Source organism: Streptomyces sp. R44 (assembly GCF_041053105.1).
GTDB lineage: Bacteria > Actinomycetota > Actinomycetes > Streptomycetales > Streptomycetaceae > Streptomyces.
On sequence record NZ_CP163444.1, the window covers coordinates 55507 to 111964 of the forward strand.

Annotated in this window: 54 protein-coding genes and 4 pseudogenes (2 of these 58 running past the window's edge); 28 read left to right on the plus strand and 30 right to left on the minus strand. The window is 68.4% G+C overall.

The annotated features are described in order from the left end of the window. The 4 genes from AB5J54_RS00295 to AB5J54_RS00310 form a co-directional block, all read right to left on the minus strand. Positions 1–28, minus strand: partial view of a hypothetical protein gene (locus AB5J54_RS00295; protein ID WP_369141823.1) — the 5' end (the start) only. 386 nt of this gene lie to the left of the window's left edge; the window shows 28 of its 414 coding nt (coding positions 1–28); its start codon is at positions 26–28; the stop codon falls past the left edge of the window. Between the two features lie 230 nt (positions 29–258). After that, the gene (locus AB5J54_RS00300) at positions 259–3279 is read right to left on the minus strand and encodes an AAA family ATPase (RefSeq protein WP_369141824.1); all 3021 of its coding nucleotides are present in this window, start codon (positions 3277–3279) and stop codon (positions 259–261) included. Beyond that, positions 3279–4430, minus strand: a complete 1152-nt coding sequence (locus tag AB5J54_RS00305; RefSeq protein ID WP_369141825.1) for an exonuclease SbcCD subunit D — start codon at positions 4428–4430, stop codon at positions 3279–3281. The genes AB5J54_RS00300 and AB5J54_RS00305 overlap by 1 nt, the downstream gene beginning before the upstream one ends. 425 nt (positions 4431–4855) lie before the next feature. Continuing rightward, a complete protein-coding gene (locus tag AB5J54_RS00310; protein WP_369141826.1) occupies positions 4856–5089 on the minus strand; it encodes a hypothetical protein in 234 nt (77 codons plus the stop codon). A 440-nt stretch (positions 5090–5529) separates the two neighbouring features. Between AB5J54_RS00310 and AB5J54_RS00315 the strand changes: the two genes are divergently transcribed. After that, positions 5530–6177: a PadR family transcriptional regulator gene (locus tag AB5J54_RS00315; protein WP_369141827.1), complete on the plus strand. Its 648-nt coding sequence runs from the start codon at positions 5530–5532 to the stop codon at positions 6175–6177. A 182-nt stretch (positions 6178–6359) separates the two neighbouring features. Further along, positions 6360–7580, plus strand: a complete 1221-nt coding sequence (locus tag AB5J54_RS00320) for an FAD-dependent oxidoreductase (RefSeq protein WP_369141828.1) — start codon at positions 6360–6362, stop codon at positions 7578–7580. A gap of 314 nt (positions 7581–7894) precedes the next feature. Here the strand turns inward: AB5J54_RS00320 and AB5J54_RS00325 are convergent, their stop codons facing one another. Together AB5J54_RS00325 and AB5J54_RS00330 are read right to left on the minus strand one after the other, a co-directional pair. Next, positions 7895–8125 carry a hypothetical protein gene (locus AB5J54_RS00325; RefSeq protein ID WP_369141829.1) on the minus strand — a complete coding sequence of 77 codons (231 nt, stop codon included), beginning with the start codon at positions 8123–8125 and terminating at the stop codon, positions 7895–7897. A 358-nt stretch (positions 8126–8483) separates the two neighbouring features. Further along, positions 8484–10505, minus strand: coding sequence for an MMPL family transporter (locus AB5J54_RS00330; RefSeq protein ID WP_369141830.1), 2022 nt, complete (start codon positions 10503–10505; stop codon positions 8484–8486). Positions 10506–10674: 169 nt separating this feature from the next. Between AB5J54_RS00330 and AB5J54_RS00335 the strand changes: the two genes are divergently transcribed. From AB5J54_RS00335 to AB5J54_RS00345, 3 genes are all read left to right on the plus strand, one after another. Then, positions 10675–11208 (plus strand): MarR family winged helix-turn-helix transcriptional regulator, encoded by a 534-nt coding sequence (locus AB5J54_RS00335; protein ID WP_369141831.1) that lies wholly within the window; start codon positions 10675–10677, stop codon positions 11206–11208. A 372-nt stretch (positions 11209–11580) separates the two neighbouring features. Next, a complete protein-coding gene (locus AB5J54_RS00340; RefSeq protein WP_369141832.1) occupies positions 11581–12078 on the plus strand; it encodes a DUF427 domain-containing protein in 498 nt (165 codons plus the stop codon). 61 nt (positions 12079–12139) lie between these two features. Next, complete coding sequence (locus AB5J54_RS00345; RefSeq protein ID WP_369141833.1) at positions 12140–12796, plus strand: SDR family NAD(P)-dependent oxidoreductase; 657 nt, start codon at positions 12140–12142, stop codon at positions 12794–12796. Between the two features lie 214 nt (positions 12797–13010). On the opposite strand, the gene AB5J54_RS00350 is transcribed toward AB5J54_RS00345, so the two are convergent. Next, entirely contained in the window at positions 13011–13442 is a 432-nt protein-coding gene (locus AB5J54_RS00350) for an SRPBCC family protein (RefSeq protein ID WP_369141834.1), read from the minus strand. Positions 13443–13592: 150 nt separating this feature from the next. Between AB5J54_RS00350 and AB5J54_RS00355 the strand changes: the two genes are divergently transcribed. After that, entirely contained in the window at positions 13593–14594 is a 1002-nt protein-coding gene (locus tag AB5J54_RS00355) for a MerR family transcriptional regulator (protein ID WP_369141835.1), read from the plus strand. 9 nt (positions 14595–14603) lie between these two features. On the opposite strand, the gene AB5J54_RS00360 is transcribed toward AB5J54_RS00355, so the two are convergent. From AB5J54_RS00360 to AB5J54_RS00390, 7 genes and pseudogenes are all read right to left on the minus strand, one after another. After that, positions 14604–15254 (minus strand): alpha/beta hydrolase, encoded by a 651-nt coding sequence (locus AB5J54_RS00360; RefSeq protein WP_369141836.1) that lies wholly within the window; start codon positions 15252–15254, stop codon positions 14604–14606. Between the two features lie 6 nt (positions 15255–15260). After that, positions 15261–16031 carry a DUF1295 domain-containing protein gene (locus AB5J54_RS00365; RefSeq protein WP_369149170.1) on the minus strand — a complete coding sequence of 257 codons (771 nt, stop codon included), beginning with the start codon at positions 16029–16031 and terminating at the stop codon, positions 15261–15263. Between the two features lie 56 nt (positions 16032–16087). Beyond that, positions 16088–16285 (minus strand): annotated as a pseudogene (locus AB5J54_RS00370) (hypothetical protein); the annotation flags it as partial. Positions 16286–16323: 38 nt separating this feature from the next. Further along, complete coding sequence (locus tag AB5J54_RS00375; protein ID WP_369141837.1) at positions 16324–17637, minus strand: class I SAM-dependent methyltransferase; 1314 nt, start codon at positions 17635–17637, stop codon at positions 16324–16326. Further along, entirely contained in the window at positions 17634–18383 is a 750-nt protein-coding gene (locus AB5J54_RS00380) for a DUF1365 domain-containing protein (protein WP_369141838.1), read from the minus strand. Before AB5J54_RS00380 ends, AB5J54_RS00375 begins: the two co-directional genes overlap by 4 nt. Before the next feature lie 59 nt (positions 18384–18442). After that, positions 18443–19699 (minus strand): NAD(P)/FAD-dependent oxidoreductase, encoded by a 1257-nt coding sequence (locus tag AB5J54_RS00385; protein ID WP_369149171.1) that lies wholly within the window; start codon positions 19697–19699, stop codon positions 18443–18445. Positions 19700–19948: 249 nt separating this feature from the next. Further along, positions 19949–20227, minus strand: a complete 279-nt coding sequence (locus tag AB5J54_RS00390; RefSeq protein ID WP_369141839.1) for an FAD-binding domain-containing protein — start codon at positions 20225–20227, stop codon at positions 19949–19951. Between the two features lie 122 nt (positions 20228–20349). Here AB5J54_RS00390 and AB5J54_RS00395 point away from each other — a divergent pair, with 122 nt between their 5' ends. Together AB5J54_RS00395 and AB5J54_RS00400 are read left to right on the plus strand one after the other, a co-directional pair. Beyond that, on the plus strand, positions 20350–21528 hold the full coding sequence (locus AB5J54_RS00395; RefSeq protein ID WP_369141840.1) for a ferrochelatase: 1179 nt from the start codon (positions 20350–20352) through the stop codon (positions 21526–21528). Then, positions 21500–23005: a cryptochrome/photolyase family protein gene (locus AB5J54_RS00400; RefSeq protein WP_369141841.1), complete on the plus strand. Its 1506-nt coding sequence runs from the start codon at positions 21500–21502 to the stop codon at positions 23003–23005. Before AB5J54_RS00395 ends, AB5J54_RS00400 begins: the two co-directional genes overlap by 29 nt. A gap of 22 nt (positions 23006–23027) precedes the next feature. On the opposite strand, the gene AB5J54_RS00405 is transcribed toward AB5J54_RS00400, so the two are convergent. Both AB5J54_RS00405 and AB5J54_RS00410 read right to left on the minus strand, forming a co-directional pair. Continuing rightward, positions 23028–24302 (minus strand): FAD-dependent oxidoreductase, encoded by a 1275-nt coding sequence (locus tag AB5J54_RS00405; RefSeq protein WP_369141842.1) that lies wholly within the window; start codon positions 24300–24302, stop codon positions 23028–23030. Between the two features lie 36 nt (positions 24303–24338). After that, complete coding sequence (locus tag AB5J54_RS00410) at positions 24339–24722, minus strand: DUF6479 family protein (protein WP_369141843.1); 384 nt, start codon at positions 24720–24722, stop codon at positions 24339–24341. A gap of 704 nt (positions 24723–25426) precedes the next feature. On the opposite strand from AB5J54_RS00410, the gene AB5J54_RS00415 reads away from it, so the two are divergent. Both AB5J54_RS00415 and AB5J54_RS00420 read left to right on the plus strand, forming a co-directional pair. Next, positions 25427–25831: a RidA family protein gene (locus tag AB5J54_RS00415; RefSeq protein WP_369141844.1), complete on the plus strand. Its 405-nt coding sequence runs from the start codon at positions 25427–25429 to the stop codon at positions 25829–25831. Positions 25832–26703: 872 nt separating this feature from the next. Then, entirely contained in the window at positions 26704–26889 is a 186-nt protein-coding gene (locus tag AB5J54_RS00420; protein WP_369141845.1) for a hypothetical protein, read from the plus strand. 75 nt (positions 26890–26964) lie between these two features. Here AB5J54_RS00420 and AB5J54_RS00425 read toward each other — a convergent pair whose 3' ends face one another. Both AB5J54_RS00425 and AB5J54_RS00430 read right to left on the minus strand, forming a co-directional pair. Then, a complete protein-coding gene (locus AB5J54_RS00425) occupies positions 26965–27444 on the minus strand; it encodes a diadenosine tetraphosphate hydrolase (RefSeq protein ID WP_369141846.1) in 480 nt (159 codons plus the stop codon). Between the two features lie 430 nt (positions 27445–27874). Then, positions 27875–29212 (minus strand): PLP-dependent aminotransferase family protein, encoded by a 1338-nt coding sequence (locus tag AB5J54_RS00430; protein WP_369141847.1) that lies wholly within the window; start codon positions 29210–29212, stop codon positions 27875–27877. 95 nt (positions 29213–29307) lie between these two features. On the opposite strand from AB5J54_RS00430, the gene AB5J54_RS00435 reads away from it, so the two are divergent. The 6 genes and pseudogenes from AB5J54_RS00435 to AB5J54_RS00460 all read left to right on the plus strand — a co-directional run bounded on the left by AB5J54_RS00435 (position 29308) and on the right by AB5J54_RS00460 (position 34718). Further along, positions 29308–29931 carry a DJ-1/PfpI family protein gene (locus AB5J54_RS00435; RefSeq protein WP_369141848.1) on the plus strand — a complete coding sequence of 208 codons (624 nt, stop codon included), beginning with the start codon at positions 29308–29310 and terminating at the stop codon, positions 29929–29931. Positions 29932–30817: 886 nt separating this feature from the next. Continuing rightward, positions 30818–31063, plus strand: a complete 246-nt coding sequence (locus AB5J54_RS00440) for a hypothetical protein (protein WP_369141849.1) — start codon at positions 30818–30820, stop codon at positions 31061–31063. Between the two features lie 121 nt (positions 31064–31184). Then, a pseudogene (locus tag AB5J54_RS00445) lies at positions 31185–32084 on the plus strand (transposase); the annotation flags it as partial. Positions 32085–32571: 487 nt separating this feature from the next. Continuing rightward, positions 32572–33750 carry a Cmx/CmrA family chloramphenicol efflux MFS transporter gene (locus tag AB5J54_RS00450; protein WP_369149172.1) on the plus strand — a complete coding sequence of 393 codons (1179 nt, stop codon included), beginning with the start codon at positions 32572–32574 and terminating at the stop codon, positions 33748–33750. 67 nt (positions 33751–33817) lie between these two features. Beyond that, positions 33818–34000, plus strand: a complete 183-nt coding sequence (locus AB5J54_RS00455) for a leucine zipper domain-containing protein (protein ID WP_369149173.1) — start codon at positions 33818–33820, stop codon at positions 33998–34000. Between the two features lie 448 nt (positions 34001–34448). Beyond that, complete coding sequence (locus AB5J54_RS00460; protein WP_369141850.1) at positions 34449–34718, plus strand: hypothetical protein; 270 nt, start codon at positions 34449–34451, stop codon at positions 34716–34718. A gap of 386 nt (positions 34719–35104) precedes the next feature. Here the strand turns inward: AB5J54_RS00460 and AB5J54_RS00465 are convergent, their stop codons facing one another. Next, positions 35105–37318 (minus strand): MMPL family transporter, encoded by a 2214-nt coding sequence (locus tag AB5J54_RS00465; protein ID WP_369141851.1) that lies wholly within the window; start codon positions 37316–37318, stop codon positions 35105–35107. Positions 37319–37550: 232 nt separating this feature from the next. Between AB5J54_RS00465 and AB5J54_RS00470 the strand changes: the two genes are divergently transcribed. The 3 genes from AB5J54_RS00470 to AB5J54_RS00480 all read left to right on the plus strand — a co-directional run bounded on the left by AB5J54_RS00470 (position 37551) and on the right by AB5J54_RS00480 (position 40112). Beyond that, positions 37551–38723: a sensor histidine kinase gene (locus AB5J54_RS00470; RefSeq protein WP_369141852.1), complete on the plus strand. Its 1173-nt coding sequence runs from the start codon at positions 37551–37553 to the stop codon at positions 38721–38723. Next, positions 38698–39360, plus strand: coding sequence for a response regulator (locus tag AB5J54_RS00475; RefSeq protein ID WP_369141853.1), 663 nt, complete (start codon positions 38698–38700; stop codon positions 39358–39360). Before AB5J54_RS00470 ends, AB5J54_RS00475 begins: the two co-directional genes overlap by 26 nt. Before the next feature lie 125 nt (positions 39361–39485). Further along, positions 39486–40112 (plus strand): XRE family transcriptional regulator, encoded by a 627-nt coding sequence (locus AB5J54_RS00480; protein ID WP_369141854.1) that lies wholly within the window; start codon positions 39486–39488, stop codon positions 40110–40112. 75 nt (positions 40113–40187) lie between these two features. Here AB5J54_RS00480 and AB5J54_RS00485 read toward each other — a convergent pair. From AB5J54_RS00485 to AB5J54_RS00505, 5 genes and pseudogenes are all read right to left on the minus strand, one after another. Beyond that, positions 40188–40629, minus strand: a pseudogene (locus AB5J54_RS00485) (IS630 family transposase); the annotation flags it as partial. An 81-nt stretch (positions 40630–40710) separates the two neighbouring features. Continuing rightward, on the minus strand, positions 40711–41199 hold the full coding sequence (locus AB5J54_RS00490) for a hypothetical protein (RefSeq protein WP_369141855.1): 489 nt from the start codon (positions 41197–41199) through the stop codon (positions 40711–40713). Next, complete coding sequence (locus AB5J54_RS00495) at positions 41174–41527, minus strand: hypothetical protein (RefSeq protein WP_369141856.1); 354 nt, start codon at positions 41525–41527, stop codon at positions 41174–41176. The genes AB5J54_RS00490 and AB5J54_RS00495 overlap by 26 nt, the downstream gene beginning before the upstream one ends. Further along, the gene (locus tag AB5J54_RS00500) at positions 41515–42762 is read right to left on the minus strand and encodes a histidine kinase (protein ID WP_369141857.1); all 1248 of its coding nucleotides are present in this window, start codon (positions 42760–42762) and stop codon (positions 41515–41517) included. Before AB5J54_RS00500 ends, AB5J54_RS00495 begins: the two co-directional genes overlap by 13 nt. A 317-nt stretch (positions 42763–43079) precedes the next feature. Then, complete coding sequence (locus tag AB5J54_RS00505; protein ID WP_369141858.1) at positions 43080–43709, minus strand: leucine-rich repeat domain-containing protein; 630 nt, start codon at positions 43707–43709, stop codon at positions 43080–43082. Between AB5J54_RS00505 and AB5J54_RS00510 the strand changes: the two genes are divergently transcribed. Next, complete coding sequence (locus tag AB5J54_RS00510; RefSeq protein WP_369141859.1) at positions 43662–44612, plus strand: 2OG-Fe(II) oxygenase family protein; 951 nt, start codon at positions 43662–43664, stop codon at positions 44610–44612. The two genes, AB5J54_RS00505 and AB5J54_RS00510, sit on opposite strands and share 48 nt — an antisense overlap. Before the next feature lie 22 nt (positions 44613–44634). After that, positions 44635–45450, plus strand: a complete 816-nt coding sequence (locus AB5J54_RS00515) for a DUF427 domain-containing protein (protein WP_369141860.1) — start codon at positions 44635–44637, stop codon at positions 45448–45450. Positions 45451–45524: 74 nt separating this feature from the next. On the opposite strand, the gene AB5J54_RS00520 is transcribed toward AB5J54_RS00515, so the two are convergent. Then, positions 45525–46121: a TetR/AcrR family transcriptional regulator gene (locus tag AB5J54_RS00520; protein WP_369141861.1), complete on the minus strand. Its 597-nt coding sequence runs from the start codon at positions 46119–46121 to the stop codon at positions 45525–45527. A 76-nt stretch (positions 46122–46197) separates the two neighbouring features. Between AB5J54_RS00520 and AB5J54_RS00525 the strand changes: the two genes are divergently transcribed. The 3 genes from AB5J54_RS00525 (at position 46198) to AB5J54_RS00535 (ending at position 48283) form a co-directional block, all read left to right on the plus strand. Then, positions 46198–46890 (plus strand): NAD(P)-dependent oxidoreductase, encoded by a 693-nt coding sequence (locus AB5J54_RS00525; protein ID WP_369141862.1) that lies wholly within the window; start codon positions 46198–46200, stop codon positions 46888–46890. Beyond that, the gene (locus AB5J54_RS00530) at positions 46887–47291 is read left to right on the plus strand and encodes a pyridoxamine 5'-phosphate oxidase family protein (RefSeq protein WP_369141863.1); all 405 of its coding nucleotides are present in this window, start codon (positions 46887–46889) and stop codon (positions 47289–47291) included. Before AB5J54_RS00525 ends, AB5J54_RS00530 begins: the two co-directional genes overlap by 4 nt. 119 nt (positions 47292–47410) lie before the next feature. After that, entirely contained in the window at positions 47411–48283 is an 873-nt protein-coding gene (locus AB5J54_RS00535; protein WP_369141864.1) for a haloalkane dehalogenase, read from the plus strand. Positions 48284–48531: 248 nt separating this feature from the next. Here the strand turns inward: AB5J54_RS00535 and AB5J54_RS00540 are convergent, their stop codons facing one another. After that, positions 48532–49500: a DUF5937 family protein gene (locus AB5J54_RS00540; RefSeq protein ID WP_369141865.1), complete on the minus strand. Its 969-nt coding sequence runs from the start codon at positions 49498–49500 to the stop codon at positions 48532–48534. Between the two features lie 78 nt (positions 49501–49578). On the opposite strand from AB5J54_RS00540, the gene AB5J54_RS00545 reads away from it, so the two are divergent. From AB5J54_RS00545 to AB5J54_RS00555, 3 genes and pseudogenes are all read left to right on the plus strand, one after another. Further along, positions 49579–50433, plus strand: a complete 855-nt coding sequence (locus tag AB5J54_RS00545; RefSeq protein ID WP_369141866.1) for an alpha/beta fold hydrolase — start codon at positions 49579–49581, stop codon at positions 50431–50433. 113 nt (positions 50434–50546) lie between these two features. Further along, on the plus strand, positions 50547–51209 hold the full coding sequence (locus AB5J54_RS00550) for a DUF3995 domain-containing protein (RefSeq protein ID WP_369141867.1): 663 nt from the start codon (positions 50547–50549) through the stop codon (positions 51207–51209). A 116-nt stretch (positions 51210–51325) separates the two neighbouring features. Beyond that, positions 51326–52080 (plus strand): annotated as a pseudogene (locus tag AB5J54_RS00555) (IS5 family transposase); the annotation flags it as partial. Positions 52081–52095: 15 nt separating this feature from the next. On the opposite strand, the gene AB5J54_RS00560 reads toward AB5J54_RS00555, so the two are convergent. Then, complete coding sequence (locus AB5J54_RS00560; protein WP_369141868.1) at positions 52096–52635, minus strand: hypothetical protein; 540 nt, start codon at positions 52633–52635, stop codon at positions 52096–52098. Positions 52636–53192: 557 nt separating this feature from the next. Further along, on the minus strand, positions 53193–53351 hold the full coding sequence (locus AB5J54_RS00565) for a transposase (protein ID WP_369149174.1): 159 nt from the start codon (positions 53349–53351) through the stop codon (positions 53193–53195). Between the two features lie 69 nt (positions 53352–53420). On the opposite strand from AB5J54_RS00565, the gene AB5J54_RS00570 reads away from it, so the two are divergent. Continuing rightward, positions 53421–53966: a GNAT family N-acetyltransferase gene (locus tag AB5J54_RS00570; RefSeq protein ID WP_369141869.1), complete on the plus strand. Its 546-nt coding sequence runs from the start codon at positions 53421–53423 to the stop codon at positions 53964–53966. Between the two features lie 844 nt (positions 53967–54810). On the opposite strand, the gene AB5J54_RS00575 is transcribed toward AB5J54_RS00570, so the two are convergent. Further along, positions 54811–55392 (minus strand): dihydrofolate reductase family protein, encoded by a 582-nt coding sequence (locus AB5J54_RS00575; protein WP_369141870.1) that lies wholly within the window; start codon positions 55390–55392, stop codon positions 54811–54813. Between the two features lie 186 nt (positions 55393–55578). Beyond that, positions 55579–56458 carry the final stretch of an N-acetylmuramoyl-L-alanine amidase gene (locus tag AB5J54_RS00580; protein WP_369141871.1) on the minus strand. It continues 968 nt past the right edge of the window, so 880 of the gene's 1848 nt are visible here — the last part of the coding sequence; its start codon lies off the right edge, out of view; its stop codon occupies positions 55579–55581.

Consider the following 56458-nt stretch of genomic DNA (forward strand, 5'->3'; position numbering starts at 1 on the left):
GGGCGGGTGTCCCTGTGCCGTCGGACATGACACCACCCTATCCCATGACCCAATGAAACAACGTTCTGTTGTTTCATTGGTGGCCGTGTTGCGCCACCCGCCGACACCTCACCAGCACATCGCGGCCGGGGCACAGCCCGGGCCGTGGTCCACGCCGGCACGACGGCGTCCGGGACTCCGTGGCACCGCAGGGCGGGTAGTTCCGGAGAGGGTGTACCGCGCGGCTGTGCCGGCAGGCGTTCGGTACACCCTCGGCTGCTACACGTCGGTGCCCGTCAGGGGGCGCAGGGTGGAGCCGTCGCGGTGCTTCCTGACGTTGAGCTGGCTGGGGATGCGGCGGCTGAGTTCGGGGACGTGGCTGACGATCCCGACGGTGCGGTTGCCTGCCCGGAGCTGGTCGAGGACGTCCATCACGTCCTGGAGGTTCTGTTCGTCGAGGGTGCCGAACCCTTCGTCGATGAAGAGGGTTCCCAGCCGACGTCCGCCGGCTTCCTGTGTGACGACATCGGCCAGGCCGAGAGCGAGCGCGAGGGAAGCGGTGAAGGTTTCGCCTCCGGAGAGGGTGGAGGTCTCACGTTCGGTGCCGGTCCAGGTGTCGAGGACCCGCAGGCCGAGGCCGGCCTTCAGACGGCCGCGGCGGCCGGCCTCCTTTTCGTCGCTGTGGACGAGGAGGTAGCGCTCCGAGGTCATGTTCTGCAGGCGGGTGTTGGCCGCGGCGGCGATCTCCTCCAGGCGTGCGGCCAGGACGTAGGCCTCGAGTTCCATGCTGAGGGTGTTGGCTGTGGAGTTGGCCGAGGCGATGGAGGCCAGGCGGTCGGTGATGCGGTGACTCTGCTGGAGGGGTTCGATGCCGGCGAGGCGGGTCTCGATACCGGCGGCCAGCTCGGTCAGCGCCGTGACGCGCTCCTCGGCGCGGCGCAAGGCGCCTGCGGTGTCCTTGAGACGTGCTTCGGCCTGCTGGAGGGCGCGGGCCGCAGCCGTGGGGTCGGCGGCGGGCTGCAGGCTTGCCTCCACCAGGCCGGGGTCGGTGAGGATGCTGGTGACGATGGCGTCCGCCCTGCCCCACTGTTCGAGGTCCTCGGCCCACTGCTGGAGGAGTGTGGGGGTTCGCAGTGCTCCGGCTGCGTCGTCGCGGCTGGTGAAGCCGGCGTCGTGGGCGGCCTTGTCAGCCGCGGTGAGTGCCTCGTGGTGGCGGGCTTCTGCGTCTTGGGTGGCCTGTGCGGCGGCGATCGCGCGGTCGAGGCGCTCGGCCGTACTGGTGAGATCGGCCAGGCGTTCTCGGAGGCTCAGGTGGCCGGCGCGGGCGTCGTCGAGGGTGCGGGCGAGGTCTGCCTGCTGCTGGGCCAGTGTCCGGCTGCGGGTCTGGCACTCGGTCAGCAGATCCCTTGCTTCCTGGTGCAGTCGGGTGCGGGTGTCGTGTTCGGTGCGCAGGCGGGCGAGTTCGTCTCGTGCGGCGGGCAGGCCGGCGGCGGTGTCGCAGGCTTCCTGATAAGCGGTGCGGGCTTGTTCCAGGGTGGTGGCGAGTTCGGCTGCGGGGGTGGTGCCGGCGGAGCCGAGGGCCATGGCGTGTTCTTCGGCCAGCTCCGCATGCTCGCGGTCCGCTGTCGTGCGGGCTTGTTCGGCCTGCTCGTGCAGGGTGTGGGCCTTGTTCTCGTCCTCTCGTGTGGGCTGGTCGTCCCGGGGGCGGGCGGGGGCCGGGTGTTCGGGAGAGCCGCAGACGGTGCAGGGCATTCCGGGGCTGAGTCGGGCGGCGAGCTCTCCGGCCATGCCCTCCAGGCGGCTCTCCCGCAGGTCGAGCCATTCCTGCTTCGCCTTCAGTGCTTGTGCGGCGCGGAGAGTCTTTTCTTCCGAGGCGGCTGCAAGGCGTGTGGCCAGGCTGTCGCGCTGGAGTGCGGCCCCGTAGCGGGCGGTGGCGTCGCTCACGGTGCGCTCGAGGTGGGCGATGCTGTCCGCCGCCCTGTTCATGTCGCCGACGGCGCCGGCGTGCCGGTCCTCTGCCGCGGGCCATGCGGCGAGCCACTCTCCGGCCTCGTCGAGGTCCGCGTGTGCCTGCTGTTCCTCGGCGGCGAGGCCGTCGAGCTGGATGCCGAGGTGGGTGTGGAGCCGTTCGTCGGGAATCAGACCTTCGATCCGGCCTCGTTCGGCGTGCCTGCGCTCGAGATGCGCGCCCAGGTGGTGCAGGTCTTCCTGCTGGTGTTCCAGGGCGAGCAGGGCCCGGGCCTGCAGTTCGCCGGCGCGGGCTTCCTGCAGTGCTGCAGCGGTGCGGTCCAGGGCGTCGAGCAGGGGCCGCACCGTCTGGGCGCTTCGGCCGCGGTCGAGTTCTTCGCGCAGCCGGGTATGACCGGCGGCGTGTTCGTCGAGTTCGGTACGGCGGGCGTGGGCATCGCGGTGCCTGGTCTGCCGTTCGGCCAGGTCGGTCGCCTTGTCGTGGTTGCGCTTGGCCTCGTCGTGTTCGTCGTCGCTGCGGACGGCGTCGGCCTTTGCCGCGGCCGATGCTTTCTGGGAGAGGGTGAGGAGCTGCTGGGTCCAGGTGAGGATCGCGGCGGGATCGTCGGCGTCGGGGCGGGTGGGAGTCTCGCCGTCCTGCGCGTGGAGGGTGCGTGTCTCCTGGTCGGTCCGTTCGGCCAGCTGCCGGATCTCGGTGAGGGCCTCGTCGAGTTTCTTGCGCGTGTCTTTGCTGCGGGTGGTCAGCCAGGTCTGCAGTTCCTGGAAGCGGCCGGTACCGAAAAGGCGGCGCAGCAGGCCGGCCCGGTCCTTGGCGTCGGAGCGGAGGAACTTGGCGAAGTCGCCCTGGGGCAGGAGGACGACCTGGCAGAACTGTTCCTTGTTCAGACCCAGGGCGGCTTCGATCTCCCGGGCCGCGTCCTGGACGTTGGCGCTGACAGGGTCCCACTGGTCGTGGCCGTCGGTGGTTGTGGTGTGCCGGTGGAGCTGGACGGTGGCCTCGTCGGTGACGAAGCCGCTCTTGGCGCGGGTGCTGGGGCGCTCCTGCTTGGGAGTTCGGGTGATCCTCAGGCGGCGGCCGGCTGCGCTGAAGTCGAGGGTGACGGCGGTGCGGGTGGCTGTGGGGGCGTGGTCGCTGCGCAGGCGGTGGGTGGGGCGGATTCCGGGCACGGTGCCGTAGAGGGCGAAGCAGACGGCGTCCAGGACGCTGGTCTTGCCGGCTCCGGTGTCGCCGCGCAGGAGGAACAGGCCATTGCCGGCCAGGGTGTCGAAGTCGACCGTTTCGGTGCGGGCGAAGGGGCCGAAGGCCTGGACGGTCAGGTGGTGCAGGTGCATCAGTGGGCCTCTCGTGCCGCGGCCTGGATACGGACGCTTTCCAGTCCTTCGCGCAGCAGATCCTGCTCTGCGGCGGTTGCGGGAACGTTGGTCACGTGCTCGACGAAGCCGAGGGCGATGTCGTGGTCGCTGCGGCCGTTGACACGGGTGCCGTAGGACTCGTCGCTCGTGTGGTGGCCGGCGGTGAAGCTGAGCTTGAGAGTGTGGGGGAAGCGTTCCTTGAGGCGTTCCATGGCCATGTGCGGGCGGTCGGGATCGGTGAGGGTGATGTGAAGCCAGGAGCTTTCGTGCTCGGTGTGCCGGGGATCGGTGAGCAGGGCGTCCACGGTTCCGGTGAGCCGGGCAAGGCGCCGGGGCACGGGGCACCGGACCTGCTGTGCGCTCAGGCGGGCCTCACTGTCCAGGTCGATGAGCCACATCGCCTTGGGGTGATCTGCTTCGGAGAAGGAGTAGGCCAGAGGCGATCCGCTGTATCGGACACGATCGGTGATCTTCTGGCAGCGGTGCAGGTGTCCCAGCGCGACGTAGTCGACGCCGTCGAACACCGAGGCGCTGACGGAAGGGACGCCGCCGGCGGTGATGTCGCGTTCGCTCTCACTGGGTTCAGCGCCGGTGACGAAGGCATGGGCAAGGACGACGGACCGTGTGTCGCGACGGGTGGCGAGGTCGGCCCGTACCTGGTCCATCGCCGCGTCGAGGACGGCCTGATGGGTGGGCTTGTCCGCGTCGAAATGGGCCTGGACCAGGCCGGGTTCGAGGTAGGGAAGTCCGTAGAACGCCACCGGCCCGTGCTCGTCGTGCAGCACCGCCGGGCGGGCGCAGTCATCCACCGCGGTGCGGAGGTGGATTCCAGCGCGTTCGATCAGGCGGGCGTTGACCCCCAGCCGGCGCGGCGAGTCATGGTTGCCGCTGATCATCACCAGCGGCACCCGCATGCCGGCGAGTTCTTCCAGGACCTGGTCGAACAGGCCGATCGCATCCAGCGGCGGGATGGCCCGGTCGAACACATCACCCGCCACCGCCACGACATCGACGCGATACTCCCGGACGGTGTCCAGGAGGAACCGGAGGAAATGGTGCTGCTCGTCGATGAGCGGCACACGGTGAAGCTGACGGCCCAGATGCCAGTCGGAGGTATGCAGAATCCTCATGCGCACACACCGTAACCACAAAGGCCAACACTGTGGGCGGATTTCATGACGAATGATCCTTTCGAAGGATCTCCCTCCCGACAGCGACTCACCGACGCCGAGGTGTCACCGGGCAGGCAAGAGAAGGGAAGGGCACAAGAAGAAGGGAGGTTCGCAGGGCCCGGCACGGCCACAACCAGGCGCCCACGCCCGGGTCCCCTCGATACCGGCATGGATCTCTACGCCCGCGCGAGGGCGGTGCCCGGCGGCCGGCCCGCCACCGGCGGCCGGTCCGGAAAGTCCCGCCGTCTACCGCAGGCCAGGGGCTACGGGGTCCCGATGCCGTGCACGCGCACGGCGGGCGTGGGCGGCCCGCCGTCACAGGGGCCGGAAAATCCCGCCCGCCTGCCCGCGGCGCATGGCCCGCGGGCGTCCTGGCGTGGCGATCAGGAGTGCCAGACGTCGCAAGCCAGCCGGGACTTTCCGGGCTCGGTCCAGGACAGCGGGAGAGTGTCGCCGACCGGGCGGGAACCTGTGCGGGGGCCGGGCACGGTGAGCGCCGGGTGGTCGAGCAGCAGGGTGAGCGTCCGCGTCTGAGGCGGGTAGCCGCCGGTCAGGCCGGTGAGGAAGTCGGCAGCCTTGATCCGGCGGGTGGGCTTGGTCGTGGCGTCTTCCAGCACGCCACTGGCAGCGAGCCTTCCCCGCCACCTCCCCGATGCGCTCCACATCCCGCCAGGCAGCCGCGGCGCCGGCCTCGACCCGCCCGGCGGCCACCGTGACGACCCGGCTCAGCAGGTAGCTGACCGGGGGGACATCGCCGTCGGGGAACGTGTCCGTGGCCACGGCCCGGCGAGCCGCCTGATTCCTGGCCGCACGGAAAGCGGGCGGGACTGCGAGCAGGGACCAAAGCAGTCCGACCTCCTAAAGATCACCCATGCGCCAGCTCGAAGTCGCCGAGCATCACAGCCGGAGCGTCGGCAACCAGGCCGCCGACGGCCGGCAGCGCCGGGTCGGGCCGGGAGCGCCCCTGTGGGAGAACACCGCGGGCCGGGGGGGTGACGCGGGTCCCGTCGATCCCTATACTCGTAGACGAGTACTCGGATACGACTATGGAGCTGTAGTGAAGAGGCGCAAGGTTTCCAATCTGCTCGGGCTGGCGGTGCTCTCCTCACTGATGGAGCGGCCGATGCACCCCTACGAGGTGGCCTCGGTGCTGCGGGCCCGTGGGAAGGAGGCCGACATGGAGATCAAGATCGGCTCTCTCTACACCGTGGTGGGGAACCTCGCCCGACACGGCTTCATCGAGGTCGCGGAGTCCGGCCGGGAGGGCGCCCTGCCCGAGCGGACGGTCTACCGGATCACCGACGCGGGCCGCGAGGAGCTGCTGGACTGGGTGCGGGAGCTGATCTCCACCCCGCAGGCGGAGCCACGCCGGTTCAAGGCGGGCCTGTCGGTGTTCGCGGTCGTGGGCCCCGACCAGGCCGCAGCCCTGCTGCGGGAGCGCCTCGCGGCTCTGGAGCAGGGCACCGAGGCGCTGCGCGCAGCCGCGGCCGAGCACGCCGCTTTCGTGCCGCGGCTGTTCCTGGTCGAGGACGAGTACGAGATCGCCATGCGCGAGGCGGAGCAGGCGTGGGTCCGCGCGCTGCTCGAGGAGTTGACGTCCGGATCGTTCCCGGGCCTGGCCGAGTGGCGGGCCTGGGAGACGACCGGTCAGGCCCCGGCCGCGACACCGGGGCCGAAGGACCGGGGGGCGCCCCCGGCGAACTGATCAAAGGGGCCCGGCGCGGTGTTCCCGCACCGACACCGGGCCCTCGAATCCCGAACCGGTCACCTGGACAGGAGAATCCGGCCACGAGATGGCAACGGCAACGATAGCCGGACTCTCCACCCGGGCGGTACACCACGCCCCGGTGCGCAGGCGCGCCCCGGAGGCATCTTCCGTGGGGAGAGATGACAGACATGAACAAGGCGAGCAAGGCACGAACCGCGCTGGTCATCGGCGGCGGGATCGCCGGGCCTGTGACGGCGATGGCGCTGCGCAAGGCCGGCATCGAGGCGACCGTGTACGAGGCCTACCCCAGCCCCACCGAGGGCGTCGGCGGCACCCTGACACTGGCCCCCAACGGCCAGGGAGCACTCGAACTCCTCGGTCTGAAGCAGGAGGTGACGCAGATCGGACTGCCGATCGTGGGCACGGCACTGTCCTTCGGCAGCAAGAACATCACCATCCCGCAGCTCGACGGCGTCGCCCCGCCCCTGCAGGTCGACCGCAACGACCTGCACCGGGTGCTGCACCAGGCCGCCACCGCACAGGGCATCCGCATCGAACACCGCAAGCGCCTGATCGGCGCCGAACAGGACCGGACCGGGGTCACCGCACACTTCGCGGACGGCAGCACCGCCCGCGCGGACCTACTCATCGGCGCCGACGGCGTCCACTCCACCGTGCGCACGCTGATCGACCCCGACGCACCCGGCCCGCAGTACACCGGCGTCCTCGGCTTCGAGGCGTCGGTGGACCACCCCGTCCCCGGGCCGGCCGGCATCACACACTTCGCGTTCGGCCGGCGGGCCTACTACCTCTACTGGCGCGAGGCCGACGGCCGCACCCGGATCGGCTTCAACCTCCCGCACGACACCCCCATTCGCCTGAGCCAGGCCCGTACCATCCCCGCGGCACAGTGGTTGCAGGTCCTGCGCGACACCTACGGCCAGGACAACCCCGGCGGCGCTCTGGTCCGCGCGATCGACCCGGAGCAGCTCCAGGTCAACGGCTCGGTGTGGATCATGCCGAGCGTGCCGCGCTGGCACAGCGGCCGGATGGTGCTGGCCGGCGACGCCGTACACGCCCCGTCCAACAGCTCCGGCCAGGGAGCCTCACTGGCAGCCGAGAGCGCCATCGAGCTGGCCCGGGCCCTTCGCGACCTGCCCCTCGAACAGGCACTGCCCGCCTACGAGCAGGCCCGCCGCCCCCGCGTCGAACACATCGCCGCGCAAGCCAGGAAAGTCAACCGGGTCAAAGCCCCCGGACCCGTCGCAGCCGCCGTCATGCCAGTCATGATGCGGGTACTCGTGAAGGTCGCCATGAACCCCGAACGCAACTTCGGCCCCACCTGGCGCCACCACATCGACTGGGATCAGCCAGTCGCCCCGACCGCCGCCAGCCGCTGAACCCGCCGGGCGTGCGGGAGGCCCAACCACCCCACCCGCACGCCCACCACCCACCACCCACGACCCACAGCCCAGACAAGCCGAACCAGGACCGCAACCCGCAACCCGCAACACCATGGCGCCCACCACCGGGACCCGGCAGCACAGACAGACCACCCCCAAGGCGAAAGAAGCGCGGGGAACAGTCCCTGCCGTTGCACATCACACCGCCGCGGCCGGAACCATCCCCACGCGGACGGCAAGCAGACCCTGGTGGTGGTCGTCGTACAGCTGACGGGGCCATCCCTGCGCAAGCGGGAAACTCTATCGATGCGTCAGCGGGCAGCGAGCAGCCCCATCAGCCGCTGCATCGTTGCTTCGTCGATCCGGGTCACCGTGTACAGCAGGCTGCTGTCCGGCATCGCGACGCCAATGTGGACGCCGCACGGGGTGCGGACTGCGCTGTCAGGACCGCCGACGAGGAACACGGCCTCGGACGTGCAGGGGGCCGGCGGCTTGTTGGTCGTCGTGATCTGCTCGGAACAGGCCGGTACCGCGATGGTCATGCAGTGGCACTCCTTACTGAAGGTGTACGCCCGCTGCGATGGTACGCGCCACGGGCCCAAAGCAACGGCGACCTCGTTCGCAGCCGATCGCAATGGGCGCGTATGGCTTCGGCAATGCCGCGACCACCCCGACCCCCCGCTGAATGGGTTGCGTCGGACGCGCAGTTGGCAGCCGTCCAGGTCGCGGTAATCCGTCAGTGGCTGTGATCCGGATGCGGGCCGCCCTGGAAGGGGACACAGGCGGGCGCATGATTGGGCCAACGCCCGCTGACGACCCACTGCCGGCACTTGCGAGGCGGCCATCGGCGCGGCCCGGCTTGTTGCACCACAGGAGGCTCCTGCAAGCTCTGGTCTGCCACTACGGAGCCACGGCGGACTCCTTCTGTCGACTGCTGTCGCTTGCCTCGGGGTGGCCCGGCCACCAGAAGCGCGGCCCCGTGATGATCACAAGGGCGGGGACAAGAACGGTGCGTACGAGGAGGGTGTCGAGGAGAACACCAATGCCGACGATGACGCCGATCTGGGTGAGTGTGATCAGTGGGAGGACTCCGAGTACGGCGAAGACAGCTGCGAGCAGGATGCCGGCGCTGGTGATGACGCCGCCGGTGGAAGCGAGCGCGCGCAGCACTGCTCGCCGGGTGTCGTGGCCGGCAATGGTGTCTTCGCGGGTACGCGCGATGAGGAAGATGTTGTAGTCGACGCCGAGCGCTACCAGGAAGAGAAAGGAAAGCAGGGGAACGTTGGTGGCGAGCGCAGGGAAGTCGTAGACCGTTCGGAACAGCACCCAACTGGCTCCCAGCGCTGCGAAGTAGGAGGCGATCACGGTGGCGACGAGGAGCAGTGGCGCAACGATCGCTCGAAGCAGCGCGACCAGGACCACGAAGACGATGAGGAGGACGAGGGGGACGACAGTGCGGGTGTCATGAGCGTTCGCCTGGGCAGTGTCGTATTCCTCTGCTGTCGCTCCGCCGACGAGTGCGTGTGCAGAAGGTACGGATGCGACTGTTTCGCGCAGCCGCTCAATGGTCTTGTCCGACGCGTTCGTCCCGGGTGCGGCTTCGAGCACGACGTCGGCTTGTGCGTACCGGCCGGTGGCGGGCCTCGGGTTGACGCCGGCTACACCAGGCACCATTCGTGCTGCCGCGACGACGTCGTCGGCGGTTGCGGATGCGGAGACGAGGGTGAGCGGGTCGGCGGAGCCGGCGGGCTGAACGGATGCCAGGGTCTTCTGGCCGAGCACTGCCTCCGGAGTCGTGCGGAAGGAGTCTTCTTGTGGAAGACCGGTGTGCAGACCGAGTGCTCCAGAGGCCAGGAGGAGCAGGATTGCGGTTGCCGTAATGGCGACCTTGGCAGGGCGCTTGGCCACGGACTGTCCGATGCGGGCCCACAGGCCGCGGCGGTCGGCGGCTACAGGCTCTCCGGCCTTGGGAACGAGGGGCCAGAACAGCCATCTGCCAGGGAGTACGAGCGCTGCGGGCAGAACCACGAGACCGAACAGCATCGCGGTGGCGATGCCGACCGCTCCGGCGAAGCCGAGGCCGCGGTTGCCGGTGAGTTCCGCTGCGAGGAGTGTGAGCAGGCTGAGGACCACCGTGGTGCCGCTGGCCAGTACAGCTGGTGCGGTGCCGCGCCAGGCGCGCGCCATGGCGGTGAATCGATTTCCGCTGAGATGGAGTTCATCTCGGTAGCGGGAGACGAGCAGGAGGGCGTAGTCGGTGCCTGCACCGAAGACGAGGACGGAGAGGATGCCTGCGGTGGAGGCATCGACCTCTACGCCTGCATAGGGGGCGAGGACGCCGACCATGATGCCGGCCATCCGATCGCCTGCACCGACGACGATGAGCGGGATGAGCCACAGGATCGGGCTTCTGTAGGTGATCAGGAGCAGGACTGCGACGACCGAGGCTGTGGCGATGAGGAGGTTGGTGTCGGCCCCCTCGAAGACTTTGGTGATGTCGGCTCGGACCGCGGGTCCGCCGGTGACCTGGGCTTGGAGAGGGGCGGCAAGGTCTTGGGAGGCGGTCCGGCGGATCTGGTCGATCTTCGTGGTGTTCTGGCTGTCACCCGAGTCGGTGGGCAGAAGTACCGACACGGTGGTGACTCTTCTGTCGACGAGTTGCGGGCTTGCCGCCTGTGGCGCGAGGCCGAGGGATCCAAGCGGCCTGGAGCGCTCGGCGATGGCAGCTTGCTGGGCGCTGGTGAGGGGACTTCCATCAGTGTTGCTGTAGACGACGATCGCCGGAGCGACCGCACCTGTGGGGAAGGCCTTCACGATCTCGGCCACTTTGGCCGACTGCGAGGCTGCGGGCAGCGAGGTTCCGGTGGCCTCGGTGGTGGTGGCATCGGAGGGACCGAGCGCGAAAGCGGCGGTCAGGCCCACGAGTGTGAGGAGGAGTACGAGCCACGCAGTGGTTCGAGGTCTCTTGGGGCCCTTGGAGGAGACGGTGGAGACGGGTCGCCGGGAACGGTCGACTGAGGTTCGAGACACGGGAAGACACCCTCAGATAGTTAAGCAGCTTAGCTATTTTTACCGTGTCAGACTTAGCCCCATGGCGCAACATCCATCTCCAGGAGCCGACGAACCGGACCGGCGCACAGCCGAGCAGCCGGCCCCGACACAGAGCGCACCGGTCGGCGATGAACTCTCGAAGGCGCTTCGGGATGTCTTGACGCTCACACAGTTGGCTCGAGGGGTGCTGGCCGAGCGCCTCAGGATGCCCCTGACGAACGTGGAAGCGGTGGAGCACGTCATCATGGCGCGAGCCGTCGACGACCCCATCGGGCCGGCGGAACTGTCCAGACGTCTGGGAGTCACCAGTGCCGCAGGCACCCAGTCCGTCAACCGCCTGGTTTCGGAAGGGCACCTCGCCCGACACCCCAACCCGCATGACCGGCGCAGGCAGGTCTTGGACGTGACTGAAAGCGGCTTCCACCACGTCATGGGCGAACTCGCCCCCCTTCTGGGCCTTCTCTACCAAGCGGGGCGGGAACTGGATGAGGCCGATCGCGCTGGGGCTCTGCGCTACCTCCAGAACGTGAGCGCGGCGTATCGCGCCTACCTGGCATCCGACACGGAGGACTGACGTTTTGGGTGGGGGCCGACCGTCTGCCGGTCCCAGCCTCCACAGGATGGCCTCTCGGAACGCCGACCTGGTCGGCTTCTGACGTCACAGCTCAGCCTTGCCGCAGGATCCACAGTCACTCCCTTGGGCGCTCACGGCCCAGAATGGCTCCGAAAGCCGAGCGGATCCAATTGCAGCGATTGCGCATCGCTTGCCTTTCATTCCTGGCTTCGGCCTCCACTGTGCGCCATGGCCAGCCCATCACCCATGGCCGACCGGGTCGGGTGGCCATCAGCGGCTCGACCCGGCATGGCATGCCATCAGTGATCAAACGGGGCGGGCGCATCCCAAGCGGTTCTGGAGAGGGAAGAACAGCGGGAGGAGGTTGTTGCTATGAGTGGTACAGCTGACGCCGGAGGCGGACGGCCGAAAGAGCGGGCCGAGGGCTATCCGCGCCCTCCTCGGGTCGTTCCGGACGGGCGTCGCGTCACGGTGATACATGGAGGCGTGGTCATCGTCGATTCACGCCGCTCCCTCAGGGTTCTCGAGACGCATCACCCGCCTACGTTCTACATCCCTCCCACGGACGTGCGGATCGACTTGCTGTCTCTCTCCCCTCACGCAACCTTCTGTGAGTGGAAGGGGGTGGCCACCTACTGGAACTTGACCGGAAGCAATCTGCTGGTACCGAACGTGGCCTGGAGCTACGAGGATCCGTCCCCCGGCTATGCGGAACTGACCGGGCACATCGCGTTCTACCCAGGACGCGTCAATGAGTGCACTGTCGGGGGTGAACTTGTACGGCCACAGCCGGGGAGCTTCTACGGCGGGTGGATCACCTCCGAAATCGAAGGGCCCTTCAAGGGTGACACCATGAATACAACCCACTGAGTACCGGCTCCTCGCCTGTGGCCCCGTCTGGATGGCTCGACTCTGCGCGAAGGAGGACTCAATGGCTGGGGGAAAAGTGCTTGTCGTGGGGGCAACCGGCGCGGTGGGAGGCCTGGCATCAGAAATACTTGCCCACCGCGGCGCCTCTGTGGCCCTGGCAGGCCGCGACGCGTCACGCCTCACAGAGCGCTCAATCCCGCTGGGCGGGTGCCCTTGTCTCCCCTTCGACGCCTATGACCTGGAAGGCTGCGCGGCGTTGGCACCGCGGGCGGCTCAAGCCCTCGGCGGCTTGGACGCCCTGATCATCGCCATAGGTGTCGCCGGATTCGGTAGGGCGGAGGAGGTCACGAATGCGGCGGCAGAGCACCTTCTGGCGGTCAACGCGCTCGCTCCCATGGCGGTGGCGCGAGGAGCCTTGGGAGTCATGGCCGCAGGAAGCACCATCGCAGTGGTAACGGGCGCCATAGTTGAGAAGCCGATGCGAGGCATGGCCGATTACACAGCGTCCAAAGCCGCGTTGGCAGCATGGCTGGGGGTGGTGCGACGGGAACAGAGGACGCGCGGCATAGCGGTCGTGGACGTACGCATGCCTCACCTCGACACAGGATTCGCTGACCGCGCTGTGATCGGCAAAGCCCCGAGGCTACCTACGGGGCTCGATGCGTACGCAGCGGTGGAGGAGCTCGTGGTCCAACCGATCCTTGCCGGCGCCGCATAGGACCATCTGAACTGGTGAAGGAGGCCGAAGGGCTGCTCGACGACATGGCGGAGCTTGCCCAGTGCCTCGATGTCCGAGGCACCCTACGGGAGATAACCGAAAAGGATCGGGCGTTCGGGCAGTTCGCGGCGGCTGGTCTCGGAGTCGTAGCCCCGCGGGCAAACGGTCCCACCCGGCATCGGACCTACATACCTGCTGAGGCCGACGAGGTGACTCAGGTCTCGAGAAGTCTTGGGAGGGTGTGCTCCACATCGTCCGCGAGACGCTCCAGGTCCCTGCGCAGGAAGGGGGCTGCCAGGCGTGTGAGTCCTTTGAAACGGAACTGGGCACGGTAGACAAGTTCTGTTTCCGTTTCCGAGATCGCTCTGAGGGTGAGGTCGTCGCTTGCCTGGACGGTACGGTTCTCTCCGACGAAGACGAGGTGCGCAGCGTCCCGAACGCTCAGCTGATAGGCAAGGGTTGTCGTGCGCCCGCGGAAAAGGGAGACGCAAGTCCAGGAGGATCCGGGCCGGATAGGCCCGTGGTCGAGGCGGCGGCAGGACACTGTTGCAGGGTCCCAGTGCTCGGTGTTGGTGAAGTCCTCCAGGTAGGCCGCGGCCTCCGTGATCGGACGGCTGATGCTGATGGTGCGCTGCACGCTGATCACTGAACGGTCCCTTCGCTATTGCTGTATACACGTGATTCCTTTCTTTCAGTGACTTGGATGCGCCTCGGGCGTAAGCCTTGCTGTGCATGTCGGGTGGGTTTGGCCGCCTCGACTCCGGAGGGCATCGTTTGTGCGTCGTAGAGTGGATGTATGTCCGAGTCGACTCACGGAATCACTACTGGTGCTGTTGCCCGGCACCTCGGCGTTTCTCCGACGACGGTCCGTTCCTGGGAACAGCGTTACGGAATCGGTCCTGCGGTCCGCGCCAGCGGGAGGCATCGGAGGTGGATGCCTCAAGACGTGGCTCTGCTGGAGGAGATGTGTCGTCTGACGGCGACGGGGGTGCCTCCGGGTGAGGCTGCGCGGGTGGTGCTGGGACGGGAACCTGACGGGTTTCCCGGTGAAAAGATGCCTCTGACGGCGCCGGAGCCGGAAGACGTGTCGCCTGGAGGGGGAAGTCGGCCGGGCTCTGGCACCGGGCTGCCTCTGGGAGATGTACGGCAGGAGTGCCGTGGCCTGGCGCGTGCGGCTGTTCGACTCGACGCCGCTTCGATGGAAGATCTCCTGCAGCGGATCATTCAGGACTACGGGTTGGTGGCGGCGTGGGAAGAGGTCATGGTGCCGACTCTGCATGCCGTGGGGCGTAAGTGGGAGTCGTCGGACGATCGTTATGTCGAGGTGGAGCACTTGCTGTCGTGGCAGGTTTCTACTGCCCTGCGGCGGGTGGCGGTCACCAAAGTCTCGGCTGCACGGCTGCCTCCTGTAGTACTGGCGTGTGCGCCGGCGGAGTCTCACACTCTGCCGCTGGAGGCTCTTGCTGCGGGGCTGGCTGAACGAGGTTTTCCGATCAGGATGTTCGGCGGTGCGGTTCCTGCCGAAGCCCTTGACGCCGCGGTGCGTAGATCAGGTCCGGCTGTGGTGGTGCTGTGGTCCCAGGCGCGCTCCACCGCTAGTCATGCACTGGCGCGGCATGTGGCCGGTACCTCGTTTGGGCTCAGAGGCGCCCGAACGACACCACTTGTTCTCTTGGCAGGCCCTGGGTGGGCCGGCCCTCCACCTGGCGAGGGCCTTCTGCGGCCTGGTGGACTGCGCGAAGCACTCGAAGTGATCTCCACTGTGTACGGGGATGCCGTGCACGCGGTTGAGGCATGAGGGGTCGGCTCAGGGATCGTCGAGGAGCTGGGCTACGAGGTACGCCGCTTGCCTGTGCCAAAGACCGGCTCTTCGCAGCATGGTGTGGCCGCCGGCAGGCATCCTGATTCCCACGGCATCGGCACCGACGGCGCGGGCGCGATGAATGAAGTTCCATGACTCTTGGGCAGAGGTGACACGGTCTGCTTCATCGTGGAGGAGAAACAGACGTCGTCCGGTGAGGTGATCGACGGGATCGCCGGGCGGGCACCACGGTGCGAGAGCGACCACTCCTCGTACTGCTGGGTCCCCCGCCACGCGTAGGGCGGCTCGCCCACCCATCGAGTGGCCGATCAGAATGATGGGGATGTCTCCCGCGTGCTCTCGAATGTCCGCGAGGGCCGTGTGAGCATATCGGGCGGCGTCAGCGTGCGCTCCGTTCCAACCCTTGCGACGGTATGTGACGCAGGCAATGCATACGGGCCGGGGACGGACTGCGCGGAGGACCGCAGAGCTGAAAGGTCTCATGCGGAGGGCAGCGAGATCCATCCGTGGTGGTGGTTGAAGCCCGTCAGCATGGCCTCCGGGCAGGAGGATTACAGCAGCGACGGGCGCGAGAGGCGCCTGTCTCAAGATGAGGCGCTCACCGAGCTGTCTCGTGTTGCGAGCGAAGAGAGACACCTCAGGTCATCGCTTTCGCGGGCCGGAGGCGCCGGCAGGTTGGCGTGGGGGCCGCGGGAAGAAGCCGCTCGTCCGCGCCCGGTATTCGGCGTAACCGGGGCGTTGTGCCATGTGGTTCTCCAGCAGCCTCTTGCCGCTGCCGAAGATGAGGAGACCGCTCATGACCAGAGGCGAGACGACGGTGAGCGCGGCAGTCTCCCATGATGCGCACGCCATCAGATAGATGCCCCACCACACAAGGAAGTCGCCGAAGTAGTTGGGATGGCGGGTCCAGCTCCACAGGCCCTGGTCCATGATGCGGCCCTTATTCGTGGGGTCGGCCTTGAACCGGGCGAGTTGATGGTCTCCCGTCGCCTCGAAGAACACTCCGGCTGCCCACAGCGTGATTCCGGCGGCTGTCGTGGCGTCGAGGGGCATGGGGGCGAGGCAAGCTACCTGAACAGGCAAGGAAACGAGCCAGACCAGGGCCCCCTGGAGGAGGTAGACGGTGCGCAGAGCGTAGAGGCTTTGGTTGCCCGTGGCACGGGCAAGCATGCGTGCATACCTCGGGTCTTCGCCGTGTCCACGACCGCGCCGGGCGATGTGAACGGAAAGCCGCAGTCCCCACACGATGGTGGCCAGTGTGACGACGGCCCTGCGGGCGCTGTCACCGTACCCGTCGGAGAGAAACCAGGAGACCGCTGCCACGGAGGCGAAGGCGATGCCCCACGCGATATCGACAAGTCGGTGCAGGCCTCTGGCGTTGCCTATGGCGAAGGTGATGAGCATGACGGTCATCGCTGTGCCTGCGGAGGCTGCCAGGAGGAGCGCAAGCCCGTCGGTTTCGATTGATGTCACGGGCGTGCCTTTCCCGCGTACCAGTGTGCGAGTGGGGCAGGCATGGCGGTCTGGCCAAGTCGGTCGGTTCGCACGGCGAGGATCTGGTCGACGCCCGGGAGCGAGAGCGTCCATCCGAGCGGTCGCAGGTGTACGTCGGGGGCGATGTATTTTTCGATGAAGGGGCCGCCACCAGGTTGTACGGCGCCGCGCGCGGCTAGGAGCGGGGCTATGCCGTGCTGGGGGGAGGAATTCAAACCCATCCCTCTGCCCCCTGCATGCCCGTTGCCGTGAGGACGAGTTGTCGGACGTCGAGGTAGCCGGCTCGGAATCCGGCTTCCGAGTAGGCGAGGTAGAGCTCCCACATACGGCGGAAGACGTGGTCGAAACCGAGGGCGTGGACGGCTTCGCCTTCAGACAGGAACTTCTCGCGCCACAGCCGCAGGGTCTCGGCGTAGTGGTCGGCGTAACCGGTGTCGTGGACGATGTCCAGGCCGGCCGCGGCGCTGTGCTGGGCGATGGCCTCCCGTGAAGGGATGAGTCCGCCGGGGAAGATGTACTTGCTGATCCAGGTGTGGGTTCGGGAGGTGGCGAGCATCCTGTCGTGCGGCATGGTGATCGCCTGGAGCACGGCGCGGCCGCCGGGAGACAGGAGTCGACGGAGGGTGGCGCAGTAGGCGGGCCAGTACTCGTGGCCGACGGCCTCGATCATCTCCACACTGACGACAGCGTCGTATTGGCCTCGTAGCTGGCGGTAGTCCCGGAGTTCAACGTTGACACGGTCGGCGAAGCCAGCCGTCCGGATGCGCTCCGTCGCCAAGGCCTGCTGCTCCTCCGAGAGGGTGACGGTACGCACCCGGGCCCCTCGGGCGGCGGCCCGGAGGGCGAGTTCGCCCCAGCCGGTGCCGATCTCCAGAAGCCGGGTTCCGGGGCCGACCTGGGCCAGGTCGAGGAGTTGGTCGATCTTTCGATGCTGAGCAGCCATGAGGTCCGCGCTGCTTGCCGGCAAGGAGTCGAATACTGCGGACGAGTAGGTCAGGCTGGGGTCGAGGAACAGGGCGAAGAGGTCGTTGGAGAGGTCGTAGTGGCGATGGATGTTCTGACGTGCTCCGTCGAGCGAGTTACGGTCGAGCAGGGGCCTGCTGTGCACCCAGAGACGGCGTAGTCGGCGCAGCGGGGCCGGAACGAGGTCGTCGACGTGACGGGCGAGGACGGTGAGCAGTTCGACGAGGTTGTCGCTGTCCCACTCGTCGGCCATGTAGGACTCGCCGAAGCCGATGAGTCCGTCCTCGCCGATCCTCTGGTAGAAGGACCGCGGGTCGTGGAGTGTCAGCGTCGGCATCGTCGCGGGGCCGTCTGCTGTGGCGATCCTGGGCCGGTCGTCGAGCGGGGTGACTATCCGCAGCGGCAGGCGCGCGAACGCGCGGTCCACCATGGTGCGCGCGACGGCCGTGCGGATGACCGAGGCACGGGGCTGTCGGGCGACGTCCGGCCAATGCCCGGCATCGATCGACGAGGGCTGGTTGGCGGTATCGGATGCGGAGACCGGGGGCGGCGAGAGAGTCACAGCATGCCTTCTTGAAGGGGAGGGGTGGGCCGGGACCTGACGGGCAGCCCCTTGAGGTACAGCCGGATGCCATGGCGGCGTATCCCGAGCGATACGGCCGCGGTCGACCATGGGTGACGCACGGCGGCAGCAAGGAGCGTGCCTGTCGCTGCGGGACGGCGGGTGCCACGGACGGTTGCGGTCAGAGGGCTGAGTCCATCGGTGTGGCGAAGCTGAACGGTGATGTCCAGGCGGTCGTCGGGCAGCGGTAGCCGCATCCGGTAGGAGCCCTCGACGTCGAAGAACGGTGAGACGTAGAACGTCTTGGGAATCTCGTCGCGTCCCTGCGGGTCGGGCCGCAGGAGGTAGCAGTGTCTCTGTCCGTACGTGTTGTGCACCTCCGCGACCACGCAGACCAGGCGTCCGGCCTTGTTGTGGCACCAGTACAGGGTCAGGGGGTTGAAGACGTGGCCCAGGACGCGCGCGTGCCCGAGCATCAGGACGGGCCCATCCGCGTCGGAAACGCCGTTGGCGGCGAGGTAACTGTTCAGGCCCGCGCGCAGGCTGGGCGCGGCGCCGCCGAAATGGTCACGGGGGTCGAAGCGGGCGAGGGGACGCAGGATGCGGGGTAGACGGGGGAGATCATCGATGTCGACCAGCCAGAAGTACGTGCGGTGGCGGAACCCGTACCGCGTAGGTGCGACGCGTGTGTGGACGACTTCGCTCATGTAGAGGGCTGGGACGTTGGGGAGCTTGCCGCTCTTCATGCGCCTGGCAGGTTCTGGGGCGGCTGGTGGTCCGGCAGTAGTCACGACACGTTCTCCGTTCACCAGTTCGCTCCAAGAGACCGGGCTGCCTCGACCCCCGATCGGCACCCGTCTTCGTGGAACCCCCAGCCGTGGTAGGCGCCCGCGTAGGCGGTGACGGAGGTGTTGAGGTCGGGAAGCATGCGCTGGGCGGCGACGGACTCGGGGGTGTACACGGGATGCTCGTAGGTCATCCGTGCAAGCACGGTGGATTCGTCGACGCGTCCACTGGGGTTGAGCGTGACGATGTGGGGTTCTTCTCCGTCCAAGCGTTGCAGCCGGTTCATGTCGTAGCTGACCTGGACCGATCCGGGGCGGGATGTACAGGAGGGGAGCCAGTAGTTCCAGGAGGCTCGCGCGTGCCGGCTCCGGGGCAGAAGGGTGGTGTCCCGATGCAGCACCGTCGGGTTCTGGGAGTAGGTGAAGGCCCCGAGAACACGTCGTTCCTGTTCGCTCGGGTCGGCGAGCAGTCGCAATGCGAGGTCGGCGTGCACCGCCAGGACGACGGCGGAGTATGCGGTCGACTCGCCGTCCTCCGTGATGACGCGAGCCTGATCCACGCCGCGTGCGACGCTGCGGACGGGCGTGGCGGTCCGGACGGCGGTGATTTCCTTCGCGACACGTTCGACGTATGCGGCAGAGCCACCGGTGACCGTCTTCCACTGGGGGGATCCGGTCACCGACAGCAGTCCGTGGTGGCTGAGGAACTGGAAGAGGTACGCCGCGGGGTACTTGAGAGCGATGTCGGGTGCGCAGGACCACACGGCCGCGACGAGCGGAATCGCGAAGTGGCCGACGAAGTACGGCGTGAAATGGTGCTTTCGAAGGAAGTCGCCCAACGTCATCGATTCGTCGCCGGATGCGAGCAGGCGGCGGGCGGCGCGGTGGAAGCGGGGGACTTCGGCGAGCATGCGCAGATGGGATGCGCGGCGGGCGTTGCCACCACCGAGAAGCCCTCGTGGGCCGCGTGCTCCGGCGTACTCCAGAGCACATCCGTCACAGCGGACGGACATGCTCATCTCTGAGTCCTGGGTTGCCACGCCGAGCTCACGGAAGAGCCGCACGAGGAGGGGGTAAGTCCGTTCGTTGTGGACGATGAAGCCAGTGTCGACGCGAACGACCCCTCCTTCACGCGTGGGCAGTTCGTGAGTGTGGGCATGGCCTCCCAGGCGGTCCTCGGCCTCGTACAAGGTGACGTCGTGGACGCGATCAAGGATGTAGGCAGCCGTCAGGCCCGCCACGCCCGCCCCTACGACCGCAATGCTTCGGCGGTTCATCGTCTCCACCCCACATATCACGGGCCCCAGCCCACAAAGCCGTAGCTCTCGCTCATCGCCTATTCGGAGCCGTTCACCGATCGGATGGGAAGCTGCTCGGACATCAGCGCCGTCCACAGTGAAGCGCTGAGCCTCACGCCTCACCTTTGCCCGATCAGGTTCTTCCACACCGGCAAGTCAGAACAACACGCATCGTTTACGCGTCGAATAAGGAGCTCTGGCCGAAGTACGGTGATGCGGGCCGGCAGCTCAGCTTGAGTGCCGAGTCCGTCGGAACCGGGGCATGACGTCCGCCGGCACGATCAGCGGGTCGGGACTGTCGTACCGAGCGCGCTCGATGCCACTGATGGTCCATGGCTGGTGCACAGCTGGGGGCTGCAGCCCCTTCAGTCCTGGCACCCGACGATGGACGAACCGGCCGTCCGGGTGGTGGCGCTGGCCTTGCCGGACCGGGTTGAGGACTCGCTCGGGTCGTTTGTCGGTGCGGTGCCGTCTTGCCTGTCTCAGCTTGCCGGTCCAAGGGTGCACGTCGCTGAGACTGTGTGGGCGCCGATGTCCGGCGGCTTCTCGAGCGGCTGCGCATCCGGGAGCGTGAGGCGCGGAGAAGATGCTTCAAAGCCTGACGCGCAGATCACCGGAGTCATCGCATCATGTCCGATCAGCACGATCCCGCCCCGTACGACGCCCTGCTGCTGCTCTCCTTCGGCGGCCCCGAGGGCCCGGACGACGTGGTCCCGTTCCTGGAGAACGTGACGCGCGGCCGCGGCATCCCGAAGGAACGGCTCAAGGAAGTGGGGCAGCACTACTTCCTCTTCGGTGGCGTCTCCCCGATCAACGACCAGAACCGCGCGCTGCTCGACGCGCTGCGGACGGACTTCGCGCAGGCCGGGCTCGGCCTGCCGGTCCACTGGGGAAACCGGAACTGGGCGCCGTACCTCACCGACACCCTCCGCGAGATGATCACCGACGGGCGGCGCCACATCGCCGTCCTCACCACCAGCGCGTACGCCTCCTACTCCGGCTGCCGCCAGTACCGGGAGAACCTCGCCGACGCGCTCGCCACCCTGGAGGCGGAGGGGCTCCCGCTGCCCCGGGTCGACAAGCTCCGGCACTACTTCAACCACCCCGGCTTCGTCGAGCCGATGGTCGAGGGCGTCCTCGCCTCCCTCGCGGAGCTCGACCCCGCGGCGCGGGTCGGCGCCCACCTGGCCTTCACCACCCACTCCATCCCCGACTCCGCCGCCGACAGCTCCGGCCCGGTCACCGAGCACGGCGACGGCGGGGCGTACGTGAAGCAGCACCTGGACGTGGCCCGGGTGATCGTCGACGCGGTCCGCGAGGAGACCGGCATCGCCCACCCCTGGAAGCTCGTCTACCAGTCCCGCAGCGGCGCCCCCCACATCCCGTGGCTGGAGCCCGACATCTGCGACCACCTGGAGGAGCTGCACGCAGCCGGCGCGCCCGCCGCCGTCATGGTGCCGATCGGCTTCGTCTCCGACCACATGGAGGTCCTCTACGACCTCGACACCGAGGCCACGGCCAAGGCGGCCGAGCTGGGGCTGCCCGTCCGGCGCTCGGCGACCGTCGGGGCCGACCCGCGCTTCGCCGCCGCCGTCCGCGAGCTCGTCCTGGAGCGCGCCGCGAACGAGCGGGGGACCAGGGTCGAGCGGTGCGCGCTCGGCGCCCTCGGCCCCTCCCACGACCTCTGCCCGATCGGCTGCTGCCCCGCCAGGGCGGAGCGGCCCGCCGCGGCCGGCGCCGACAGCCCGTACGCGTCGTTCGATGTCGAAGGAGGAATGGATGAGCACGCCACACTGGCTCTTCGGTGATCAGCTGGGGCCTTCGTTCGCGGCACCGGCCGCCGGCGGTCCTGGCCGCCACTCGCCGTTGTTGATGATCGAGTCGCGCGCAGTGTTCCGACGTCGCCGATTCCATCGGGCCAAAGCTCATCTGATCCTGTCAGCGATGCGCCACCGTGCCGCTGAGCTCGGTGACCGTGTCACCTACATCAAGGCCGACACCTACAGGGACGGCCTGGAAGACTGCTTGGGGGGCGGCCGTGTGACCGTCCACCACCCCACTTCGCGGGCCGCGCTGTCGCTCGTGTCCTCGATGAACAACGTCACCGTCCTACCTGCCCGTGGTTTCCTCCTCGGCCAGGACGAGTTCGCCGGCTGGGCGCGAGCCGGAGAAGGGCGAGGGCTCCGGCTCGAGGCGTTCTACCGGCACGTGCGCCAGGAGCACGAAATCCTCATGGACGGCGACAGACCCGCCGGTGGTACGTGGAATCTCGACCACGACAACCGAGAGCCTCCCCCGCGCGGAGCCGCGACGCTCGAAGCACCGCCACCGTATCGGCCACGGGAGGACGACATCGACGCCGAGGTCCGCCATGACCTGGATCGCTGGGAACGCGCCGGTGACGTTTCGTTCGTCGGCCACGATGGCCCCCGACTGTTCCCGGCAGACCGTCGCGAAGCACTCGCCGCCCTCCGACGCTTCATCGAGTACCGGCTCGCAGCCTTCGGCGCCTACGAAGATGCCATGCTGGCAGCGGACCCGACCATGAGCCACAGCCTGCTGTCGTCCTCGCTCAACTTGGGCTTGCTGGATCCGGCCGAGTGCGTGGAACGGGCCGAGGCCGCTTGGCGGGCTGGAGACGCCCCCTTGAACTCGGTCGAGGGCTTCATCCGACAGATCGCTGGGTGGCGGGAATACGTCTGGCATCTCTACTGGTACTTCGGCGAGAGCTACCGGGCATCGAACACACTGCGACATCACGCTCCGCTGCCCGCCTGGTGGACGGATCTGGACGCAGACGCCTTGACGGCACGTTGCCTGTCGACGGTCATCCGCCAAGTCGGAGAAACTGGTTGGACTCATCACATCCCGCGCCTGATGGTGCTCGGCAGCTACGCACTCCAACGGGGGTGGGATCCCGCCGCAGTGACTGACTGGTTCCATCGCTGCTTCATCGACGGCTACGACTGGGTCATGCTGCCCAATGTGGTCGGAATGTCTCAGTACGCCGATGGCGGCCGGATGACGACCAAGCCCTACACATCAGGCGGCGCCTATATCGACCACATGAGCGACTTGTGCGGGTCTTGTCGGTATCGCCCCGACCGGCGCGTCGGACCGGACGCATGTCCCTTCACCGCCGGATACTGGGCCTTTATGGACCGCCATCGGCGTCTCCTCGCGCGCAACGCTCGCACCTCTGCCCAGGTGCACGGACTCGATCGACTCGTCGACCTTCCAGATCTTGTCCGTCAGGACCGTGCCCGTGGCGCAGCCCCACCGTGAGTGGACAAGCGAGCCGGACAGCTCACCGGCTCCGCGATCCCGTCCGGGTGCGCCCCTGCTCAAGATCAGCCAAGACCTCCCGGGCGGCGCGGGCACCGGAGGCGAGGGCCCCTTGCAGGGACCCCGTCGCCCGGTGGTCGCCACATACATACCGGCCGGCACTCAGACGGGTCGTACGTGTCAACGGATACGGAGGCGGCATGGCCGGAAGGGCGTCGGGCACAGTGATCTGATGGACGGTTTCCCAGGACTTGGTGTCCACTCCATACACCTCGGCAAGAGCCTCTTCAATTCGTGTCTCTCGTTCTGGAGAGAGCTCTCCGAGCACGGAAGTCGACACCAAGGCCCGGCCATCCGTGGCGAAACGAGGATGGACCTCGGTGAGGACGCAGGTGTTCAGGAAGCGGCGGCCGGCATCAACGACAAGGGTCGGCTCGGCCAGCGGTGAGCGTTCGGCAGCATGGTAGACAGTGCTCACGGTACGACCGGTGGAAACCTGAAGGCCTGTCACGAGGTGAGCCGCAGCACGGGCGCCGGTCGCGACGACCACCGCCCGGGCGTGGATCTCGGCACCGTCAGCGAGCTGCACCCCCTCGTCCGTGAGGCGGTCGACCCTTGCTTCGGTCGACAGCACGCCTGAGGGCAGTTCGGAGGCCAGTTGGGCGGGCACGGCTTGGATGCCGTCAGCGGGAAGGCAGAGAGTGCCTCGTAGGAAGGTACGCCAAACGAGGTGGAACACGCGGGATGAGGTGTCCAGTTCTTCCTCCAAGAAGACACCGGAGAGGAACGGCCGGAAGAAGGTGTCGATCAGGTCCTGGGACACCCCGGCCTTCGTAAGAGCGATGTGGGTGGTGGTGTCGGGCCGGGAGCGCAGCAGGGCAGTGGGCTCCAGCATGTCGCGAGCCGACAGCGCTCCCACGGCGAGCAAGTCTCTGGGCGAGGCAGCCCGGCCGGTCAGCAGATCTCCGCTGCCACGCAGATCACGGGTGGGATCGGTGAAGCGCCACATCCCGCGCGTGGTGGACACGAGGACGGCGGGGTCGAAGCGCCGGAGCCGGAGCCGGCGCAGGCGAAGTCGATGCTTGACCTGCGGGTACGACGTGTTGAACACCTGAAATCCGCGGTCGACCGTGAAACCCGCGACACGATCGGTGCGCATCCGCCCTCCGGGCGCTTCGTCAGCCTCAAGGAGGCGGACGGCGAGCCCACAGGCGGCGAGGTCTGCCGCACAGGCAAGGCCAGCCGCACCAGCTCCGATGACGACGACGTCGGCGCATTCCGTACCTGTCACGACCATGGAGGAACTCCCTTTCAGGTGGGTCGCTCGTCGGGTTCAGTCACCATGACCGGTGCCGCCGCTACCGAAACCACCGCTTGAGATCCCGCGCCATTTACGCTTCTCCTCACTCGGCGGTTCGGTGTCAGGCTCACCGGAGCTCTTCAGGTTGTATGGCATCAGGCGGTGCTCGCCATCGGTGTGCGGGATCTCGGAGGGCTTGCGGTACTCAGAGACCTCGCCAGGCAGTCGGCCCGTGTCGGGCCGATGTGGCTGCGACTCGGGGTCCGGGGGCGGGAGCTCCTTGTTCTTGACTCTTATACCGAACACAAAGGCACCGATGAGGACGGCGACCACGATCAGACCGCCGAGTATCTGGGCGAGTCCGGACTGCCAGACGCCGGCCGCAGTCTCCGCGGTACCGAGGATGTGGGCGTTCATGGAGGCATCCCCTCTCTCTGAGCCTGTCCAGGATGGCCAGAGGCGACCCGAGAGGCGCCGGTCTCGACGCCAACATCCCTGACTTCCGTTGTCGGGTGCGAGACGGATGCAGGCGGCTGAGTGGAGGTCGGAAGATCGCGCACCAAAAATTCATTGGATGGCTTCGCCACTGGCACCCCGAACAGGCAACGGGGTTGATGGCTCTCCCGTTGTGACTCTTTACCGCACCAATCGAAAGACCGGTGAATTGCGAAATCTGCAATTATGTAAAGTCACAGCAGTACGCCAGGAAGATAACCGTTCGTTGCTCTTCGGAGAGCGTCCAGACTTCGGCCCTTCCATCAATTCTGTTCGACGCCTGCGCGCATGGATCCGATTCGACGGACACACTGCGAACTCGCGAAGGGCGGATTTCCGATACGCCCCGTGCGAGGTTCCGTCATTGAGCCTCTTTCATCCTCTACTGGCGGATGAAACGGGCTGGTCGACGGGTCTGGCGATGAGGCAGGGCCCCTCGTCGTCGGCGTAGTGGTCCACTCATCAAACCGGCGCCCGGAAGAGCCCGCTGCAGTCAATTTTGTGCGCACAGAGAACACTGGTACGGCGCTACCAGACGAGCATCGTTCGTGCGAACCCGTAACTTCAGCGTGAAAGGGGCCTGCCTGTGACCGACGGCCCCGCGCACCGCATCGAGGGAGTGAACCATGGGTTCTCAGTTGAAGACGTTCGGGTTCGGCATGCCGTGGGAGTCGTTGTACGGGTACAGCCAGGCCACCCAGGTCGGTGAAACGGTCTATGTGTCGGGGCAGCTGTCTCATGACCGTCACGGCGACTTCGTGGGCGCCGGTGACTTCGAACTGCAGGTCCGCACCACGCTGGAGAACCTGGACCTGGTGCTGAGGCAGTTCGGGGCCGAGCGTGGCCAGATAGTGGAGACCACGGTTCTGGTGAGGAACCTGCGTGAGAACTTCGACACGACAGCACGCCTCCACGCGGAGTACTTCGGGGAGCACCGGCCCGCCAGCACGGTCATGGGCGTTTCCGACTTGGCGCTGCCGGACCAGCTCGTGGAGATCGGCGCGCTCGTGCGTCTCGATGTGAAGGCATAGGGGAGGAGGCCGGCCAGATTCCTTCGGCCTCTTTCTTCTTGGATAGTTGCAGGTCAGCAGCGTATGGACAGCTTGGACGATGGTGCCGATGCGGCGGGTGGAGCATCTGGCTCGCCGGAGAGTCATCACACCGGCGATCGGAGGGGCCCTGTTGACGGTGACTGCCTGGGGGTTGGCCATGGGGGGGCCATCCCCGCGAGAGCGGGCGCGGACCAATGCGGTCATGGGGGCGTTCCAGCCGAAGCGACGACCTGCAGGGCCGCAAGCGCCGCGAAGGATCATCCCCGCAGGAGCGGGAAACAGGCTCCGGCCAGGACGTCCACACCGTCCCCACAGGCGCGGCGAGCAGCGGCCCGGCGGGAAGGCGCCAACATCACCTCCCCGCTGCACCACGAGCCTTGTACAGCCCGCGCGCGATCGGACTGGTCAAACGGGCCCTGGACCCCTCAGCTCCGGCAGCTCCCTGAGTGCTGAGGGCGCCGGCCTTCTGATTCCGGCCCCAAGGCCCCTTGGCGAAGCCTTCTCTCCGGCCGCGTCACCCTGCCCTTCATGCTCGGCGCCAGTGAGGACCAGTACCGGCATGTCCACCCTCTGGCGCCCCCACCCTCGGCCTGGCCGACCAGCTCGGCATTCCGGCCGTGCTTACGAACGCTGTGCGATACGCCGACCCGGGCCGGCATCGACTCGCGGAGGGCTGCGTCATCGACCCGGTCGCCGACCCTGGACTGGGAGCCCCGCACTTCCCGGAGCCGACGGCGTCGGCTCCGATCCAGGCGAGGGCGGCGCGATGCGGCTAGTCAAGCAGCACTGTGAGGCCGGGATGGTCGCCCGTGGTCTCGACACCGACCCGCGGTCGGTCGAGCCGCCGCTCCGTGACCACGGTCACCGGCGGCCAGCCCGGTGTGGCCAGTTTGCTGCGGGTCGATGCCCTGGCGCCGGCGGCGTTCCGGAACTCTCCTCCCTGCGACCGGCCCGTCGCGACCGTCACCCTGCTCGCCACCCAGGAGGCCGCCCGCCCCACGGTCACCAACCGCGTCACCGATGTCGTCCCACTCTGACACCTCCAGTGAGCTTCGGCTGACCGTCACCGATCACCGGGCCCGCCGACCTGACGATCGAAGGGCCCGCAACGGTCAGTTCAGCGAACGTAGTTGGTCCAGTTCGCTGCTGATCGCATCCCGCAGTACGTCATGCTGCGGACCGAGCCTGAACTGCTCGCCGCTCCACCGTTCACGCGGATAGAGCCACACCGGCTTGCCCACCATGTCGGCCGGCTCCCACGCGTACCGCGGCCAGACATGGGCATGCAGGAAAGGGTCCGTGTTCCCCAGGATCTCCAGGTTGACCCGGTGGAAAGCCGGGTCCAGCCGCCGACAGGCACGCTCGACCGCTTCACCGAGCTGATCCATGTCGGACAGGAACGACAACCGCTTCGTCCTCGGCAGGCCCGACAGCCGCTCCACTTCCGGCTCGTCCACGAGCAGAACCGAGTAACCCGGCAGGAACTGAACATCCCCGATCGCTGCGAACCCTGACGTCAGCCGTCGCATAACGGTCGGGTTCTCCCCCCGTAGCGCAGTCCCGATCCGGTCCATCCGCCAGTCGTCGGTCATGGCCAGAACCTACATTCTGTTGATCAGGGGCCACACTTCGATCCCGCTCCTCCTCACACAGTTCAAAGACCAAGCAGGCGAGGCGAGGAGCAGCCCCGGGTCGTTTTCACGACTCTGACACGACTTTCGTGAAACCACTCCGACCGGGCTCGTGCCCGCCTCTGGACGAGCCGCCGACCTGCCGATTCACCAGGGACGTCGGCCACGGACACCGAGGATCGGTTCGACTTCACGGAAGTTGGGCCATAGCCATTCTTCAAAGATCCCCATCTGCCCGCAGCTGGTCCGCGTCGAGTGTGCGGCGGGTTTCCCGCAGGGTCTCCCCCAGCGCCAGGAAGCGTCCGGGCTCCTTCGGCTGCTGCCCGGGCCAGGACTGCGTCCCGCAACTCGGCGCCGAGGAATCCCACCTTCGGCCCGCGTGCAAGCGGGTTCAGGTGAATGGGTCTTCTATGGCAAGGCGCCGTACCGTGGACAGCGTCGATCGGAGGCTGTCCAGGTCGGTCGAGCCCAGGGCGAGGCGAATCGCCTGCGGTGTGTGAGCCGAGGTGGTGAACGGCTCCGCCGTGGAGACCGAGATGCGGTGACGCGCCAGGGTGGCCGTCAGGCGGTCGGCGCGTGCGTCGTCGGGCAGCGGCACCCAGGTGAAGTAGGACGAGGGATGGCCGACCAGCGGTAGCCCTGCCAGTTCTTGCACAGCGATGGCCTGGCGGGCCTTGGCGTCCTCTCGCTTCTGTGCCTCCAACTGGTCCGCCGTGCCGTCATCGAGCCAGTGGCAAGCGATCGCGGTGGTCAGGGCCGGGGTGTTCCAGGTGGTCGCTCGGATCGCGCGTTCGAGTTGCGGCACCGTCGTCGGCGGGGCGAGGACGAAACCGACCCGCAGGCCCGTGGCGATGCTCTTGGACAGCCCTGAGACGTAGACGGTGATGTCCGGTGCGGTCGCCACCAGCGGCGGCGGGGGGTTCTCGACCAGGTAGGCGTACGAGGCGTCTTCGATGATGAGCACGCCGTGCCGGCGGGCGGTCTTGATCAGGCGGAGGCGGTCGGTTTCCGTCATGACCCAGCCCAGGGGATTGTGCAGGGTCGGCATGGTGTAGACCGCGCGCACCGGTCGGGTGGCGCACAGTTTCTCCAGGGCGTCGAGGTTCGGCCCGTCGGCGGTGGTGGGGATGGGCTCCAGGTCGAGGCGGAAGGCTTGGGCAAGCACCTTGAAGCCGGGATAGGTGAGCGCGTCGACCGCGACGACGTCACCTGCGTTGAGCGTGGCCATGACCGTAATGGCCAGGCCGTGCTGCGCACCGTTGACCACAAGGACTCGGTCCGGGTCAGCCGTGATTCCCCGGCGCCCCAGGTGCCGTCCGATCGAGGCCCTGTCCTGGGGTCGGCCCGAGTGCGGCTGATAGTGCAGCAACGAGTCGAGATCACCGGAGGCGGCGACTTCCCGTAGGGCCTGGCGCAGGAGGCCGGCTTGGCCGGGCAGCGACGGATAGTTGAAGTTGAGGTCGACTCCGTCCGTGGCCACGAGCTGCCGGTCGATGCCTTGGCCGGGTGGAACCGCGAGGTCGCGCACGAACGTGCCGCGGCCCTGCTCGCGGCTGACCAGGCCCATGGCCTCCAGTTCGGCGTACACCCGCGTCGCGGTCACCAGCGCGACGCCCTCACGGGCGGCCAGCGCACGGTGGGTCGGCAACCTCGCGCCGGCCGTGAGTCGCCCCGTGCGGATGTCGGAGGCGAATGCGTCGACCAGAGCTTTGTAGCGTGGGACTGCCATGGACCGAAGTGTACCCATGACAATTCTTTGACTGTCCTGCTCGCGGATCCGTACCGTCGCGGTCATTCCACACCCCGCCCGGAGGGACAGCCGCCATGCACATCGCCATCCTCACCTTCGAGGGGTACAACGAGCTCGACTCCCTCATCGCGCTCGGAGTGCTCAACCGCATCAAGACGGACGACTGGCGCGTCACCATCGCCACCCCCAGCCCCAAGGTGACGTCCATGAACGGCGTGACCATCGAGCAGATGTCGACGTTGGAGGAGGCGTGCACCGCCGACGCCGTCATCATCGGCAGCGGCATCGCCACCCGTGAGGTCGTCGAAGATCCGGCGATCATGAGTGTCCTGCGCGGCCTGGACCCCTCGCGCCAGCTCATCGCGGCACAGTGCTCCGGCGCACTCGTACTGGCCAGGCTCGGACTGCTCAACGACATCCCCGCCTGCACCGACCTGACCACCAAGCCCTGGGTCCTCGCCGCCGGCATCGAAGTGCTCAACCAGCCCTTCTACGCCGAGGACAACATCGCCACCGCCGGCGGCTGCCTGGCTTCGCAGTACCTCGCCGCCTGGATCATCACCCGGCTGAAGGGCAAGGACGCCGCCCAGGATGCCTTGCACTATGTCGCCCCGGTCGGCGAGAAGGAGGAGTACATCGAGCGCGCCTGGCGCAACATCACCCCCTACCTGCCCGCCCCTACGCCCACGCTTGTCTGAGCCTTCACCCCGGGCCTCCAGCCCCTCGGCGGCTCTCTGACAGGGACCCCTCGGGGCAGGAGGCATCCCCACTCACGCGGATTCGGGTCGGGATTCTGACGGTTCGACAGCGCGGAGACCGCCAGCAGCGATGCCGGCCGGTCAGAACCCACGCTGGAAGAGGCCCCCACGACCGGCCCCTCTCATCGGCGTCGGATGCTGCGGAAGTGCCTCCCACGCGCGCGCCCGACCGCCGCCACGAGCTCCAGCGTCGGGTCCAGGGGCTGATCCCCCTCGTCACGGCACAGTTCTGAGGGCGCCACCTCGAACGGCCGCCGCGCCGCCGGCCCCCCGCCCTCGAAGCCCCGCCACCCACGCGACTGCTCGCCCCCAAAGCGCTCCGCCGGCCCGGTCGCCACATCCGCCCGCACCATCACATCAAGCTTGCCCACTCCCGAACCCCTACCGCCCCGCCCCTCCCCCGCACGTACGAGCTGCCGCATCCGTCTCCCCCCACAACGCCTCAGATTTCAACACCCCACCCGTACCGGAAGAACGCCCGAAACGGAGTCATCTGCAACACGCCTTAACCTCGGGCTTTCACGAGCAGGCTTGTGCAGGTCTTGATCAGATAAGCGGAGAGTGCTGCTGAGCTGCAACGATGGGACTTGCCAAGGGTTCTGTCCGCTGCGAGGAAGGAAGCACTCTCCGGGTGAACGAGCGCATCGGGCCGTACCCGGCTGTCCGAGCCTTTGTCGGTGGCGCCGCGGGGTCTCGTAGGCGCCCGCAAAATGGCTGGTCACAGGTGCGGTCTGTGCAGGACCCTGAGCGTATGCCTCGACGTCTCATGTTCGTTCAGTTGAAGACTGGTCACAACACCGACCGCGGACCATCGTGGATCGGGTGGGTGGACTTCTCGAAGACCTGGAGTACTGCGTACTTTCACGGGAGGACACTGCGCCGGGCCGGGGGGATGTTCGATGCGAACTTCTACGACGTGCAGACCAACGAGGAGTTCTGGGTCTCCGGGCCGAAGCGGGACCGCACCGACACCCGCTACGGCCCCTCCAACCCTGAAATCGAGCCGGAAGCCGTCGAGACCTATCACGCCTTCCTGGAGGGCGCGCCTCTGCCTGGCCGGGAAAACGGGTGACCTCGCGCCCTTGCGAGCGGGCTTTTCCATGTCTTGATCAGATCAATGGAGAGTACTTCTGACCTGCAACGACGGGACTTTCGAGGGTCCTGTCAGCTGCAAGGAAGGAAGCACTCTCCAGGTGAAGAAGCGTCTCGGGTTGTATCCGCCTGTCCGCGCCCGGCGGTGGGGGTGAGGTGGTCTCGCAGGCCGGTGGGGTACTACTGCTGGAGACCGTCCGCAAGTCCGGGTTGGACACGGCGATGTCGGCGGCCATGACGGCGTGGCGTAAGTCGCGGACGTTGCACGACCCGGGCAAGGTCCTGCTGGACCTCGCGCTGGCGGTGGCACTCGGTGGGGGCTCCCTGTCGGATGCGGCGGTGCTGCGGGCCGAACCACAGGTGTTCGGGACGGTGGCCTCCGACTCCACCGTCTCCAGGCTGGTCGAGACCCTGGCTGCGGCTGGCTCACGCGCGCTGACCGCGATCCGCCACGTCAGGGCCGAAGCCCGTGAGCGGGTATGGAAGCTGGCCGCCACCGCCGCCCCCGACGCCGGTGGCCAGGTCATCGAGCTCCGCGATGGCGCCTTGGTGGCCGAACTGGCCGGGGAGCCCCTCAGGGCCGGCCGGCCGGGATGCGGCTGATCGTACGCAAAGAACGTGCCTACCCCGGTGCACAGTTGAGGCTCACCGACGCCGACGGCGTGCGTCTGACCTGCTTCGCCACCGACACCATCGGCACCGCGATCGCGGCCTTGGAACTGCGGCGCCGTCAGCGCGCCCGCGCCGAGGACAGGATCCGCGCGGCCCGCGACACCGCCCTGCGCAAGCTCCCCCTGCACCGCACCACCCAGAACCAGGTCTGGCTGGAGATCGTCCAGCTTGCTCTTGACCTGCTGGCATGGATGCCGATGCTCGCCCTGACCGGCACAGCCCGTCGCTGGGAGCCCAAGCGGCTGCGGCTGCGGCTGTTCGCCGCCGCCCACCTGGTCACCACCGGCCGCCGACGCATCCTCCGCCTGGCCCGCCACTGGCCCTGGACCGACGTGATCATCACGGCCTTCGGCCGGCTTTGCGTCTCGCGTTTGAACAAATCGACGAGCGCGTTGGCCGTGCTGGAGTCGATCGCTCTCATGGACTGGCGGGCGCCGACTCCGCAGCAGGCGTCGGCGCCCGCCCGGCTGGTGTGCGGGCACCGTGGTGACGTGTGCCCTCACCGCCAGGCCGTTCGCCGACTTCGTCACCGGCACCGGCACCGGCTGGTTGTTGCGGGTCATGACGTCGATGACGCAGGAGGACAGCTGTGAAACCGAAGTGCCTCGACGGGCATCGGTCAGGTACCGTGCGGGCCATGTCGAGTCCTGAGTCAGACACGGTGGGGGCTTTCGGTCACGCCGTCAGCCCCCTGAACCACTGAGTTCGTAGTCCTGCCGTCTCGCCGCGTTCTGCGGCCGGACGAGTGTGCCCCTGGGCGCTGACCGCGGTGACGAGATGACCTTCTCGTACTTCTCCTCACCTCGGAGCCACTCGATGCCTGTCCCGCTGTATCTGCTCGCCGTGGCGGTCTTCGCCATGGGTACCTCGGAATTCATGCTCGCCGGCCTCTTGCCGGACATCGCCTCGGACCTCGACGTGACCGTCGGGACAGCAGGCATGCTCACCTCGGCATTCGCGATCGGAATGATCGTCGGTGCCCCCCTCATGGCCGGGCTTGCCCGCAACTGGCCCGGACGGTCCAGTCTTCTTGGGTTCGTCCTCGTGTTCCTGGCAGCCCACGTCGTGGGCGCTGTCACCTTCAGCTTCACGGTCCTGGTCATGACCCGGGTGGTGGCTGCACTCGCGTACGCGGGGTTTCTCGCCGTAGCGCTGACGACCGCCACCATGCTGGTCCCGCCCGACAAGAAGGGACGCGCGCTCGCCGTGCTGCTGTCGGGCACCACGGTGGCCACGGTCGCCGGTGTCCCGGGCGGATCGGTGCTCGGGACTCTGCTCGGCTGGCGGGCCGCTTTCTGGGCCATCGCTGCACTCTGCCTGCCCGCAGCCGTCAGCATCGTCAAAGGGATCCCGGCGTGCCGTGTGCAGGAGGTTGCTGCTGACGGGCCGGGCTTGCGATCGGAACTCGCGCAGCTCAAGAGGCCGCGATTGCTCCTGATCATGCTGCTGGGCGCCATGGTGAACGCGGCAACTTTCGCCGGCTTCACCTTCCTCGCGCCCGTCGTGACCGACACCGCAGGGCTGGGCGAGCTGTGGATCTCCGTCGCCCTGGTGCTCTTCGGCGCCGGTTCCTTCGCTGGGATCACCGTCGCCGGCCGGCTCTCCGACCAGCACCCCGGCCCGGTCATCGCGGTCGGCGGGCCGCTGCTGCTCATCGGCTGGCCGGCCCTGGCCGTGCTGGCCGACAAGCCGGTTGCACTGCTCGCCCTCGTGTTTGTCCAGGGCGCGCTGTCGTTCGCGCTGGGGAGCACGCTGATCACGCGGGTCCTCTACGAGGCGGCAGAAGCGCCCACCATGGCCGGTTCCTACGCGACCGCCGCGCTCAACGTCGGCGCCGCCGTCGGCCCGCTCATCGCCGCGACGACCCTCAGCACGGCAGCCGGGAACCTCGGGCCGCTCTGGGCAAGCGGACTCCTCGTCCTCGTCTCGCTACTCGTCGCGTTCCCCCTGCTCGGTGTGATCGCAGCCGGGCACAGCAGCGAGCTACTTCAGTGACGCACGCGAGTGCCCCCTGACCATCGAGGGACGACGAAGGCTCGTCGAGCGCTGCCGCACCCGACCGATCGCCCACATCGGCGCCGAGGCTGGCCTCTCCCTCGCTTGTCGGTCCAAGTGGAAGAACCGATACGACACGTACGGCGCGACGGGGCCGATGGACCGCCCGAGCGTCCCGCACTCCTCACCGAACCGGACCCCGCCCGAGATCGTCGAACGCATCGATCAACTACGTTGGGACAACAAGTAGTTCGCCCGCAGGCTCGCGTTCGAACTCGCGGGCCAGGTGTGCAGACAAGTGAACGCACCGTGGGCCGTTGGCCGGCGCGTCTGGGTTTCAACCACCGCCAGTTCCTCGACCCCGACGGGTCCGCCAACCGGCGCAAGGCGGGACGGACCATGTGGCCCGCTACCTCGGCCACATGGTCCACCTGGACATCAAGAAGGCCGGACGCATCCCCAACGGCGGCGGGCGGCGGCCCACGGACGCGACTCCGAGCAGGCCAAGACTGCCCAGCGCGCGAAGAATGCCGGCGCCAAGGGCGGGTGCGTCTGCCTACACTCCGCCGTGGGCGGGTTCACCCGCCTGGCATGTACCGGGCCCCTGCCCGACGAGAAGGCCGCTTTTACTGTGGCGTTCCGGAAACCGTGCCTGGGCGTTCTTCGCCCCCTCCCACGGCATCCACACGGTCGTTCGCGTGATGACCGACAACGGGGCCAAACGCAACCGATCTTCTCGGCCGGCTCTACGTGTTCACTGGATTCCCGCGACCGCCGCGCAACGCAGCTGCGGACGGCTGCTCGGGCACCGTCCGCACCGTCCCGTCGACGCCTTCGCCCACCCAACGGCCATGCGCGAACTCGGCCACCCGATTGCCGAGTTGTTGCATCAGCCGGACGGCACCGTGGACCTCGGGAGCGCCGATCGGGACCGGCAGGCGCTCCAGCGCATCCTGATGGGCGGGTGAGACGGCGTCCGCGCTCGTCGTGTCGTTGGCACCTCAGGAGGCGGCGGTACGAAGGGGGCGCGTTCACCGCAGTGCTCGCGCGACCTCCGCGTCATTCGCCGCACCTTCGGCATGTTCGTGGTCCCAGGCGGTCATGCATCCCTTCTCCTTGCCTTCATCAAAACGGGCCAGAGACCGAAGGTGATCCTGCGCTGGAAGGACGGCGACACATCCGGCGTCGGCGGAAAATCCGGCTGAAGGCCGCCCTCCTCCCGGCCGGACGCGGTCGCCCGGGACAAGGCGTACTCGTCCCGCGGAAACACCAGGACCACCTGGCGATCACGCCTCGACATGCCCCTGGGTGACGCGCTGGGGTGCCGGACACCAAGGGCGGGCAGGAGTTTGAGTCAACGGTCAGCCAGCCGTGGACGCGGGGCCTCACCCGTGGATTCCGCGTCGGTGTCGTCGGTGCCGACCGGGCCGCTGGGAAGCATCCGGTCCAGCCACTTCGGCAGCCACCAGTTGGTCCGGCCGAGGAGTGTCATGGTCGCCGGTACCAGCACCATGCGTACGACCGTAGCGTCGATGAAGATCGCGGTGGCCAGGCCGAGCCCGAACATTTTGGCGGAGGGGTCGTCCGCGACGGCGAAGGAGAGGAAGACCGCCACCATGATGAGGGCTGCCGAGGTGATGATCCGGGCGGTGCGCGAGACGCCCTCGACGATCGCCGTGCCGTTGTCGCCGGTGCGCAGGTACTCCTCGCGTACGCGGGAGAGGAGGAACACCTCGTAGTCCATCGACAGGCCGAACAGGATGGCGAAGAGGAACATCGGGATGAACGACACGATCGGAACCGTCGCTTCCAGCCCGATGAGTGCGGCTCCCCAGCCCCACTGGAAGACCGCGACCATGATGCCGTAGGCCGCGCCGATGCTCAGCAGATTCAGCAGTACCGCCTTGAGCGGTACCAGTACCGAGCGGAAGATCAGCATCAGCAGCAGGAACGACATCGCCAGCACGGCGGCGACGAACGCCGGCAGGCGTTGGCTGGTGCGTCGGCCCACGTCGGACAGGCTCGCGGCGGCGCCGCCGACGTGGGCCCTGGCCGGGCCGTGCCCGATCGCCGTGGGCAGCACGTCGGTGCGCAGCCGGGCGATGGTGTCGGCCGTGGCCTTGTCCTGAGGGCCGGTGGTCGGGAAGACCACGAGGGTCGCGATGCCGGTGCCCCGATCGATGTGCGTCGGCGCGACGGATGCGATGCCCGGATCCGCCGCGACCGTTGCGACGAGTCGGTCCAGCACTCCCGAGACACCGGCGGGGTCCACGGCGATGACGAGGGGACCGTTGGTGCCCGGGCCGAACCCCTCGGCGACGAGGTCGTACGCGCGGCGCTCGGTACGGCTCTGAGGCAGTGAGCCGTCGTCGGGCAGGCCGACGCGCAGGCCGAGCACGGGCAGCGTCGCGGTCAGCAGCAGCACCGCCGCGCCGACCGCGTACACCACCGGGTGCCGGCAGACGTGCCCGATCCAGCGACGCCACCCGGCAGCGTGGGCGGCGCCCGCCGCCGGGTTCCGCCGCCGTGCGAGTCGGCCCAGGTTCCTGTTCTGCAGAGCCCGGCCGATCCGGCCGGCCCGGGCCAGGCGCGGGCCCGCCGCGCCGAGGAAGGCCGGCAGCAGTGTCACCGACGCGAGCACCATCGTCAGGACGACGATCGAGACGGCGACCCCGCCCACCGTCATGAACGGCACGTTCGCGACCGCCAGGCCGAGGATCGACACGACGACGGTGCCGCCGGCGAAGACCACCGGCCGTCCCGCCGTGGCCACCGCTCGTCCGGCCGCATCCTGCGGATCGAGCCCGCACGCGAGGTACTCCCGGTGCCTGGCTAGCACGAACAGCGCGTAGTCGATGCCCACTCCGAGCCCGACCATGCTGCCCAGCACCGGTGCGAAGGTGGGGACATCTGTCACCCCCGCCAGTACCGTCATCGTGGCGACTCCGACGGTCAGCCCGAAGACCGCCATGCCGATCGGCAGCGCGGCGGCGACGAGCGAACCGAACGCCAGGAACAGGATCGTGGCCGCGGCGAGGAGGCCGATCAGCTCGCTCGTGCCGCCGTCGGGGTCGGAGAAGGCGTAGAAGAGGTTCCCGCCCATCTCGATGCGCAGCGGCAGCTCGGCGCGCAGCCGGTCGCCGAGATCGACGAGGGCGTGGAGGTCTTCGGCCGACAGCCGGCTCTGGTCGGGGTACTGCACCCGGACGACCGCGATCCGTCCGTCGGCCGAGACGAGGCCGCCGCGCACGGCGGCGTCCCCGCCCGCGTCGAGCGCCCCCGCCGGGTCGCTCGTGCCGAGCACGTGCGGCAGCCGCTTCACCTCGGTCTGCAGCCGCGTGAGAGCGGTGCGCGCGCCGTCGTCGGCGGAGAAGGTCGCACCGCCGTCGAGGGGGGTGCCGACCACTTGGGCGGTCATCCCCTCCTGGCCGGTGCCGGCCCGCTCGATCAGTTCCGCGGCCCGCTGGGAGTCCAGTCCCGGAGCGGTCATCGAGTCCGCGGTCCGCCCGCCGAAGGCGACGGCGGCGAGGACGGCGAGCATGGCGGCGACCAGCCATGTCGCGATCACCCGCCAGGGATGGCGGGCGGCGCTTGCGCCAAGGCGCAACAGGGCTTTCGAGAGCATCGGGTCCTCCAACCACCTCGTCGGCCGTCCTTGTACGGCCGCCGATGCCGAGGTTCCTCGCCGCGGGGCTCTGCGGCATCGGCTCGCGGGCCGCGGATCCTTCGGCCCCGGGGCCGAGTGACACCCCGTACTTTCGGCCGATGCGCGGCACGGCGCGGCCCCTAAGCTGAGAAACGTGCTGCGAGACGACCTGCGAACCCTGTGGACCGAACCCCGGCCGCCCGACGCGCCCGCCCGGGTGTGGCGGGACTGGGCGCTGCTCGCCGTGAGCCTGGGCGCTGTGACGCTGGAGGCCACCCTGCGCGAGAACGTCGTGTGGCGGCCGGTGGCGGTGTTGTTCGCCGTATGGCTGTGCCTGCTGCCCCTGTGGCGCCGGACCCAGCCACTGGCCATGGTCACGCTGGGGTTCGGCTCGGTGATCCTGCTCCAGCTGGCCTCGCTGGTCGCCGCACCGGGCGAGCACGTCGGCCTGGACACCAGCATGGTCGTGCTCGTGCTGGTGTACGCGCTGCCCCGGTGGGGATCGGGACGGGAGATCGTGCTGGGCAGCGCGGTGATCCTCACGACCTTCGCGCTGGGTGTCGTCGCAGACGAAACCCCGGCCGCCGAACAGGTCGGGGGCTTCGTCTTCCTGTCGCTGCCCGGCTTGATCGGGGCCTCCGTACGGTTCTGGGGGACCGCTCGCGAGCGGCAGTTGGAGCAGGTACGCTCCCGCGAGCGCGAGCAGCTCGCCCGGGAACTGCACGACACGGTGGCCCACCACGTTTCGGCCATGGTGATCAGCGCCCAGGCGGGCCGAGTGCTCGCGGGCACCGACCCGTCCGCCGCCGTCGAGGCGCTGGAGGGGGTCGAGGAGGAAGGGGCGCGCACACTGGAGGAGATGCGAGCCATGGTCGCCGCGCTGCGCGACCGCGGGGCCGGCGCCGAGCTGGCGCCCCCTGCCGGTGTCGCGGATCTGGAGCGCCTGGTGCGCACCCCGGGTGGTCGCCTCAGGGTCGACCTGGGTCTCGACGGCGAACTGGACACGCTGCCACCGGCCGTTGACGCGGCCGTCTACCGCATTGTGCAGGAGTCGGTGACCAACGCCATGCGCCATGCGGTCAACGCGACCGAGGTCGTCGTCCGGGTCACCGCGGAACGGGACACGGTACGGGTGAGCGTGCGCGACAACGGCCAGCGCACCGGCCGAGGCCGTGCCGGATACGGACTCACCGGACTGCGCGAGCGCGCGACGCTGCTCGGCGGCACACTACAAGCCGGCCCCGGCGCCGACCAGGGCTGGCATGTCGAAGCCGAACTGCCGAGAGGGAGGACCGAGAGCGGTGCCCATCCGCGTCCTCGTCGCTGACGACCAGACGATCATCCGCACCGGGTTGCGGATCATGCTGAACGCCCAGCCCGGCATCGAGGTGGTCGGCGAGGCCGCCGACGGGCGGGAAGCGGTACGTCTGGCCCGCGAACTACGCCCCGACGTCTGCCTGTTCGACATCCGCATGCCCGTACTCGACGGGCTCGAGGCCACCCGGCTGCTCGCCGGCCCGGGCGTCCCCGACCCGCTGGCCGTGGTCGTCATCACCACGTTCGACCTCGACGAGTACGTCTACGGCTCACTGCGTGCCGGCGCCCGCGGATTCCTCCTCAAGGACACGGGACCGGACCTTCTGGCCCAGGCCGTCCGGTCGGCGTCCGACGGTGAGGCGCTCATCGCGCCCAGCGTCACCGTCCGTCTGCTCCAGGCATTCTCAGACCTGCCCGCCGGCCGGCCCGTCGCCCAGCCGGTCTCCCCCGTCACCACCCGCGAGGAGCAGGTGCTCCTCGCCGTCGCTCGCGGGCTGACCAACACCGAGATCGCCGATGCACTGCACATCAGCCTCAGCACGGTGAAGACGCATCTGGCCAGCCTGATGGCCAAACTCGGCGCCCGCAACCGGGTTGAGATCGCGATGTGGGCCTACGAAACGCGCCGTATCCTCCCCGGAACCTGATCCGGGTGCCGGGCCCTGTCCGGTGAGTGCGGTTATCACGACTCGATACGAGCCCTAGTGCGGCGGCAGACAACGTTTGCCTGGTAGCGAGAGCTTGCTTTGTCGGCTGGTGGGAGAGTGCGGGCATGGAGATTGCCAACCGCACGCTGACGATGGATGTGATCGCGGCACTGACGTACTGGCCCGGCGTCATCTGGGGCGGTCAGAAGAACCCTCCGGACCCGGTGGATCTCACTGTGCTGCCTTCCTTCTTCAACGAGGTGCTGCAGGACCTTCCCTGGTGGAATCGCGACTGGCAGATCAGCCACGTCGAACCCGGTCTTCCTCTGGAGATCGACAGTGATCATCACGGTCACCCTTCGACGTTCACGGAGGTGGCAGTGCCGGGCGTGGTCGGTTCCGGCAGTGGTGAAAGCCTGCCTTTCATCGCGAAGGTCGGATTTGCTGGTGACCAACTGATCCGGTTTCAAGCCAAGATCGGCGACGTGGTCCTCGGTCCTGCTGTCGCCCCGGCTGGGCGGCCGGAGCCGCATCCGTTCGCAAGGATGCTCACCGGGTTGATGGACCTGCGCGGGATTCCGGTCCGGGCGATGGCGAGGGAAACCGCACGATCGATGTCCACCATCCACATGCTTCGCAACGGAAGCCACAACCCACACCCCCTTCTCACCCAGGAGATCGCCAAAGTTCTGGGCATGTCCGAAGCAGACGTCAGAGTCATCGCTGGACTCGATGTCGGCAGTAAGCGGTAGCTGACAGGCGGAGTCACGACGCGGCGTTGGCGCTGAGTCGGGACGCTGCCCTGTTGATCACGGCGTGGAGGCACTGGGGTGGAGGTTACGCAGGTATCGGCAGACTTCCAGGAACCTCGTGCGGTGCTTCCTCGGCTTGATGTGGCCGTACAGCTGGTCCTTGCCCAGGTCGTAGGCGGCGAACAGGTGATGGACCCGTTTGTGCGGGTGTAGGTCGCGTGCCGGCGGGGCCGACGTTCACGGTCGGGGTCCTTGTATTTGTCGCCCGTTCGGCCCTCTGGCGGCCGGAATGAGGATGGAGGTTGAGGGGCCCGAACTCGTCCAGGCAGAACACGACCCCCGGGTTCCCTGGCTCGGGGACGACCTCGCCGTCGGCCATCGCGTAGAGGTGCTCGACTCGGGCCTTCCTGACCGCGTAGTCGGGGTCGAGTGAGGTCTTCCAAGTCTTCACGCGTTGAAAGCAAACGCCCTCCTCGCGGAGCAGGATGCGCAGGCCCTCGTGGCTGATGTCGTCGACAGCCTGGCCTCGTTCACGTCTAACAGCAGCGTTTGACCACGGGTTTCGGCAGCGGTTGGTCATCAGCCGACTCCTGGATGCTCACGAGAGGGGCGGCAGTGCCGTGTCGCTGAGGTGAACGGACGAAGGTGCGATGATCTCTTCGTGGTGACAGATGTCGAGTGGGCTCGGATACGGAGGGACCTGCGCTTCGGGCAGGTCTTCGAGGGCACCGTGGTGAAGGTTCCCCGGCCCGGAGTGATCGGGATCTTCGTGGACATAGGCCTGAGCGTCGGAGGCTTCGTCGACGTCATGCTGCTGCCGGACGAGGGCAAGGATTGGCCAGTGGAAGGCACGGTTGCCGATTTCGAGATCTGGTGGGCAGACAGCCGCCAACAGATCCGGCTGAAGCCGTCTGACTCGCGGTATCTGCGGACCGACTTCACAGACTTCGTCGAACGCTTCCGTCCCAGTTGGCCGGCCGATGTCGGCCAGCCCCTTGGTGACCCAGGGCCTGTCACCCCTGGCGAGTTGCGGGCTCTGCTGCGCTCCGATGGGCCGCCGGCTACTTCCCCTGAGGCTGGAGTGCACCCGGCTTGCGGATCAGGGCTTCGAGGTAGTGGTCCAGATCCAGGCGGCAGCCACCCTTTGCGATAAGCCGCTCGTGCCGGGCCACTTCCACGTTCCGGTCGTAGACCACCAGGTGGTAGGCGTGCAGTACCACTCGGACCCGCTTGCCGATCAGCCGGACCGGCACCGAGTAGCGGTTCGTGCGGACCGTGATCTGGCTGTAGCGGTCGACCCTCGGAGTGAACAGTCGGCCCGTCTCGAAAGGCTCCTCCGGCAACGGCATCAGCAGCGGCCGCTCGATCAGGCCGACCCGCAACAACACCGAATCCTCGGCGATCACCGCGCGCACGGCAGCTCCGCCGTGATGGTGGTGGGACCGCCAATGGGGCTGCTGACGTGGAAGGCTCCGTCGAGGGAGCCGACCCGCTTGGCCAGCCCGGTCAGCCCCGTGCCGGCGGCGGCGTCGGCACCGCCCAGCCCGTCGTCGGTGACGCGCACTCGCAGTACCTCGCCCACCTGGCTGACCATCACCTCTGCACGCATCGCGTTGGCATGCTTCGTTGCATTGGTCAGCGCCTCAGAGATCACGAAGTACGCGACCGACTCCACCTTGGGCGCCACCCGCTCCTCCAGATCGACCCGCAGCCGCACCGGCAGGGGCGTGCGGGCAGCCAGCCCGGACAACGCCGCGTCCAGACCCCGGTCTTCGAGCACGGCCGGGTGCAGCCCCCGCACCAGGTCGTTGAGTTCGGCGATCGCCTCCTTCGCCTCCACGTGCGCTCTCGCGATCACCTCGCGGGCATCACTCGGCAGGTCCGGGCGGGTGGCAATGGCCAGACCCAGGTTGACCGCGAGAGACACCAACCGCTGCTGGGTACCGTCGTGCAGGTCGCGCTCGATCCGGCGGCGCTCCGCGTCGACCGCCTCGATCAAGTCGGTCCGGCTCACGGCCAGCTGATCGACCCGCTCCTGGAGCCGCTGCGCCCGGCTCGGCCCGAGCAGGCCCAACGCCAGCCACGCCTCGGCCCGGGCTACTGCCCGCGCGGTCCAGGCCAGGGCGCGCAGGAGGAGGAGTCCAGCCGCTGCGTAAGCCGGCAGCTGGGTCAGGTAGCCGAACCAGTCCTGGCGGATTCCGGTTGGCAGCGCCCAAGACCAGGCGTAGGCGGTGACGCCCGCCATGCACGCCGCTGCCACCGCGAGCACCAGCAGCTCCAGCAGCGCGAGCAGCGGGCCCAACAGGAGGTGGTAGCCGATCTTGCGCCAAGGCCGTGTCGCGGCGAGCCACCGGGCGGTCGAGGCCCACGTCCATTGTTCCGGCGCGGTGGGGGTGAGCCGGGGGACGTCCACACCGATGAGCACCCGGTAGCGCGCCCGCTGAACGGCCGTCAGCACCGGGGTGCCGAGCAGGACCAGAGCGGCCGACACGGAAACCGTAAGGAGCCAGTTCCCCGTCCTGGCGGTAGTTGTCGCCGCCCAGGCCCACACGGGCACCAGCGCCAGGTGCGGCAGCACACCAGCGGCCAGAAAGCCGGTGTCCCGCTGCGCCCGGAGGACCGTGCGTCTCAGTCCAGCTGGAGTCGTCATGGCACGACGCTAGGGCACCGCAGGAGGACGGTGCCATGAAGCCTGTACCCGATCCCATGGTGAACCTAGTACCAGCTGTAGATCTTGATCTTGGCCTGTGGGCGGACAGCATCTCGGGTCGGTAGGTCGGCTTGTGCTGGCCGCCGGCAGGTAGACCGGGCCCGGTGGAACCGGCATTATGCCCCGGTGAGCCGCGTCTGTCGACGATCGCGTATTTCCCCATCGGCAGCGTCAGCTTCCCCGCCCAGACGTTCGAGCCACAGGCATCTGGCTGTGGTCACTTCTGGTGAACGCCGGGCGAGAAGGTTTTCGGCGGGTCAGTCCCAGTCGGACGTCGGCTGGTCGACCCGGCCGCCCTTGTGCGGTGTGGGGATGTAGTCGCGAGCACCGCCGGGCAGCGTGGCGACACACGCCAATGAGCAGGCGCTGACCAGCAGGGGCAATACCTCAGTGGCCACGCGCAGTGAGATCCACACCTGATGGAGTCCACTCTGTCCGATCGGGCGGTCGCAGACACTGCAGCTGTGCATGGCGGTGGTGCCCCAGCGTCGGGGATCCAGGTGTCCCAGATCGAGGTCCACGACGGAGTCCGGGGAAGGCCGTAGCCGTGGGAACGGCGGTCGCATCTTGTAGTTGCCAAACAACGCGCGCGTGCTCACTGTGCTGCGGATCAGCTTCCGGCATCGGGTGATCTCGTAGGGGAACCAGTGCAGCCGGTAGGAGGTGTAGGGGGTGAACTCCTCCAGGCTGGTCATTGCCCCGATCTCGGGCGGGATCCGGACCAGGTTGCTGCCATAGAGGACGAGGTGCTTGACCGCCGTCAGCCTGGCGATGCTCGGCGGCAGGGTGATGATGGCTGCGGGCTCGCCGACGACGCCCCCGAGGATCTGCTGGCCACCGTGCGACGGGCCGCCGAGACCATCGGCATCATCCAGGTCGTGGGCCACGGCGTCCCTCCCGAGGTGATCGCCGAGTTCAACGACGGCTTCGGCCGCATCCTCGACCTGCCCCGCGAGCAGAAGGAGCAGCTGACCAGCCCCACCGGACACCCCTTCCGCGGCTGGCGGCAATGGCCCGACGACTTCGGACGCCTGGAACTCGAACGGTTCAGCATCGCCCAGTACGACGACACGGAGGCTGCCCTGGCTGCCGGGCTCTCCCCGGAGCACGCCACCCTCTACGAGCACGCCAACGTCTGGCCGCCGCAGGAGCCCGGCGTGCGTGCCGCTGCGCGCCGCTACCACGATGCCTTCCTGGACGTCGCGCGCCGTGTCGTCGGTCTCTACGCACGCGTGCTGGACGTACCCGCGCAGACGGTCCCGCTCGGCGACGACGCGTACACCACGTTGATCGTGAACAACTACCCCACCTGGCCGCACGGCGCGGACAGCGCGGACACGTCCGACGAGGAGAAACTCCTCCTCCTGGAGCACGCCGACAGTTCCGTGGTCACCGTGCTGCATCAGGAGGGCGACTACGCCGGCCTGCAGGGCCAGCGTCCGGACGGCACCTGGATCCCCGTGCCGATCCGCCCCGGCGCCCTCCAGATCTTCACCGGTACCCTGCTGGCCAACTGGACCGACGGCCGGCTGCGGCCCGGACGGCACCGCGTGGTGGCAGGCGGCGCGGTGACGCGCCGCTCCTCCGGGCTGTTCGCGCACCCGAGCCTGGATACGGTCGTGGAACCGCTGGCGGCCTTCGCCGACCCGGACGGCTCCGACTTCGAACCCGTGTCGGTGTGGGAGAGCGCCAACGGTCACGTCGAGGAGTACCTGCGGGTCTTCGGCCGCCCCGAGCAGGTCGCGGCATGGCGGGAGAACCGCCCGTTCGTCGCCGAAGTCACCGCCTGAACCAGTCGAAGGAGAACCGAGCATGACCACACTCCCCACCGCGCGAGACGTCCGGACCACCCCCGAAGGCCTCCGGTGGGAACCCAGTGAGCGCTGGGTCCGCGGCCGCAAGGGCGATGTCACCGTCGTCGACAGCCGACATCCCGTCCTCGTCTGGGAACCGGGGGTCCCCGTCCCGGCGTACGCCTTCCCGCGCAAGGAGGTCCGTGAGGACCTGCTGCGCCCGGCGAAGAACCCACCGGCCGGTGCCCACACCGGGTCGCAGATCTTCTACGACCTTCATGTCGACGGCGAGCTGCTGGAGAACGCCGCCTGGACCTTCCCCTCCGCAGACCTGAGCGACCACATCGCCTTCGAGTGGTTCCTGCGCACCGGCAAGGGTCTCGACCACTGGTACGAGGAAGAGGAAGAGATCTTCATCCACCCCCGCGACCCGCACAAACGCGTCGACGCCATCCGCAGCAGCCGCCACGTCCAGGTGGCGATCGACGGCACGGTCGTCGCGGACAGCCACCGTCCGGTCCTGCTGTTCGAGACCGGCCTGCCCACCCGGTACTACATCCCGCGCGAGGACGTCCGTCTGGACCTGCTCGAAGCCACGGACCGCAGCACCGGCTGCCCGTACAAGGGGACGGCCGAGTACTGGTCGTGGCGTGGCGAGGCCGACGTACCGCCCAACGTCGTCTGGAGCTACCCGGACCCGTTGCCCGCGGTGGGTCCGATCAAGGGACTCCTCGCCTTCTACAACGAGGAGGTGGACATCACCGTCGACGGCGAACGCCTGGAACGCCCCGTCACCCACTTCACCAGGACGCCCGCAAAGCCCCCGCACGACTGACGAGCATCGCTGCCGTATCCGTCTCGACGGATACGGCAGTCCACGGCGGCCTGGAGCAACGGGTGGCGGCGCCGTCACGCGGTGCGCGGACGTGGGCTCAGGGCTGCGCGGAGTGCCGGGATCAGTACGCGGCGGGTCTCGGAAGGGGTGAGGGTGGCGGGGGTGGGGAGAGGGTTGAGGTAGCGGGTGTAGATGAGACCGCCGAGGATGGTCACCACGGCCGTGGCGCGGGCGGTCGCATCCCGGCCGCCGAGAAATTCAACAAGCCGGGCCAGCAACTCGTGTTCCAGGTACTCGCGGATCACCTCCGCGGCCTCGTCGCCCTGCGCGGTGAGCCGGCGGAAGTCGGCGTCCTCCCACAGATCCGTCACCGCGTCGATCAGACGGCCGGGGAGCGTCGCCGGGTCACCGCCCAGGACGTCCTCCACCGCGAGCGCGTTGGCGCACTGGAACTGCATCACATCCGCGAACAGGCCCTTCTTCGAGCCGAAGTGATACGAGATCAGCGCCGGGTCGACTCCGGCGACCCCGGCCACCGCACGCAAGGTGGTGCGCCGGTAGCCGCGTTCCAGGAACAGCGCACGGGCCGCCGAGACGATCGACTCGCGGGTCGGCGGGTTGCCTCGGGGACGGCCTCGGGTGCGGGCGGGGGCAGGGGCTGCGTTATTCATCAGCGTTGAGCCTGCGTTTCGTGATCGGCACAGTCAAGGGCGTTCCGACAATCACCCGAACGGATGGCTCAACATCATGCGTATCGCAGTCTTCGGCGCCAACGGACCGACCGGCCGCCACCTCACCGACCAAGCCCTCGCCGCCGGCCATGAGGTCGTGGCCGTGACCCGCCGGCCCGGCTCCCTCTCCGCGCGTCCCGGTCTCACGGTGGCCGTCGCCGACGCCACCGACCCCGCTGCCGTCCACGCCGCGCTCGACGGGACCGACGCCGTCCTGTCCGCGCTGGGTGCGCGCTTCAGCAAGGAGACCATCACCACGTACTCGGCGAGCGCCACCGCCATCACCGAGGGCATGGCCCGCCATGGCATCAAGCGACTGCTCGTGGTCAGCTCCAGCATCGCCGATCCGAACTGGCGCCCCACCGGCGCGCACTTCTTCAACCACGTGCTCGACCCGCTGGTGAACCGACGTCTGGGCCGCACCCTCCACGAGGACATGCGTCGCATGGAGGACGAGATCCGCGCCACGGACCTCGACTGGACCCTCGTACGGCCCTCGGGCCTCTTCGAGCACCCCGTCGTCACGGACTACCGCACGACCGAGACAAGCGCCGACGGTGTCTTCACCGCTCGCGTGGACCTCGCCGCGAGCATGCTCCGCGAGCTGGAGGAGCGGCGGTACGTCCGAACGGCCATGGGCGTCATCACCACGGCCGTGAAGCCGAACATCGCCAAGCTGATCTGGAACGAGGGCGTGAAGAAGAAGTGAGCCGGGCGACCATCGAACTCACGCCTGGCATAAAGGGGTTCCTCACCCGCCCCCACACCGCCACCCTGACCACGCTCCGCCCCGACGGCACCCCGCACGTCGCCCCCGTGCGCTTCTCCTTCGACGCGGCCTCCGGCCTGGCCCGCGTGACCACCCGGGCGGGAGCCCGCAAGGCCCGCAACGTGGCAGCCGCCGGCCCGGGGGCCCGCGTCGCGCTCTGCCAGGTGGACGGCTTGCGCTGGGCCACCCTCGAAGGCCGGGCCACCGTCACCGACGACCCCGTACGCCTGGCCGAGGCGATCCGCCGTTACACCGCCCGCTACCGGGCGGCCCCGCCCGCCCCACCGGACCTGGCCGTCATCGAGATCGCCGTCGACCGTGTCCTGAGCCTCAACCTATGACTCGCGGTGTGAGTCCCCGGTACGAATCCCCCGTTGAATTTCCCGATTTCCCGAATCACCGAATCACCGAATCACCGAAGTTGACTTCCTCGAATCACCGAAAGTGAAGTGACACCGCCATGCCCACCATCCCCGTCCTCGACTCCACGCTCCACTACCGCGAGTCCGGCGACCCCGACGGACTGCCGTTCGTCTTTCTCCACGGCAATCCCACCTCCTCCCACTTGTGGCGCAACGTCCTGCCGGGCGTGGCCGCGCCCGGTCGCCGCCTTCTCGCCCCCGACCTCATCGGCATGGGCGACTCCGGGAAGCCCGACCTCGCCTACTCCTTCGACGACCACGCCCGATACCTCGATGCCTGGTTCGACGCTCTCGGGCTCGACGAGGCCGTCCTCGTCGGCCACGACTGGGGCGGCGCCCTCGCCTTCGACCGCGCCGCCCGCCTCCCGGGCCGCGTCCGTGGCCTCGCCTTCACCGAGACGATCATCAAGCCGCTCGTCGGTGACGAGTTCCCGGCAGCCGGGCGGGAGCTGTTCACCCTCCTGCGCACCCCCGGGGTCGGCGAGGAGATGATCCTGGAGAAGTCGCTGTTCATCGAGGGGCTCCCGGGCACGCTCGCCACCCCGCTCGACCCCGTCGACCTGGAGGTCTACCGCCGCCCGTTCCCGACCCCGCAGAGCCGCCGTCCGATACTGGCGTGGACGCGCATGATGCCGCTGGACGACGAGCCCGCCGATGTCGTGGCACGCGTCGAGCGCTACGACGCCTGGCTGGCCGCCAGCCTGGAAACCCCCAAGCTGCTAGCCGCGTTCGAGCCCGGACCGGGCGCGATGACCGACCAGGGGGCGGTGGCCTGGTGCGAGGAGAACATCGCCGGCCTGGAGATCTCCCGCCACGGGGTCGCCGGCCACCACTCCCCGGAGGACCGCCCCGAGGAACTGGCCGCGGCGATCAACGACTGGGCCGACCGCCACGGGCTGACGCGCCGGTAGGCCTCCTCGCCGAGTGCCGGTCACGAGGCCGACCCGACGCTGAGGCGTCACTCCACGTGCACAGTCCACACATCCTGAGCCAGAAATCGACATGCGGGCAGCAGTCGTCCCGCACTATGCGTGCGGCACCTGGCGGGGCGCTGATGCGCACGTCCGGCGTCGGGTTGTCGGGGAGTGGTCGTGGCCGGACGCCCGCCGACACCCTGTGTGAGTCTGGTGCCGAGGGGCGAGGCACTGCCCGGCCCGGGTCAGCCCAACGGCTCTGCCGTGAGCGCCGTGCCGGTCCGGGTGCGCAGGTGCATGGCCGTACGGCCCGTACGGCGGGTCGCCACCAGCCCCGCACCACGCAGCGCGCCGAGGTGCTGGGAGACGGCACTGGCGGTGACACCCAGGCGGGCGGCGAGGTCGGGGGTGCTCAGCGGTTCGCCGAGCTCGGCGAGCAGGGCGGCGCGGGTGCGGCCGAGGACGGCGGTGAGGCCGGCCGGCGTCGCGCGGGGCTTCTCCCAAAGCAGCCCGACGCCGGACGCCGGGTAGCGGATGGAGGCGGCGGTACGCGGGGAGTAGTCGACGATCACGTCCGGCCAGCCGAAGACGGACGGCATCAGGATCAGCCCGTGCCCGTCCGCCTCGACCGTCCACACCGCACCCGAACGGCGGCGCCCGTGCACCACCAACTCGCCCTCCCTCCACACCACATCGCCGTGCAACTGAGCGAAGAGCCCCTCCACCCCGCCGTCCACCAGCGCCACCGCGCGGCGGCCCAGGTCCGCCTCCAGCACGGCCCGCATGCGCCCCCAGTGCGGGGCCACCAGCCGGGCATGGCAGCGCGTCAGCGCATCGGCGACCCGTTCCAGCAGCACCGCCGGCCCCGGCAGCTTCCCGGCCCGGGCGGCACCGAGCGCGGCGACGCACTCGGCCGCGACGTACGCCGGGTCCATCACCCGCAAGCCCGCCAACTCGGCCTCGAACGCCGGCAGGCGCTCCTGTGGCACCGGGAAGAGGAACGACGGCAGGCAGCCTTCGAGCAGCGCCCGAAGCAACGGCAACTCCGGCTCCTGCGCGAGCACCGGCTGCACCTCGCGCACCCACGGCCGGTGCACCTCGTGCCCGCCGACCCCGAGCGCCGCCCGCACCCCCAGCACCGTCTCGGCCAGCGGCGACAGAGCGAGCCGTACCCGCGCCACCTCGGCCGCCGAGAGCCGGATCTCCACCGCCATGCCCATCCCTGCCCTCTGACCGTTCAGCTGTGGCTGAACGATAGCCGGGCCGGACCAGCAGCCCGCAGGCTGTCCGCCATGGAATTTCTCACCTCGTACGACGGCACCACGCTCGCCTTCCGCACGCTCGGCGACGGTCCGCCGCTGCTCTGCCTCCCCGGCGGCCCCGGCCGCGCCGCCGAATACCTCGGCGACCTTGGTGGACTGTCCGCCACGCGGACCCTGATCCTGCCCGACACACGCGGCACCGGCGGCTCGGCGATGCCCGCCGATCTGGCCACCTGCCGAGTCGACCGCCTGGTCGCCGACGTCGAGGCATTGCGCCACCACCTCGGCCTGGACAGGGTGGACCTGCTCGGCCACTCCGCGGGCGGCAGCCTGGCCATGCTCTACGCCGCCGCCCACGCCGACCGGCTCACCAGTCTCACCCTGGTCACCCCGTCATTCGCCGCGGTCGGACTGCCCTCCGACACCGGCGCGGAGGAGGTGATCGCCGCCCGCGCGGCCGAGCCCTGGCACGCACAGGCCGTGGCGGCGTACGGGCACATGAAGACCGCGCACACCTTCGCCGCGGCCGAGCCGTACCGATTCGCCTTCGAGCCGCTGATGTACGGCCGCTGGGACAACGCCGCCCGCGCCCACGCCGCCGCCGACCCCGTCCAGCGCGCGCTTCCCGTCAGCGAGCACTACTACAAGGACTACACACCCGACTCGGAGGAACTCCGGCGCCGCCTGGACGCCCTGCCCTGCCCGGTACTGCTCCTCGCGGGCGAGATGGACCTGTGGCCCACCGCCAAGTCCGCCGCCGATGCCGCATCACTCTTCCCCGACGTGACACTCGCCGTCCAGCCGGCCGCCGGTCACTACCCGTGGCTGGACGATCCAGACGTGTTCACGACGACGGTGGAAGGCTTCCTCTCCGGGGTCAGCTGACAGCTCCTTCCAGCGGCTGTCCGGTAACTGCTCTCCGAGGGACTCCGAGTCATGGCGGACCGTCAGCTGCCACGGAGGTCAAAGGCGGCTCGTCCGCACGGGGGAGCGTGATCGTGCGCGCGGATGACGCCCTGATGTCGAGGTTCGGCAACGGTGGAGTTGTGACGATCAAGGATTCTGTGGGCGATGCAGTGCCTCCGGCCCAGAGCTGGGCGCTCCGCGTCCGTCTGGGCACGTGGCCCGGGTTCGCCGTTGCGGCATGGGGGTTCCTGTTCGCGGTACCCAGTTTCGTCTGGGCGTTGGGCGGCACCTTCGGTGTGCAGTCGACGGTGGCTCCGTCGCTGGTGAAGCTTGCTCATGACCGGGTGCCCTGGTTCCTGGCAGTGTTGTGGGTGACCGGCTTTCTGAAGCTCTTCGGAGCGTTGATTGGTATCGGTCTGACGCGCCGTCGCGGCAAGTGGACGGGTCGACTCCTGGTGTTCTGCGGCTTCGGCGCGGCAGTCCTGCTCGTCTGGCACGGTTGTCAGTTCGTGGTGCACGGAGTGCTGGTCGAGGCCGGGGCGCGCGCTGTCGCGCCTGATCTCGCCGGGTTGACCCGCTGGTACCTCTACCTGTGGGGGCCGTGGTTCATTGCCGGCGGCCTGGCCTTTGCCGCGGCGGCCACGCACTATGTCCGCCGGCACGACGGCCGGCGTGAGGCGCGTCTTTACGGCTCCGTGGGGGCGCTGGGCGCGTTGCTCCTGTCTATGGCCTCGGTCGTCACCGGGATTGGCTGACGGTCACCACGGAGTTGCACAACCTCGCCCTGGCCGTACAGGCCAGAGGACCGCACGACAATCCGCAATGCCCAAAGCAACGCACAGATCGTTTACGGGACATCCCTCAGGGCTGCGTGGAGGCCATCGCGTGGAAGTACCGCACCTGCTCGCCCTGGCGGGACCTGCCCGACGAGCTCGGCTCGTTCCAGACCGCTCACAAACGGCTGATCAGGTGGGCCGTGGACGACACCTGGGAACGCGTCCTCGCCGCTGTCCTGGCAGCGGCCGAGGGCACTGACGACATCGGCTGGACCGTGTCGGTGGACTCCACCGTCTGCCGGGCCCACCAGCACGCCGCCGGAGCCAGGAAAAAGGGGCTTCAGGCCGGGCCGAACCTGACGGCCATGCCCTCGGACGTTCGCGAGGCGGCCTGAGTACGAAGGTCCACCTCGCCGGCCACGGACATGCACGGCCGTTGGCCCTGCGTGTCACCGCCGGTCAGGCAGCCGACGCGCCGGTCTTCGAGACCGTCATGGCCGGCATCCGTGTCCCGCGAGGCGGACCGGGAAGACCGCAGACCCGGCCCGATGCCGTCCTGGCGGACCGCGCGTACTCATCCCGCGCGATCCGAAATCACCTCCGCCGATGCGGCATCCGCATTGTCATCCCCCAACCGTCCGACCAGATCGGCCACCGACTGCGGCGAGGTCGCGCCGGAGGCCGACGGCCCGCCTTCGACGCCGAGACGTACAAGCAGCGCAACGCGGTCGAACGATGCATCAACCGGCTCAAACAGTGGCGCGGCCCGGCCATGCGCACCGACAAGCTCGCTATCGCCTACCAGGCCGCACTCCACCTCGCCGCGATCCTCATCTGGGCCCGCAGGTGACCCACGTGAGAAACCCTAGGACTGATCGTCGATGTCGAGGGCGTGTTCTTTGAGGAATGCGCCCGCGTGGGCCGCTGCTTCCTCTGCGGTCGCATACGGTGCCCCATCGGCGGCCGTGCCGGATGCTCCATCAGCGCCCCGCCCAGTCCAGCCCCAACCACCGGACGGCGACTGCACCAGCTCAGCAGTCCCTCCGAACAGCGCAAGCGTGCTTTTGCCCACTGTTGCGGGTGTCGGGCGACTGACGGCCTCGGGCCATTTCTTACGGGCACCCTGCCGGGTGATGCCCCAGACGGCTCCCAACTGCTCATAACTCGCGCCGTAGGAGCCGGCGGTCGCTGCCGCCCGCTCCGTGAGCCGCTTGACCTCGCCGTCCATCATCTTCCACGCGGCCAGGACGGACAGTGCCACGTCGACGGGACTCGCGTCCCACATACGGTCGGCGGACAACCCGGTCTCCCGGGAGCGGATGGCCGAGGCCAGGGGGTTCAAGGCGTCGTACAGGGCCTTGTCGAGCTCTGCCTGCTCTTCTGGGGTGATCTCAGAGGCCGTCATGCGACAACTATAGTTTGCGGGGTCTCCCATGTAAACCAAAGTTTCCAGACTGCATCGGTTGTCACCACATCAGAGAGACACGCCCTGGGTCTCGGAGCAGGTGGAGTGCGAAGCCTGTGCGGCCGGGGAGCTGCCTGGCGTCGACTGCGGCGATCCAGGTGGGGAGTGTGACGCCGAGGCGGTTGGTGAGCATCTCGCCGAAGTCGCGGACGTGCCCGGCGGCCTTTCTCCAGTTCGGGGCAGCGGGCCAGGACCCCCTTCAGGTCGGCCCGGTCTTCCTCGTTCAAGGCCGTGGGGTTGCGGGTGAGCCAGCTGGTCACCTGCCGCACCGTCGGAGGCCGCGGCGCCGCGCCGGCCGGATCCCAGCGGAGGGCGGCGATGCGGGACGGACCATCTAGGACTCGTCCGGGCGCTCACGTTCGGAGCCAGAGGACGAGGGCGGCTGCGGTCCCTCAGTCGATCGCACCCGCCGCGTAGGCCGCTGCCTGGCCCTGCTGGAGCAGACGCTCCAAGGATCCGTCCGCCGACCACAGCCGGTGATATCCATAGACGGTCTTTCACGGCCCGAACCGTTCAGGCAGGTCACACCACTGCACACAGGTCCGCACCCGGTGCAGAATCCCGTCGATCGCCTGCCGGTGATCCCGCCACCTGCCACAACGCCCGTTGCTGGCCGGCAGGAACGGCCGCGGCTGTTCCCACTCGGCATCCGTCAGATCACCCGCCCCGAAGGCAAGTCACATGACTGAGCTGGACAGATCCAAAAAGTGCGCTTGACTGCGCGGATGAACATCAACCCGACAGAAGTGAGTGCGTCTGCAGCTGTGCAGGTCAGGCGCTTCCGCAACGATGATTCGGTGGAGCAGCTGACCCTCCTGCTCCACCGCGCCTACGCTGACCACGCCGCTGCCGGGCGGGTCTTCTTCGCCTCCTACCAAAGTCCGCAGGACACTCAGCACCGCTTGAGCAAAGGCGAGTGCTGGATCGCGATGGAAGGGAACGCACTGGTCGGCACCGTCACCGTGTCAGCTCCACACACCACTCCGGCTGGATACCCTGCGCCGGCAGGAGGCGGCTCGTTCTGGCAACTGGCTGTCGAGCCATCGCAGAGAGGCACTGGCCTCGGACAGCGGCTGCTGGCTCTGGCGGAGTCACGTATCGCTGCTCTCGGATCGACGCAGGTCGCCATCGATACCTCCTCACAGGCAACAGACCTCGTCAACTGGTACCGCCGGCGTGGCTACGCGCCGATCGGCACGTGGCGGTGGGACGTCACCAATTACGACAGCATCGTCCTCATGAAGAACCTGCCGATGTCGACTCCTTCGTGATCGGCCGGACAGAACTTGGTAGGTGACCGGCGCATTGTCGGCGAGGAGTTCGCTGTGGAGGTGGGTGACGCTGGTGCATCCCTCGGCGAAGCGTCGTTCCAGGTAGGGCTTGTAGGGGTCCAGCCGCTGGGTCGGGGGCGATTTTCGCGGACGATGTCCTGTCGGCGTGCGGCGTTCGCGTACCGGAGCACGGTGTTGAGACCCCCGGCCCAAGTGCCGTGCGATCGCCCAGCGGGAGTGGCCTGAGTCAAACCGCTCTTGGACCAGCGCATGTGCTGCCTTCTTCCGCTCGGCTCGCCGGCTGGCAGGCTCTGAGTCGTCCTGCGGTCGTCCGCAAGCCCCTTGAGCGGCCTCCGGCAGCATCGGCCCGGTCGCGGCGGTGATCTCCACACCGGGGTACCGGTTGTGCCAGGCAGCCAGTGGCCCGGCTTCGCGCGTCGAGCACGTGATGGTCTTCGGCGCTGGTCAAGACGGTGGCGTACGTCTGACCGCGGCGGATCGCGAAGTCGTCCACGCCCAGCACGCGCGGTGTGTTGAACCGTGGATCAGGCAATGCCATGACCCTTCGTAACAAGGTCATCCGTCCCGCGCCGAAGCCCAGCCGGGCGCCGGCCCGCCCAGCCAGCCCGATCCCCACTTGCTCTAGAGCATGGTCGAGCCGGCATGTTGCGGAGCGGCAGGCTGCCGGGTTCCGGCGAGGTGGCGCTCAGCGACGTTGGCAACGCTGAAGAGTAAGTCGACCGCTTGGAACCGTTGCCGAGCGGGATCCGCTCGTCGAGGGCGAGGGGGCCCGATCTTGAGTCACCTTTCGCGGTGGACTTCCTCGCGTACCCGCTCCGATCGGTCAACGGCGCACCCGATAGCACACGTGAAGCACCCGGTTGCCCTGAATCACCACGTCAGGATCCTCCAGCAGGTGCTGTGCGTGGACCGACCCGAAGTAGCGCTTGCCGGACCCGAACACCACAGGCACGACGTCCATGCGCACCTCGTCGACCAGGCCCGCCGCAAGCACCTGGCCACCGACGTCGCCGGCGGCGACCTCGACCACGCGGTCACCCGCAAGTTCCTGCGCCTTGGCCACGGCTGCCTCGACGCCGGCTACGAAGTAGAACGGCGCCTCGGGGTCCCAGCCCTCGGGCATCGGCCGGTGCGACACGACGACCACATGGTCGATCCCGCCCGGAGGCTTCCCGTCCCAGCCGTCCGTCAGGTCGAAGACATGGCGGCCGGCGATCGTGACACCGATCTGGTCCCAGTACGGCCGGGTGTAGTCGTAGGACGTCTGCGACACCTTCAGCACGCCGCTCTCGTCCAACGGGACATCACCGCCGGTCAACCACTCGAACAGTGGTCCGGGCTGGTCGTTCTCGTCCGCGATGAAGCCGTCCACCGACACCGAGCCGTACATGACCACCTTGCCCACAGGGTTCTCCTCTGCTTTGGCGTGCCCCAATTTGGCGTGTCGTGAGCTGTTGCTCTTGTGAGCAAGCAGTCGGTCCGCCTGCACCACGGTGCCAGGCGCCAGGCGCCGTACGCCGTGGGAAGTCACGGTCGTGCCGCCGCGGTTCTGGCGCGGCGGCACGTTGCGAACCGCAGGGCTTCTCCAGGGTCAGTGGCTTGTCTCCGCGGTGTTCACCATGGCCAGGCGCCGGTTGTACTGGATCACGTCGTACTTCTGGTCACCGGTGACCACAATCTCCCGGCGCGTGGGTGTGGCAGGGAAGAAGTCGTCTGCGACCACCGATGTGCGAGCGGCCACGTACGCCTGCCCTTGGGGGAACGAGTACATGCTGAACCGCGTCTGTTCGGATGCAGGCAGTCCCTGGGGGTACTCGTCGGCGCGAGGGTAGGCCGTGGTGTAGAGGGCGACCGACTTCAGCCCGCTCGCGGGACGAACGATCCGCGCGTTCGGGGCGAGGCGGGTGTTCGCGCCCGCCGGGTTGTGGATCCATCCCTTCCGCCCGCCGAACCAGATGGCCGTCCAGTCGCCCCGCACATCGGCGACCACGAATTCCTGCCCCCACACGACGGTGGATCCCCAGTCGTCGATGCGGTTGGTTCCCGCCGACCCGTCCGGTCGCAGGGCGAGGTCGGAGACGAGCGGGGCGTCGCCGCGGGGCTCCGTGCGGACGTAGAGCAGGTTCGAAGGCTGTGTCTGGGTCCGGCACGTCGAGGCGCACACCGTCACCGACTGCGTGTTCTTGCCGTACGTCGGGGCGATCGTGACCGCCTGTCCGATGGCGATGTTCCCGGTCGAATGCGCTCCCCCGGCCTTAAGCGCCCGGCGCTGATCGGCGCCGAGGAGAGCCATGAACTTCTCCCAGTCCCAGTAGGGGCCGGGGTCCCAGTGTGCGTCCGGCGCGCGGGACGGCCTCGGCGGGAGGACGTTGTCGTGCCCGATGATGTGCTGGCGGTCCAGTGGGACGCCGAAGCGCCGTGCCAGGTAGCCCACCAGCGCGGCAGTCGCCTTGTACTGGGCCGGAGTGAAC

What these genes read in the sequence shown, in the direction of transcription:
- AB5J54_RS00395 (WP_369141840.1), top strand. Translation starts at nt 20,350, where the DNA reads ATGTCCGATCAGCACGATCCCGCCCCGTACGACGCCCTGCTGCTGCTC.
- AB5J54_RS00345 (WP_369141833.1), top strand. Translation starts at nt 12,140, where the DNA reads ATGGCTGGGGGAAAAGTGCTTGTCGTGGGGGCAACCGGCGCGGTGGGA.
- AB5J54_RS00450 (WP_369149172.1), top strand. Translation starts at nt 32,572, where the DNA reads ATGCCTGTCCCGCTGTATCTGCTCGCCGTGGCGGTCTTCGCCATGGGT.
- AB5J54_RS00425 (WP_369141846.1), bottom strand. Translation starts at nt 27,444, where the DNA reads ATGACCGACGACTGGCGGATGGACCGGATCGGGACTGCGCTACGGGGG.
- AB5J54_RS00540 (WP_369141865.1), bottom strand. Translation starts at nt 49,500, where the DNA reads ATGGCGGTGGAGATCCGGCTCTCGGCGGCCGAGGTGGCGCGGGTACGG.
- AB5J54_RS00545 (WP_369141866.1), top strand. Translation starts at nt 49,579, where the DNA reads ATGGAATTTCTCACCTCGTACGACGGCACCACGCTCGCCTTCCGCACG.
- AB5J54_RS00335 (WP_369141831.1), top strand. Translation starts at nt 10,675, where the DNA reads ATGGCGCAACATCCATCTCCAGGAGCCGACGAACCGGACCGGCGCACA.
- AB5J54_RS00305 (WP_369141825.1), bottom strand. Translation starts at nt 4,430, where the DNA reads ATGAGGATTCTGCATACCTCCGACTGGCATCTGGGCCGTCAGCTTCAC.
- AB5J54_RS00385 (WP_369149171.1), bottom strand. Translation starts at nt 19,699, where the DNA reads ATGAACCGCCGAAGCATTGCGGTCGTAGGGGCGGGCGTGGCGGGCCTG.
- AB5J54_RS00515 (WP_369141860.1), top strand. Translation starts at nt 44,635, where the DNA reads ATGACCACACTCCCCACCGCGCGAGACGTCCGGACCACCCCCGAAGGC.
- AB5J54_RS00320 (WP_369141828.1), top strand. Translation starts at nt 6,360, where the DNA reads ATGACAGACATGAACAAGGCGAGCAAGGCACGAACCGCGCTGGTCATC.
- AB5J54_RS00435 (WP_369141848.1), top strand. Translation starts at nt 29,308, where the DNA reads ATGCACATCGCCATCCTCACCTTCGAGGGGTACAACGAGCTCGACTCC.
- AB5J54_RS00500 (WP_369141857.1), bottom strand. Translation starts at nt 42,762, where the DNA reads ATGACGACTCCAGCTGGACTGAGACGCACGGTCCTCCGGGCGCAGCGG.
- AB5J54_RS00380 (WP_369141838.1), bottom strand. Translation starts at nt 18,383, where the DNA reads ATGAAGAGCGGCAAGCTCCCCAACGTCCCAGCCCTCTACATGAGCGAA.
- AB5J54_RS00560 (WP_369141868.1), bottom strand. Translation starts at nt 52,635, where the DNA reads ATGACGGCCTCTGAGATCACCCCAGAAGAGCAGGCAGAGCTCGACAAG.
- AB5J54_RS00300 (WP_369141824.1), bottom strand. Translation starts at nt 3,279, where the DNA reads ATGCACCTGCACCACCTGACCGTCCAGGCCTTCGGCCCCTTCGCCCGC.
- AB5J54_RS00405 (WP_369141842.1), bottom strand. Translation starts at nt 24,302, where the DNA reads ATGGTCGTGACAGGTACGGAATGCGCCGACGTCGTCGTCATCGGAGCT.
- AB5J54_RS00430 (WP_369141847.1), bottom strand. Translation starts at nt 29,212, where the DNA reads ATGGCAGTCCCACGCTACAAAGCTCTGGTCGACGCATTCGCCTCCGAC.
- AB5J54_RS00400 (WP_369141841.1), top strand. Translation starts at nt 21,500, where the DNA reads ATGAGCACGCCACACTGGCTCTTCGGTGATCAGCTGGGGCCTTCGTTC.
- AB5J54_RS00520 (WP_369141861.1), bottom strand. Translation starts at nt 46,121, where the DNA reads ATGAATAACGCAGCCCCTGCCCCCGCCCGCACCCGAGGCCGTCCCCGA.
- AB5J54_RS00340 (WP_369141832.1), top strand. Translation starts at nt 11,581, where the DNA reads ATGAGTGGTACAGCTGACGCCGGAGGCGGACGGCCGAAAGAGCGGGCC.
- AB5J54_RS00535 (WP_369141864.1), top strand. Translation starts at nt 47,411, where the DNA reads ATGCCCACCATCCCCGTCCTCGACTCCACGCTCCACTACCGCGAGTCC.
- AB5J54_RS00365 (WP_369149170.1), bottom strand. Translation starts at nt 16,031, where the DNA reads ATGACCGTCATGCTCATCACCTTCGCCATAGGCAACGCCAGAGGCCTG.
- AB5J54_RS00410 (WP_369141843.1), bottom strand. Translation starts at nt 24,722, where the DNA reads ATGAACGCCCACATCCTCGGTACCGCGGAGACTGCGGCCGGCGTCTGG.
- AB5J54_RS00415 (WP_369141844.1), top strand. Translation starts at nt 25,427, where the DNA reads ATGGGTTCTCAGTTGAAGACGTTCGGGTTCGGCATGCCGTGGGAGTCG.
- AB5J54_RS00525 (WP_369141862.1), top strand. Translation starts at nt 46,198, where the DNA reads ATGCGTATCGCAGTCTTCGGCGCCAACGGACCGACCGGCCGCCACCTC.
- AB5J54_RS00355 (WP_369141835.1), top strand. Translation starts at nt 13,593, where the DNA reads ATGTCCGAGTCGACTCACGGAATCACTACTGGTGCTGTTGCCCGGCAC.
- AB5J54_RS00325 (WP_369141829.1), bottom strand. Translation starts at nt 8,125, where the DNA reads ATGACCATCGCGGTACCGGCCTGTTCCGAGCAGATCACGACGACCAAC.
- AB5J54_RS00570 (WP_369141869.1), top strand. Translation starts at nt 53,421, where the DNA reads ATGAACATCAACCCGACAGAAGTGAGTGCGTCTGCAGCTGTGCAGGTC.
- AB5J54_RS00480 (WP_369141854.1), top strand. Translation starts at nt 39,486, where the DNA reads ATGGAGATTGCCAACCGCACGCTGACGATGGATGTGATCGCGGCACTG.